Source organism: Brevundimonas sp. (genome assembly GCF_036676055.1).
In the GTDB taxonomy this organism is placed as follows: Bacteria; Pseudomonadota; Alphaproteobacteria; order Caulobacterales; family Caulobacteraceae; genus Brevundimonas.
The window spans coordinates 1-55,991 of sequence record NZ_JAKFDS010000066.1; the positions used below are offsets into that span (position 1 = coordinate 1).

Below are 55,991 nucleotides of genomic sequence, written 5' to 3' on the forward strand. Positions count from 1 at the left end.
CCCTTGAGCGGTTCGGCGGTGGGCTTCTTCTCGTCGGTGATGGTGTCGCCGACGGCGGCGTGGGCGACCTCCTTGATCTGGGCGGTGATGAAGCCGACCTCGCCGGGGCCGAGCTGGTCGACCGGGGTGTTCTTGGGCAGGAAGACGCCGACGCGGTCGACCAGGTGGGTGGTGCCGTGCTGCATCATCTTGATGCGTTGGCCGGCCTTGAGGACGCCGTCGAAGACGCGGACCAGCAGGACGACGCCGAGGTAGGGGTCGTACCAGGCGTCGACCAGCATGGCCTTCAGCGGGGCCTCGGGGTCGCCCTTGGGGGCCGGCAGGCGGGTGACGATGGCTTCCAACACCTCCTCGATGCCGATGCCGGACTTGGCGGAGCAAAGGACGGCCTCGGACGCGTCGATGCCGATGACGTCCTCGATCTGCTCGCGCACGCGCTCGGGTTCGGCGGCTGGCAGATCGATCTTGTTGAGGACGGGGACGATCTCGTGGTTGTTGTCGATGGCCTGGTAGACGTTGGCGAGCGTCTGGGCCTCCACGCCCTGGGAGGCGTCGACCACCAGCAGGGAGCCCTCGCAGGCGGCGAGGCTGCGGCTGACCTCATAGGCGAAGTCGACGTGGCCGGGGGTGTCCATCAGGTTGAGGACGTAGTCGAGGCCGTCCTTCGCCTTGTAGTGCAGGCGCACGGTCTGCGCCTTGATGGTGATGCCGCGCTCCTTCTCGATGTCCATGTTATCAAGGACCTGGGCCGACATTTCGCGCGCCGTCAGGCCGCCGGTGTGCTGGATCAGCCGGTCGGACAGGGTCGACTTGCCATGGTCGATGTGGGCGACCACGGAAAAATTCCGGATGCGTTCGATGGGAGGGGTCGTCATGGCCGCGCCGGTAGCACGGCGGGACCGGATCGCCAACGCGGACGGCGGCGACGGGGCGCTCAGTCACCGCATTTGTGGCGGATTACATCGGTGTAAGGGACCTATTCCCGTTTGAGAAGAAGCCGCGAACCCGCTATTCAACAGCTGATGACACAGCCGCCGGACAGGCGGCCCAATGACAGGCGCGCGGCCTCCCACCGCGGCGCAGGGGATCGAACGTGGCGAACATGATGCGCAACAGCTGGGCCGGCGCGGCCGTCCTGGCCCTGGCCCTGACGCTCTCGGCCTGCGGCGGCGAGAAGGCGGCCGATGAGGCCGAGACCAAGGCGGGCGCCACCGGCGGCAGCAGCCAGACGGTGACCGTCGTGACCGCCACGCTGGAGAACCTGCCGCGCACGGTCACCGCCTCGGGCAGCATCTCGGCCTGGGAAGAGGTGCCGGTCGGCGCCGAGGCCGGCGGCCTGACCGCGACCGGCGTGTTCGTCGACGAGGGAAGCTACGTCCGTCAGGGCCAGCCGCTGGTGCAGCTGAACGACGCCCTGCTGCAGGCCCAGCTGCGCCAGCAGCAGGCGGCGGTGCAGACCGCCGAGGCCAATGTCGCGCGCGACCAGGCGGCGCTGGACCGGGCCCAGGAGCTGAAGGAACGCGGTTTCCTCAGCCAGGCCTCGCTGGACACCGCCCTCGCCAACCAGCGGGCGTCCGCCGCCAATCTGGCCGCCGCCCGGGCCTCGCTGTCCGAGACCCGCACCCGACTGTCGCAGGCCACCGTCCGGGCGCCGGTCTCGGGTCTGGTGATCAGCCGCAGCGTCACCCGCGGCCAGATCGTCGGCGCGGGAACCGAACTGTTCCGCATCGTCCGCGACGGACGGCTGGAGCTGGACGCCCAGGTGCCGGAGACCGAACTGGCCCTCGTGCGGGCCGGCCAGAGCGCCGTCATCTCGTCCGACCAGGTCGGCGAGACCACCGGCAGGGTCCGCATCGTCACCCCCGAGGTCAACGCCGAAAGCCGCCTCGGCGTGGCCCGCATCGCCCTGTCCGGCGGCGGCTTCCGCCCCGGCATGTTCGCCCGCGCCCGCATCCAGGTCGGAGACCAGCCGGCCGTGACCGTGCCCACCGCCTCGGTGCTGTACCGCGAGAACCGCGCCGGCGTGTTCGTGATGGGGACCGACGGCCGCGCCCACTTCCGGCCGGTGACCGTCCTGTCGCGGACCACCAATCGCACGGCGGTGACCGGCATCGAGGCCGGCGTTCGGGTGGTGGTCGAGGGAGCCGGCTTCCTCGGCGAAGGGGACCGGGTCACCGTGGCTCCGGCCCGCGCCGCCGCCCCTGCCCGTCCCGCCGCCGCACCCGCGAAGAAATAGGCCGCGACGATGAAGAACATATCGTCCTGGTCGATCCGGAATCCGATCCCGATCATCCTCATGTTCGTGCTGCTGACGCTGGCGGGCGTCAACGGCTTCATGGGGATGCGGATCAACAACAACCCCGACATCGATTTCCCGCTGGTCTTCGTCTACGCCGGCCGCCCGGGCGCCGCCCCCAGCGAGATGGAGGTCCAGGTCACCCGGCTGATCGAGGACTCCCTCGCCGGCCTGTCGGGCGTCCGCCACATCAATTCGCAGATCACCGACGGCTCGTCGCAGACGACCATCGAGTTCGAACTGGGCACCGACACCGAGCGGGCGACCAACGACGTCCGCAACGCCATGAGCGGCCTGCGCGCCGACCTGCCGCAGGACATGCAGGAGCCCAGCGTCCAGCGCATCGACATCACCGGCGACTCCCTGATCACCTGGGTGGTGCGCTCGTCGACGATGACGCCCGAGGAGATCAGCTGGTTCATCGACAATGAGGTCAGCCGGTCGCTGCTGTCGATCAGCGGCGTCGGCGAGGTCAACCGTTCGGGCGGCGTGGACCGCGAGGTCCGCGTCGAGCTGGATCCCGACCGCCTCGCCTCCTACGGCCTGACCGCCGCCTCGGTCAGCCAGGCCCTGACATCGGTCAACAGCGACCTGCCCGGCGGACGGGTGACCATCTCGGGCGCGGAGCGGTCGATCCGCACCCTCGGGGCGGCGGGCTCGATCGAGGAGCTGCGCCAGACCCTGGTGCCGCTGTCCGGCGGCCGGTCGGTGCGTCTGGGCGATCTCGGCACGGTCGAGGATCACTGGAGCGAGCCCCGCCGACTGGCGCGCTTCAACGGCCAGGAGGCCGTCACCTTCAACTTCCTGCGCTCGCGCAGCGCCAGCGAGGTCAAGGTCGCCGAGGTCGTGCGCAAGCGCGTGGCCGAGATCGACGCGGCCCACCCCGAACTGACCATCGAACAGGTCACGGCCAGCGTCGAATATATCGAGGAGAGCTACATCGCCTCGATCGAGGCCCTGCTGCTGGGCGCCGTGCTGGCGGTCGTGGTGGTGTTCATCTTCCTGCGCGACTGGCGGGCGACCTTCATCACGGCGACGGCCATGCCGCTGTCCCTGATCCCCGCCTTCGCCATCCTCGGGCCGCTGGACCAGTCGCTGAACGTGGTGACGCTGCTGGCCCTGTCGCTGACCATCGGCATCCTGGTCGACGACGCCATCGTCGAGATCGAGAACATCGTCCGGCACATGCGCGACGGGAAGTCGCCCTACAGCGCCTCGATGGAGGCGGCGGACGAGATCGGCCTGGCGGTCGTGGCGACGACGGCCACCATCATCGCCGTGTTCGCGCCGGTCGGCTTCATGCCCGGCATCATCGGCCAGTTCTTCAAGGCCTTCGCCCTGGCGGCGTGCGTCTCGGTGGCCTTCTCGCTGGTCGTGGCGCGGACCCTGACGCCGCTGATGGCGGCCTATCTGCTGAAGCACACCAAACACGAGGACGCCGATCCGTTCTGGATGGCGGGCTATCTGAAGGCGCTGCGCTGGTCGCTGGGCAACCGCTGGAAGGTGTTCGCCATCGGCACGGCCCTGTTCGTGGCCTCCGGCTTCGTGGCCAGCAAGGTGCCGTTCGAGTTCTCGCCGTCGGGCGACGAGTCCCGCGCCGCCTTCTCGATCGAACTGCCGCCCGGCGCCACCCTGCGGCAGACCGACGCCATCGTGCAGCGCGTGACCCGCGACCTGCAGCAGCGGCCCGAGGTCACCTCGGTCTACGCCTCGATCGGCGGTCAGGACGTCAATCAGGCCTATGTCTACGCCGACATGGTCGGCAAGGGCGAACGGGCGCTGAGCCAGCAGGAGTTCGCGCGCGAGATGGTCGACGGCTGGAAGTCGATCCCGGGGGCCCGCATCGGGGCCGGGACCGGCAACCAGGGCGGCGGCCCCTCGGACGGGACGACCTACACCTTCGCCATTCTGGGCGATAATCCGGAGGCGCTGCAGGCCGCCGCGCGCCGGATCGAGGCCGAGATGCGGACGGTTCCGGGGCTGGCCAATGTGGTCAACACCGCCTCGATCGCGCGGCCTGAGATCCTGGTCACGCCGCGGCCGGACCAGGCCGCGCTGATGGGGGTCTCGACCCGGGACATCTCGCAGACCATCCGCGTCGCCACCATCGGCGACGTGGCGCAGAACCTGCCCAAATACAATCTGGGCGACCGCCAGGTGCCGATCCGGCTGCAGCTGACCTCCGACGCCCGCGAGGATCTGTCGGTGCTGGAGACCCTGCGCGTACCCACCAACACCGGCGGCTCCGTGCCGCTGAGCGCGGTGGCCGACATCCAGTTCGGGGCCGGCCCGTCGCAGGTGCTGCGCCAGGACCGGGCGCGGATCGCCTCGATCACGGCCGAGCTGGACGGCATCCGTTCCGGCGAGGCGGCGACGGCGGTGCAGAAGCTGGAGTCGGTCAAGAATCTGCCGACCGGCGTGCGCCAGGTGCCGGCCGGGGACGCGGAGTTCATCCAGGAGATGATCACCGGCTTCGCCGTGGCCTTCGCCACCGGCATCCTGCTGATGTACGCCGTGCTGGTGCTGCTGTTCCGCAGCTTCGCCTATCCGGTGACCATCATGGCCTCGCTGCCGCTGGCCATCGGCGGGGCCTTCGTGGCGCTGATGATCGCGGGCTCGAGCTTCTCGATCTCGTCCCTGATCGGCGTGCTGATGCTGATGGGGATCGCGGCCAAGAACTCGATCCTGCTGGTCGACTATATCGTCATGGCCGAGAAGGACGGGATGACGCGGCTGGAGGCCATCATGGACGCCGCCCACAAGCGGGCGCGGCCCATCCTGATGACCACCTTCGCCATGGGCGCGGGCATGCTGCCGGTCGCCCTCGGCTGGGGCGCCGATGTCGAGTTCCGCTCGCCGATGGCCATCGCCGTGGTCGGGGGGCTGATCTCCTCGACCTTCCTGTCGCTGCTGTTCATCCCGCCGATCTTCACCCTGATCGACGACATCGCCGGCTTCGCCCGCCGGCGGATGAGCAAGATGTTCGCCAGCCAGCGGCACGAGCCGAACCGCCCGGCGGAGGCGCCGGCGGAGTAACGCCGCCGGCGAGCCGAAACGGGCGAGGCCTAGGCCGCGGAGTCTTGCGGCAGGCCGTCCGTCACCAGCCTGCCGCCGGTGTAGCGGACGTCCGTCGTGACCTCCCGGAAGGCGAAGTCCGGCATCGGCCAGCGCTCCATCGTCTCGACGTCGGCGAACTCCGCCTCCGCCATGATGAGGCCGCTGAGCGCGCCCTCGAAGACGTCGACGGAGACGTCGGCGCCGTCGATGCGCCCGAGGTAGTGGCGCGTCTTTCGCAGCCGGTGTCCGGGCAGGGAGGACAGGAGGCGGAACTCCCCGGGCGAGAGATAGATCGAGGTGAGCAGCCGGACCGATGGATTGACGTCGGCCTTGCGGCCGAGCCGGAGCATCGCGGGGCCGCCTTCCAGCGGAACCGCCTCCCGAAGCCGAAGCTGCGTCCCCGTCACATAGAGGTCCGTGAAGGCTTCGCGGCGGACGACCCTGTCCGTGGGAACGGCCCGGCACAGCCAGCGGCGCTCACGCTCGATCCAGGCGTATTTCGTCTTCGGCCACCCCAGAGCCGCGGCCGTGGCCGGGTCGATTTCCGACATTCGGTTCTCCCTCTGCCTGACCGGGCCCGGGCGGGCGAAAGCGTATCCGCCCCCATACCAGCCCGCGCCGGCGATCGCCCAAAACAAAACCGGCCGGGGTCGCCCCCGGCCGGCTGCTCCGTTCCGCCCTGCGGCGGGACGATCAGTATTTGAAGCGCAGGGTGGCGCCGTAGGTCCGCGGCGCGCCCAGGAAGGCGTCGTAGGTCTGGGTGTCCAGCGCCGGGTTGTAGAAGGTGCCGTTCGGCTGGACCGTGGACTGGAACGCCGAGCCTTGCAGCGGGGCGTTGTAGGCGACCTGGATATACTCCTCGTCGGTCAGGTTCTGGACCCAGAACTCGGCCGTCCAGCGCTCGTCGACGCTGCCCAGGAGGAAGCGGCCGTTCAGCGTGGCGAAGGCGTCCTGCTGCTTGTAGGGCAGCAGGTCCGAGCCGGTGTTGTAGTCGGTCACGTACTTGCCCGCGAGGCTGAAGCCCACCCGCAGGTCGTCGCGAATGTTGCGGTCGAAGTTGATCGACAGGGTGGTCGACCATTCCGGAGCGAACGAGGCGTCGCCGCCCGGCAGCAGGGACAGCTGCGGGAAGTTGCCCGGATTGCCGAGGTCGGCCGCGGTGAACTCGCCGTACTGGGCGTCGGTCCAGGTGACGCCGCCCTGGAAGGTCAGACCTTCGACCGGCGAGAACCACATGAAGTCAGCATCGACCCCGCGCGAGGTCAGCTCGGGGATCGACTCCACCACGAAGGCGGTGCCGAGGAAGGTGTTGAGCTGGAAGTCCTCGAACGTCTGGTCGAAGTAGGTGGCGTTCAGCAGCAGGGTGCGATCCAGCAGCGTCATCTTCACGCCGGCTTCGTAGCTGTCCACGACTTCCGACGGGAACAGGGTCGAGGCGGTCGGGGTGATGCCGGCCTGCACGCGGTCGAGGTTGTAGCCGAAGCTCTTGTAGCCGCGGGCGTACGAGACGTAGGTCAGGACCGAGGGGTTCAGGCGGTAGGAAGCCTTGATGGTGCCGCTGAGCTCGCTGTCGTCGAAGTCTTCGTCAACGACGCGGTTGTTGAAGGCGATGTTCGACCACGGAAGGCAGAAGTTTCCGAGGACGGTCGGCGTGTTGGCGCCGAGCACCGCGCCGATGGCGCCGGCGTTGGCCAGGGCCGCGCCGCAGGTCGCGCCGTTGCCGTTGGTGTTGGTCTGCCGGCCCCGCAGGCTCTTCTCGTCGATGGTGTAGCGGAGACCGAGGGTCAGGTCGAAGGCCTCAGTGACGTGCCAGGTGTTGTTGGTGAACAGGGCGTAGGAGTTGGAGTCCTGTTCGTACTTGTCCTCGAAGCCCTGACCGACGGTGAAGCCGGGTCCGCCGCCGCTGACGGCGCCGCCGGTGGCCAGGCAGGTGCCGAAGCCGACCGGAGTCTGGGCCGTGCGGGTGTAGCAGCCGATGGTGTTCGGGCTGATCGGCAGGGCGGGGTTGGCCGCGTTCAGACGCGCGCTGAGCAGGAAGGACAGGAAGGGCGTGTAGTCGGCGCCGAAATACCAGCTGTCGGTGCGGCCGATCTGTTCGTTGGTGACGAAGGCGCCGACCAGCCAGTCGAGCGTGTCCGTGGCCCCGGCGAGGCGGAACTCCTGGGTCGTGTTGGTGACTTCGAAGCCGTAGTCGCCGTCCTGCTCGCGGTAGGCGATGTCGGCGCCGGTGTAGTCGATGTCCTGGCCGAGGCTGGACGACCACTTACGCCACGAGGAGACCGAGGTCAGGGTCGAGCCGCCGAGGAAGGACGGCATGTCGAAGTTGGCCTCGACCGACCAGCCCTTGTCCTCGACCTCCTGGCCGCTGGAACGGTTGGCGTAGCCGGTGCGCGAGAACGGCAGGGCGCCGAAGCCGGGGGCCGGCGGACGCTGGCCCGGGCCGACGGAGAGCGCGTCGATGAACGGATAGGTCGGGCCGGTGCGGATCTGGGTGCCGATGCAGCAGTATTCGTCGCGCGACGAGTAGTCGGCGATGAAGCGGACCGAGGCGTTGTCGTTCGGCAGCCACAGCAGCTGGCCGCGGACGGTGCCGAAGTCCTGGTTGTTGTCATCGGTCTCGGGCCGGGGGCCGTCGCCGACGTCGATATCCATGAAGCCGTCGCGCAGGCGGCGGCCGGCGTACAGGCGGAAGGCCAGGGTTTCGCTGATCGGGCCGGTGACCGAGCCCGAGACGGCCATGGCGCCGTAGTTGCCGACGGTGGCCTCGGCGTTGAAGCCCGGCGTGAAGGACGGGGCCTCGGTGATGATGTTGATGACGCCGGCCGAGGTGTTCTTGCCGAACAGGGTGCCCTGCGGGCCCTTCAGGACCTCGATGCGCTGCAGTTCGCCGAGGTCGCCGAAGCCGACCGAGTTACGCGAGCGGTAGACGCCGTCGATCACCACGCCGACCGAGCTTTCCAGGCCGGGGTTGTCGCCGACCGTGCCGACGCCGCGGATGCGGGCGGTGGTCGAGGCTTCCGACGAGGTCGAGGTGACGGTCATGCCCGGGGTCAGGATCTGCAGATCCTTGATGTCGCGGACGCCCGCGTCCTCGAGGGTTTCCTGCGACAGGCTGGTGACCACGATCGGCACGTCCTGCAGGTTCTGCTCGCGCTTCTGCGCCGTGACGATGATGTCGTCGACCGTGGTGGCCCGGTCCTGATCACCATCCTGGGCCGAAGCGGCCCCGGCGAAACCGAAGACGACGGCGCCGACGACGGCGGCCGACGCAGTGGTGCGAAGAAGGTTGGTAAGGCGCATGCACGGCTCCCCGACATTGGCCGGGTTCCCCGCATTGAGCGGAGCGCCGCGGCGTTTCCTGATCCCTGGTCCGCGCCCTTCTTGCGGGGCGCGGAAAGTCCAGTGTTTTGGGTAATCCAAGCCGGACTCCGCCACAAGCATTCGGGACCCGCAGGGCCTCATTTCCGCCGTGGCGCAAGCCAGACTGTGACGCAAAAGCGACAGAAACTGATTACGCTAGGTCAATATTCGCCCACTAGTCGCCAGTATCGGGCGCTTCTTGAGCGAAATCCTTGCGCCGGCGGCCAGCAAAGGCCAGCACCGTCGCCCCCGCGATCGCCGACAGGAAGGATCCGGCCAGCACCCCCAACTTGACCTCGACCTGCTGTGGCGAGTCGATGGCTCCGGGGAAGGCAAGGACGCCGATGAACAGGCTCATGGTGAAGCCCACGCCGCACAGCAGGCTCACGCCGTAGAGCTCCAGCCAGGTCGCCCCGGTGGGACGCTGGCCGATCTTCAGCGCCGAGGCCAGCCAGGCGGCCCCGAACACGCCGAGCTGCTTGCCCACGAACAGGCCCAGGGCGATGCCGATGACCAGCGGCGCGAACGCCTGCTCCAGCGACAGGCCCGCGAAGCTGACCCCGGCCTTGGCGAAGGCGAAGAGTGGCAGGACCAGATAGGCCACCCAGGGGTGCAGGTCATTCATCGCCTCCTTCAGCGGGCTCTGGCCGTCACAGCGGCGCTCATTGACCGGCACGATGGCGGCGAAGGCCACGGCGGTCAGCGAGGTCGAAAGGCCGGACAGCACCGTCAGATACCAGACCAGGGCGAAGCCCAGCACCCAGAAGGGGGCGGGCACCTTCCGGAAGCGGCTGGCGACGCCGCCCAGGATCAGCATGCCGACGATCCAGACCAGCGGCTGCCAGACGACGCCGCTCGAGAACAGGACGGCGATCAGGGCGATAGCCCCGAGGTCGTCGACGATGGCGAGGGTCAGCAGGAAGACCCGCAGCGAGGACGGCAGCTTGCGCGCGGCGACGGCGAAGACAGCCAGGGCGAAGGCGATGTCGGTGGCCAGCGGAATGGGCCACCCGCCGTGGGGCCCGCCGGTCGATCCCGAGACCGCCAGATAGACCAGAGCCGGGGCGACCATCCCGCCCATGGCCGCCAGCACCGGCGTGGCCAGCTTCCTCGGATCGCTGAGCTCGCCCTTGAGAATCTCGTATTTGATCTCCAGTCCGACGACGAGGAAGAAGACCGCCATCAGGCCTTCCTTGATCCATTCGGAGATCGTCAGTTCGAGCAGCAGCGGCCCGATCTGGAGCACGTGCTCGCTCTTGAGCCAGCCGAAATAGGCCCCTGACAGCGGCGAGTTGGCCACGACCAGGGCCGCGAGGGCGGCGAGGCCCAGCACGGCCCCCGAGGCGGCCTCGGTCTTGAGGAATTCGAGAGTGATCTTGCGCGCCACGGCGGCCTCCGGATTTGAAAGGTCTGTCGTGGCGCCCGGTTATCGACGGGCGCCGGACCGGGTTCGTCCTGCGAACAGCGGACGCCGGCCTGGCCCTTCCGACGCCGGAATCGGCGGGAGCGGGCCTGATCGCTGCCTTGACAATACGGGCGGGGGGCGCGGGTTCAACCCGGGCGAAGCGGAAATCGACGACGGTTGCCTTGCGGACGGCGAGAGGTCATCTGCGGCCCATGCCCGTTTCCCCCGTCTACCGACCCGAGCCGCGCTTCTTCGACCTGGGGGCGGACTATGGCGACGCCGTCCGGGCCGCGGACTTCCCGCAGACCCTGCTGCGCTTCCGCAACGACCGCGCCGCAGCGACAGTGGGACTGGAAACGCTGACGGACGCCGAATGGATCGCCCATTTCGGCCGGTTCGAGCCCCTGCCCGGCCAGCCCGGGCCGGTCGCCATGCGCTATCACGGGCACCAGTTCCGCACCTACAACCCCGACATCGGCGACGGGCGGGGATTTCTGGCGGCGCAGATGCGGGCCGACGACGGGCGACTGCTTGACCTCGGCACGAAAGGATCCGGCCAGACGCCGTGGTCGCGGGGCGGCGACGGGCGGCTGACGCTGAAAGGCGGGGTGCGCGAGGTGCTGGCGGCGGAAATGCTGGAGGCGCTGGGCGTTCCGACAAGTCGCGCCTTCAGCCTGATCGAGACCGGCGAGGCGCTGGAACGGGGCGACGAGCCCTCCCCCACCCGTTCGGCCGTGCTGGTGCGGCTGTCGCACAGCCATGTGCGGTTCGGGACCTTCCAGCGGGCGGCCTATATCGGGCGGCCGGATATGATCGAGGCGCTGGTCGAGCATGCGCGGGCGCTCTACCACCCGGCCGTGGCGGCCGGGGATGCGCCGGGATTCCTGCGCGCGGTGGTCGAGGCGTCGGCGCGGCTGACGGCGCGGTGGATCGCCGCCGGCTTCGTGCACGGGGTGCTGAACACCGACAATCTGAACGTCACGGGCGAGAGCTTCGACTACGGGCCGTGGCGGTTCCTGCCGCACTATGAGCCCGGCTTCACGGCGGCCTATTTCGACCAGTTCGGCCTGTACGCCTTCGCGCGGCAGCCCGAGGCGGTGTTCTGGGCCCTGACTCAGTTGGGCGGGGCGCTGAAGCTGATCGCGGATGCGGAGCCTCTGACCGAGGCCCTGAACGGATTCGGGCCGGCCTATATCCGGGAGCTGAGAGCGGCGTTCCTGGTCCGGCTGGGGGTGACGAGTCTGGGCGAAGCCGCCGACCAGAGGCTGCTGGACACGACCCTGGCGCTGCTGCGCGAGAATGGCGAGGCGCTGCGCTGGGAGCCGCTGTTCTTCGACTGGTTCGGCGGCTTCGCCTCGTCGGCGCGGGCGCTGGGCGGGCCGCGCGGCAAGCTGTACCAGGGCGAGGCCTTCGACGCCTTCCGCTTCGCCCTGTTCGAGCACGAGCCGGACCGGCCGGAGCGGCTGGAGCACCCGATGTTCGGCGGCCCGGAGCCCGAGGAGATGCGGATCGACGAGGTCGAGGCGATCTGGGCGGCGATCGACGCGGCCGACGACTGGGGGCCCTTCGAGGCCAAGATCGGACGCCTGCGGACCGCCGGGGCCGCACGGGTCTGAACCACTGCTGACAGCAGGGTGGCGGCAGCGTGGCGGTAGGGATGCGGAGCCGGTGAACGACCGGCCGTCAGGATCCGTCCCGTGCCCTGCACCCGCCAGTCCGTGAACGGTCCCGCTCTTAAGGACCCCGAAACCGACGCCACATTACAGAGATTTATGAATACGGTCACGCTTTGGCCGTGGGGCTCCCGCAGAAGGCGGTCACGGATGGTTACGGTCTCGCTTCGCGCCCTTGCGGATCCAGCCAGGCGATCCGACATCACCACTGTTGCAAATAGAACGAGCGCCTCTCCCCGGGCGTCAGACAAGATGACTTCTCAAGCCCTCACCCCCGCCCGGTCGCGCCTCGCCGCGAGCTACCGCAATCTGACGCTCTGGACGCTGCAGGGCTGGCTGGCGATGTTCTTCATCGCGGCCGGCTACGCCAAGCTGAGCGAGCCGATGGCCAACCTCATCGACCTGATGAAGTGGCCGGCGCTGGTGTCGGACAACCTTGTGCGCGGCCTGGGCGTCGCCGAAATTCTGCTGGCGGCGCTGATCCTCGCGCCGCTGGTGTCGTGGAAGCACGGCCGCCCGCTTCTGGTCACCGCCGCCGCCGGCCTCCTGGCGCTGGAGATGATCATGCTCGCGATCCACGCCGTCGGGCTGGAAGGCGGGCTGGCGCTGACCAATGTCGTGCTGATCGCCATGACGGCGCCCGTGCTGTGGTGCCGGGCGCGGGAGACGCGCTGAGGCGCGAGGCAGCAGGTGCGCTGAACACTCGCTGCCGGTGAACTTTTCCTGACGACCTCTGGAAGGCGGCCCTTACCGCGGCGTGTTGCCTGTTGCCTGTTGCCTGCCGCCACCAGAATCCTTCCCTTTACGTGCACGTCAAGATCGGCTTATCTGCCGCCATGGCGACTGCCGACGATCATCGCACCTATTCGATCCGCCAGCTGTGCCGCGAGTTCGGGGCGACGGCGCGCGCGCTGCGGTTCTACGAGGACAAGGGCCTGCTGACGCCGGCCCGGAAGGGCCAGACGCGGGTCTATGACGCCCGCGACCGGGCGCGGCTGAAGCTGATCCTGCGGGGACGCCGCATCGGCTTCTCGCTGCAGGAGATCCAGGAGATGCTGGATCTGTACGACCACGACAATCACAACGCCCATCAGATGGCCGTCGCCCTGCGCCGCCATCGGGCCCAGATCGCCGCGCTGAAACAGCAGCGCGAGGACCTCGACGCGGCCATCGAGACCGCCGAGGAAGCCTGCGCCGTGATGGAGCGGAAGCTGGGCGAGCACCGCCCGGACCTGCTGCCCGGCGCCGAGGAGTACGCCACCCTGCTCAAGGCGCGGCTCAACCCGGATCACAACCTCCAGCCCTTCAAAGCGAGAGCGTAATTCCATGGCCTACAAGGCGCCTGTCCGCGACCTGACGTTCATTCTGAACGAGGTGCTGGAGATCGACCGCTATTCCAACCAGCCCGGCTTCGCCGACGTGTCGTCGGAACTGGTCGGCCAGATCCTCGAGGAAGGCGCCAAATTCGCCGAGGAGGTCATCGCCCCGCTGAACCGGGTCGGCGATCAGGAAGGCTGCAAATGGGACAACGGCGAGGTCACCGGCCCGACCGGCTGGAAGGAAGCCTACAAGGCCATGGTCGAGGCCGGCTGGCCCGCCCTGTCGGCCCTGCCCGAGCATGGCGGCCAGGGCATGCCCTCGGTGGTGGCCATGGCCTTCGGCCAGTTCACCGCCGCGGCCAGCGCCGCCTTCTCGATGTATCCGGGCCTGACGGCCGGGGCCTACTGGGGCCTGAACGCCAACGGCTCGGACGAGCAGAAGGCGATGTACCTGCCGAAGATGGCGACCGGCGAATGGGGCGGGACCATGAACCTGACCGAGCCGCAGTGCGGCACGGATCTGGGCCTGATCCGCACCAAGGCGGTCCCCAACGGCGACGGCAGCTACAACATCACCGGCCAGAAGATCTGGATCTCGTCCGGCGAGCACGACTTCACCGACAACATCATCCATCTGGTGCTGGCCCGGATCGAGGGCGCGCCGGCCGGGATCAAGGGCATCAGCCTGTTTGTGGTGCCGAAATTCTTCGTCAATGAGGACGGCACCCTGGGCGCGCGCAACGAAGGCGCGGCCTGCGCCGGGCTCGAGCACAAGATGGGCATTCACGGCAACGCCACCTGCGTCATGGCCTATGACAACGCCAAGGGCTGGCTGGTCGGGACCGAGAACAAGGGCATGGCGGCGATGTTCGTCATGATGAACGAGGCCCGCCTCGGCACCGGCCTGCAGGGCCTGTCGATCGGCTCGGCCGCCTATCAGGCCGCCGTCGAGTTCGCCCATGACCGGCTGCAGGGCCGGTCGCTGACAGGGCCGAAGAACCCCGACGGTCCGGCCGACTCCATCATGGTCCATCCGGACGTGCGGCGCATGCTGCTGGAGGCCCGGGCCTTCATCGAGGGCGGCCAGGCCTTCACCCTGTGGACCGCGCTGCAGGCCGATCTGCAGCATTCGAACGACGAGGCCGAGGCGCAGAAGGCCCGCGACTACATGGGTCTGATCACCCCGGTGCTGAAGGCCTATCTGACCGACAAGGGCTTCCACGCCGCCTCGCTGGCCATGCAGGTGCACGGCGGCAGCGGCTACACCGAGCATTTCCCGGCGTCGCAGTATCTGCGCGATGCGCGGATCACCATGATCTATGAGGGCGCCAACGGCATCCAGGCGCTGGATCTGGTTGGACGCAAGCTGCCCGCCAACGGCGGCCGGGCGATCATGACCTGGTTCGCCGACATCGACGCCTTCGTCTCCGAGCACGGCGGCGAGGGGCCGGTGAAGCCCTTCATCGACGGCCTGGCCGACGCCAAGAAGAAGCTGCAGGAAGCCACCATGTGGCTGATGCAGAACGGCATGCAGAACCCGGACAACGCCGGGGCGGCGAGCACCGACTATCTGCACATCTTCGGCCTGACGGCGCTGGCCTATTGCTGGGCCCAGATGGCCATCGCGGCGCAGAAGCAGATCGACGCCGGCTCGACCGACCCGTTCTACGCCAACAAGCTGATGACCGGCCGGTATTTCGTGGAGCGGATTCTGCCGGACGCCGGGGCGCACCTGGCCAAGGTCAAGTCGGGCGCCGAGGTGCTGATGGCGATGCCGGCGGAGGCGTTCTGAGCATGAACGTCCTCAACGTCCCCGAGCCCGATTTCATGCAGGACGAGGAGATCACCCTCTTCTCGGACAGCGTCGGCAAATGGATCGACGAGCACGCGCCGCCGGAGAAATTCCAGCAGTGGATCGCCGCCTCATCGGTGCCGCGGCAGCTGTGGAACGACGCCGGCGAGGCGGGGCTGCTGGGCCTGTCGATGCCCGAGGCGGACGGCGGCATGGGCGGCGACTACCGGCACGAGGTGGTGCTGATGCGCCAGCTGGGCTGGAAGGGCGCGGATCACTTCGGCATCTCGCTGCACAATGCGATCGTCATGCCCTACATCTGGCACTACGGGACCGCCGAGCAGAAGGCGCGCTGGCTGCCGCGGCTGCAGTCGGGCGAACTGGTCGGCGCCATCGCCATGACCGAGCCGGGCGCCGGGTCGGACCTGCAGGGGGTCAAGACCACCGCCATCAAACACGGCGACCAGTATGTGGTGAACGGGTCCAAGACGTTCATCACCAACGGCCAGCTGGCGAACTTCATCATCGTCGTGGCCAAGACCGATCCGGCCGAGGGGGCCAAGGGCACCTCGCTGATCGTGGTCGAGACGGACGGGGCCGAGGGCTTCGAACGCGGGCGGAACCTGCACAAGATCGGCATGGAGGCCAACGACACCTCCGAGCTGTTCTTCAACGATGTGAAGGTCCCGGGCGAGAACGTCATCGGCGGCGGCGAGGGCCAGGGCTTCATCCAGCTGATGCAGCAGCTGCCGCAGGAGCGGCTGAACATCGCCGTCCAGGGCGTCGCCGCGGCCGAGCGGGGGCTGCAGGAGACGCTGGCCTACGTCAAGGAGCGCAAGGCCTTCGGCAAGCGCATCATCGACTTCCAGAACACCCAGTTCAAACTGGCCGAGGTGAAGACCAAGCTGACGGTGGCCAAGGTCTTCGTCGACCACTGCCTGGGCCTGCACCTGCAAGGGAAGCTGGACGCCGCGACGGCCTCGATGGCCAAATACTGGGTCACCGACATCCAGGGCGAGGTCATCGACGAGATGCTGCAGCTGCACGGCGGCTACGGCTATATGAACGAGTATCCGATCGCCCAGCTGTACAAGGATGCGCGGGTGCAGCGGATCTACGGCGGGACCAACGAGATCATGAAGCTCTTGATCGCGCGGACGCTCTGACCCCAGACAGGAGAATGATCCGTCTCCACGTCCCCCAGCCCCTCGCCCCCGACGCCGCGGTCCTGCCGACGCTGGACCAGTCGCGCTATCTGACCCAGGTGATGCGGCTGAAGATCGGGGACTCGCTGCTGGTCTTCAACGGCGTCGACGGCGAGTGGCGTTGCGTCATCGCCGAGGTGCTGAAGAAGGGCGCGGTGCTGCGGGCCGGGGAACAGGTCCGGCCGCAGTCGACCGGGCCCGATCTGGAGCTGCTGATCAGCGTGGTGAAGAAGAGCGCGCTGGAGTTCGCGGTCGAGAAGGCGACCGAACTGGGGGTGCGGCGCATCCGGCTGGTCGTCACCCACCGGACCCAGGTCCAGCATGTGCGGATGGACCGGCTGGACGCCATCGCCATCGAGGCCGCCGAACAGACGGGGCGGGTGGATGTGCCCATGATCGACGAGCCGGCGAAGCTGGGCGAGGTGCTGGACGGCTGGGAGGCCGGGCGGCGGTTGATGTTCTGCGACGAGACCGGCGGAGCGCCGGCGGGTCCGGCGCTGGCGGGGGCGGGGGAAGGCCCGTGGGCCGTGCTGATCGGGCCCGAGGGCGGGTTCTCGCCGGAAGAGCGGGAGCGGCTGCGGGCCCTGTCCTTCACCACCGCCGTGTCGCTGGGGCCGCGCATCCTGCGGGCCGACACCGCCGCCATCGCCGCCCTCACCCTGTGGCAGGCGGCCGTCGGCGACTGGGACCGCTAGCGGGACCGACAGCGACAGGGCAGGATGGGGCATGTTCAATGAACTGGCCCTGTCGACGGTGATGGCCCTGCTGGCCGTCAGCATCCACGGTTTCGGCCTGCTCAGCCTCGGCAGGGGGCTGGAGATCTATGAAACCCGGGCGGGCCGATCCTATGTCGAGGGGCCGCTGTGGCGGCACGCCCTGCTGACCATCGCCGTGGTGCTGGGCCTGTTCGTCGTCCACGGCACCGAGATCTGGATGTACGCCGCGCTCTACAAGCTGATCGGGGCGGTGCCCGACCTGCGCGAGGCGGTGTATTTCTCGAGCATCAGCTATGGCTCGATCGGCTATGACGACTCGCTGATGGCGCCGGAGTGGCGGCTGTTGGGCGCGATCGAGGGCGTGGCGGGGGCGATCCTGCTGGGCTGGTCGGTCGCCTTCTTCGTCAGCGTCATGATGCCGTTCACCGCGCGACGGAAACACGATCTGGTTCATCGCGACCCGCCTTGAGGGACGCGCCGGGCCATGGAATGGCGGCGTCAGGTCTTGCGTGGTCCGTAGCGGGTCGCCGTAAGGGCATCGGACACAGCGCAGGACTTGCTGTCGATGTAGCCCATTTCGCGCATCGTCGCGCGTATCGCCGCGTCGCCAAACTCACGGCGGCCCTTGGGATAGACCAGCCAGAGGGCGGCATCGGCATCGCCGCGTTCGGCGAGAGCGCTGTCGAGGTCGTCCTTCGAGTTGACGATGGCGAGGTGGAGCGCGGCGGCGCCAGGATGCGCCGGGCCACTTTCCGCAAGGGCTCCGTTGAGGGCGATGTCGTCGGTTTGGCCCCATACCCAGACCGGACCATCCGCCTGAATCCCCAGTTTTCTGGCGAGGGTCGGCGCAGCGCGCGACAAGGCCTCGATCCAGCGTCCGGCTTCCACGGCCCCGACGTCGATCGCCAATCTGCCGTCCGGCGCATCGAGGACCAGGGCGTCTCCCTCAATCCTGGGATTTGTCAGTGATGACCGGGCCAGGCGCGCTTTCACCTCGCCGCGCAGAATGAGCTCACCGGCTTCAAGCAGTGCGCGCCCGTCGCCGCGACGGCCGCCGTAATCGATGAAACCCGTAGCTTCCCGCCCCATGGATCTGCCCCTGAATGAATCTGAAGTCGGACACTCCCCTTGAGCGGGACCATCTCATCGCCCATCTAGCCGCGACAAGAGGGGCTGGAACACATCGCATGGCTGACGCCGCACCGCTTACCCGCAACGACCTGGTCGGCGCCCTGTCGAAGGGGTCCAAGCCGAAGGATCAGTGGCGCATCGGCGCCGAGCACGAGAAATTCGGCTTCGACAAGTCGACGCTGCGCCGCCCCACGTATGAGGGGCCGAACGGCATCAAGGCGATGCTGGAGGGCCTGACCCGGTTCGGCTGGCGCCAGGTGATGGAGGGCGACCACGTCATCGCCCTGGAGCGCGAGAACAGCGAGGGCCTCACCGCCTCGATCAGCCTTGAGCCCGGCGGCCAGTTCGAATTGTCCGGCGCGCCGCTGAAGGACATCCACGACATCTGCAACGAGACCGGCCAGCACCTGATGGAGGTCAAGCAGGTCGCGGACCAGCTGAACCTCGGCTTCCTCGGCGCGGGCTTCGACCCGATGTGGCGGCGCGAGGACATCCCCGTCATGCCCAAGGGCCGCTACGACATCATGCGCGCCTATATGCCGAAGCGGGGCTCGCTGGGCCTCGACATGATGCTGCGCACCTGCACCATCCAGGCCAACCTCGACTTCGACAGCGAGGCCGACATGGTGGCGAAATTCCGCACCTCGCTGGCCCTGCAACCGATCGCCACCGCGCTGTTCGCCTGTTCGCCGTTCACGGAAGGCAAGCCGAACGGCTTCCTGTCGGCCCGGGCCAATGTCTGGACCGACACCGATCCGGACCGGACCGGCATGCTGGACTTCGTGTTCGAGGACGGTTTCGGCTTTGAGCGCTACGCCGACTATGCGCTGGACACGCCGATGTATTTCGCCAAGCGCGAGGGCCGGTACGTCGATCTGTCGGGCCAGTCGTTCCGCGCCTTCATGGACGGCAAGCTGGACGCCCTGCCCGGCGACCGGGCCAACGCCAAGGACTGGGCTGACCACCTGACCACCCTGTTCCCCGAAGTGCGGCTGAAGTCGTATCTGGAGATGCGCGGCGCGGACGGCGGGCCGTGGAGCCGCATCTGCGGCCTGCCCGCGCTGTGGGCCGGGATCCTGTATGACGCGCCGTCGCTGGCCGCGGCCTGGGACCTGGCGAAGGACTGGGATATCGCCGACCATGAACGCCTGCGCCGCGACGTGACCCGGCTGGGGCTCAAGGCCGAGGTCGCGGGCCGGTCGGTGCGCGACGTGGCTGTCGACCTGGTCGATATCGCCAAGCACGGGCTGAAGAACCGGGCCCGGTTCTCGGGCGGCATGGTCGACGAGCGCGGCTATCTGTCGGAGCTGGAAGACATCGCCGACAGCGGGCTGACCCCCGCCGACCGCCTGCTGGAACTCTACCACGGCGAGTGGGAGGGCGACGTCAGCCGACTCTATCGCGACTTCGCCTACTGAGCAGCAATGCGGCCTTAACCGGAAGGGCCTAGCAGAGAAGCCAGTTGGGTTCCGGGGGGTCGGTTTCGAAGATGGGTTGCAGTGTGGCCTCGGCCATTCCTGGGCGGGACGGGACGGCGGCGGGCACGGACGCCTCCGACGCCGAGCTTGCGACCTTTTTCGACGTCTCCCTCGACCTTCTGGTGATCCGTGAGCTGGACGGCCGGGTGGTCAAGGTCAGCCGCTCCTGGGAGACAACCCTGGGATATTCGCCGGAAGAGATGCGCGGCGCCTGGCTGATGCCGCTGGTTCACCCCGAGGATCTGGGCGCGACCCTGACCAGCGTCGTCGAGGTGGAGAACCGCAAGCCGGGCGACCCGGTGCTGGGTCAGATCAACCGCTACCGGCACAAGCTGGGGCACTACCGGACCCTGGAATGGCGGGCGCAGCGGTTCGATGACCGCATCTACGCCGTGGCCCGCGATGTCACCGACCGGGTCGGAGCCGAACAGGCCTTGCGGGAAGCCAAGGCGGCGGCGGAGGCGGCCAACCAGGCGAAGTCGGACTTCCTCGCCAATATGAGCCATGAGATCCGCACGCCCCTGAACGGGGTTATCGGCATCGTCGACGCCCTGTCACGAACCGCGCTGACGAGCGATCAGGCCGAGATGGTGGATCTGATCCGCAGTTCAGGCCACACGCTGGAGCGGCTGGTCTCGGACATCCTCGACGTCTCGAAGATCGAAGCGGGGCAGCTGGATCTGGAATGCCGGGCGTTCGATATCGAGGAGGCGCTGGAGCCTCTGGCGGTCATGCGCACCCGGGCCGAGGACAAGGGGCTGGCTTTCCATGTCACACGGTCGCCCGAGGCGCGGGGTCATTTCCTCGGCGACAGCACGCGCATCCGCCAGGTGCTGGGCAACCTGCTGTCCAATGCGATCAAGTTCACCGCCGAGGGTTCTGTCTCGGTCAGGGTCGAGGTGTGGTCGGACGATCCCGAAGGCCGGGGCGAAGCGCACCGGCTGGCGCTCACGGTCGAGGACACGGGGGTCGGTTTCAACGCAGACCACGCCGCGCGGCTGTTCGAGCGGTTCAACCAGGCCGACAGCACCATCACCCGACGGTTCGGGGGCACGGGCCTGGGCCTGTCCATCTGTCGCTCGCTGGTCGAGATGATGGGCGGGGAAATCGAGGCGCGTTCGACGCCGGGCGCCGGCAGCCGGTTCCGCTTCGTGCTGCCCCTTCGTCGGGCCGGAAGCCTGGCCGATTACGATGCCCGCACGCCGGCCGCGACCGCCCTGGTGACACCGGATGCCGGACGGGCCCTGCGGGTCCTGCTGGCCGAGGACCACCCGACCAATCAGCGCGTGGTCCAGCTGATCCTGACCAGCCAGGGCGCTGAGGTCGTCATCGCCGGCGACGGGGCCCAGGCGGTCGCGGCCTTCGAGGCCGGCGCCTTCGACGTGGTGCTGATGGACATGCAGATGCCGGTCATGGACGGACTGACCGCCACGCGGGCCATCCGCGCCCTCGAGGCCGCGCGGCCGGACCGGCCTCGCACCCCGGTGGTGATGTTGAGCGCCAACGCCATGGCCGAGCACCGCCAGGAATCGATGGAGGCCGGGGCCGACAGCCATGTGGCCAAGCCGATCACGGCCGCCAGCCTGCTGGCCGGCATCGAGGCCGTGATCGGGCTCTGAAGCGTCAGGCGGCGGCCGCGTTGCATTGGGCCAGTTCGGCCTCGCCGAGGGCGGCGCCGCCGCGCTCATAGCGGGTCACAGCGCCGAAGCGGGCGACGAACCGGCGGCACTCGCGCAACAGCGGCTGGGAGGCGCCGGAGCCGCGGGCGACGCAGACGCCGTCCGGGCCGCAAACCCACGAACGACCGTCCAGCACAAGACGTCGAGCCTCGCCGGGGGCCGCCAGGGTGGCGGCGGCGTCGAGAACGGGGGCGGGCTGGGCGACCGCGAGCGTCGCCGAGATCAGGGTGATGAGAAGCATCGGAGCCTCCTTGGGGCTGTTCATGACGGCCGGTTCGTGCGAAAGTGACCGACCGTGCACATATGAGTGACCGCTCGGTCACTTCGTGTCAATATGAAAGTAGCCGGTCGGACACTTTTTATCTGGAGACGTTCGCAATGCCGCCCAAAGGCGCCGCCACCCACGCCCGGCTGATCGACGAGGCGATGACCCAGGTGACCGTGCGCGGACTGGCGGCCGTCAGTCTGCAGGACGTCGCCAGCGCGGCCGGGGTGTCGAAGAGCGCGGTGCTGAAGCATTTCCAGTCGAAAGAGGCGCTGCAGACCGAGGTGGTCGACGCCATGATCGAGCGTTTCACCGAGGCGGTGTGGCGGCCGGCCGAGCCGCTGCCGGCCGGCCGCGAACGGCTGGACCGCATCTTCCAGGGCGAGCTGGACTGGATCGACGGCGAGGACCGGCCGGGGGGCTGCCCCCTGAAGGCCGCCGCCATGGAGCTGGACGACCAGCCGGGGCCGCTGCGCGACACGCTGAAGGCCAGCCAGGTGCGCTGGGCCAAGGTGTTGAAGCGCGAGTTCCGGACCCTGAATCCGAACGCCGACGACGCCGCGCTGGAAGTGCTGGTGTTCCAGTTCAAGGGCATCGTCCTGGCCTACGGCCACTCGCGCCGCCTGCTGGACGACGAGACCGCCCGGGCCCAGGCGACCTCGGCCTACCGGATGCTTGTGGCGTCGGCCGCACATGCCTAGGTCTGGCCTGACAGGGAGAAGACCATGACGGGCAGCATCAGAGTCGGCGTCGGCGGCTGGACCTATGAGCCGTGGCGCGGGCTCTTCTATCCGGACAAGCTGAGCCAGAAGAAGGAGCTGGAGTTCGCCTCCCGCGCCCTGACCTCGATCGAGATCAACGGCACCTATTATTCGACCTTCAAGCCGGACAGCTGGATGAAGTGGCGCGACGAGACGCCCGAGGGGTTCGTCTTTTCGGTCAAGGCCAGCCGCTACTGCACCAACCGCAAGGTGCTGTCGGAGATGGGCGAGTCGATGGGGCGGTTCCTCGATCAGGGACTGACCGCGCTGGGCGACAAGCTGGGACCGATCAATTGGCAGTTCATGGGGACCAAGAAGTTTGATCCGGTCGACTTCGAAGGCTTCCTGAAGCTGCTGCCGAAGGAGAAGGACGGACTGCGGCTGCGCCACGCGCTGGAGGTGCGCAACGCCAGTTTCGATACGCCGCAGTTCTACGATCTGGCGGCGAAATACGGGGTCGCCATCGTCTACGCCGAGGACGAGGAGGCGCCGGAGTGGCCGCGCATCGACCAGCCGACCGCCGACTTCACCTACGCCCGGCTGATGTCGAGCCGCGAGGACGAGCCGACCGGCATGACCTCGGAGGAACTGGACCGCATCGCCGCCCGGACGCGGGACTGGGCGAAGCGCGGCGACGTGTTCGCCTATTTCATCGCCGGAGCGAAGGTTCGCAATCCGGCGGCGGCGCAGGCGCTGATCGCGAAGCTGAACCCGTGACCACCCGGATCCGCGGCAGCTGCCTTTGCGGGGCCCAGCAGTTCGCGGCGCCGGCCCCCGAAACCGTGACGCACTGCAACTGCTCGAGTTGCACCAAACGGGGGACGCTGGCCGCCTACTATGCCCCCGGCGAGGTCGCGCTGGACCTGACCCCGGAGACCCTCGCCGCCTACCAGTGGGGCGACCGGATGATGACCTTCCATCACTGCACGACGTGCGGCTGCGCCGTGTTCGCCGAATCCGGGGCCTGGACGACGGACGAGGGCGAGGACCGGCCGGCGCGCATCACCGTGAACGCCCGCCTGTTCGACGACTTCGATCTGGACGCCGTTCCCGTCCGTACCATCGACGGCCGCAACGGCTGGTGACCTTGCGGGTTCGCGTCTCCGTAAGCACCTGACCCTGAACGCTCCGCCCCCGAGGACCTGTCATGCCCATCGCCACCCGCGCCTTCGCCGCCACCGCCGCCGACGCCCCGCTGTCGCCCTGGAGCTTCGACCGCCGCGATCCGGGCCCGGACGACGTGGCCATCGAGATCAAATACTGCGGCGTCTGCCACTCCGATCTGCACGTCGTGAAGAACGACCTGGGCGGCACCCGCTATCCGATCGTGCCGGGCCACGAGATCGCCGGCGTGGTCACTGCCGTGGGCGCCAATGTCACCCGCTTCCGCGAGGGCGACCGGGTCGGGGTCGGCTGCATGGTCGATAGCTGCCGCGCCTGCCCCGCATGCCTTGAAGGCGAGGAGCAGTACTGCGTCCCCGGCATGACCCAGACCTACGGCTCGGCCGATCCCAAGGGAGCCGCGGTGGGCCAGACGATCACCCAGGGCGGCTATTCCGATCGCATCACCGTCGACCAGAACTATGTGCTGCGCATTCCCGACAGCCTGCCGCTGGACGCTGCCGCGCCGCTGCTGTGCGCCGGGATCACGACTTACAGCCCGCTGCGGGAATGGGGCGTCGGCCCGGGCTCGAAGGTGGCGGTGATCGGCCTCGGCGGTCTCGGCCACATGGCGGTCAAGCTGGCCGCCGCCATGGGCGCCGAGGTGACGGTGCTGTCGACCTCGGACCGCAAGAAGGCCGACGCCGAGCGGATGGGCGCGAAGCATTTCCTCATCAACTCCGACAAGGCGGCGATGAAGGCGGCGGGCGAGAAATTCGACCTGATCATCAACACCGTCTCGGCCACGCACGAGATCGCCGGCCATGTGAACCTGCTGGCCCGCGACGGCACCATGGTCATGCTGGGCCTGACCACCGAAGGCCTGCCGATCTACGCCATGCCGCTGCTGTGGCGCCGGCGCCGGATCGCCGGCTCGCTGATCGGCGGCATCCGCGAGACCCAGGAGATGCTGGATTTCTGCGCCGAGCACGGCATCGCCTGCGACATCGAAACGATCGCCCCCTACCAGATCAACGAGGCCTACGCCCGGATGGAGAAATCCGACGTGCGCTACCGGTTCGTCATCGACATGGCCCGCATGTAGGCGCGAAGGGGCGAGGGCGGATGACCGGGCCGCAAGCATGCGGTCTCGCGCTTCGACCCTCGCCCCTCGACCCTCGACCCCGCCGCCGCTACACCTGTCGACGAAGGCCCTCCGTCAGAGCGGGCCATGCAGGACAGGGAAACGAACATGGCACGAGTGGCTCTGGTCACGGGCGGCACCCGCGGCATCGGCAAGGCGATCGCACAGCGCCTCAAGGAAGACGGCCTGCAGGTGGCGGCCGGCTATTCCGGCAATGTCGAGGCCGCCGAGGCCACGGCCCGCGAACTGGGCGTCATGGTGGTCAAGGGCAACGTCGGCTCGTTCGAGGACTGCCAGCGGGCGGTGGCCGAGGTCGAGGCGCAGCTGGGTCCGATCGACATCCTCATCAACAACGCCGGCATCACCCGGGACGGCTTCTTCCACAAGATGAGCGCCGACCAGTGGTCCGACGTGATCCGCGTCAACATGGACAGCGTCTTCAACATGACGCGCCAGGTGATCAACGGCATGCGCGACCGCGGCTTCGGCCGCATCGTCAACATCAGCTCGATCAACGGCCAGAAGGGCCAGATCGGCCAGACCAACTATTCCGCGGCCAAGGCCGGCATGATCGGCTTCACCAAGGCCCTGGCGCTGGAGAACGCCCGCAAGGGGGTCACGGTGAATTGTATCGCCCCCGGCTACATCGACACCGAGATGGTGGGGGCCATGGACGAGAAGGTCCTGGCCGGAATCATCGCCCAGATACCCGTCGGAAGACTCGGAAAAGGCGAGGAAATCGCCGACATGGTGTCATGGCTGGCCGGCGAGCGTGCCGGATATGTCACAGGGTGCACCCTGTCGCTGAACGGCGGTCAGTATCTGGTCGGCTAGGGGCCGTCCGCCCAAAATCCGCCGCGCAGCGATTCCACGACAGAGCCCATGGAGTTGACGGCAAGGGTCAGAACGGCGCGGACGCCGCTTCCGGCCGCGATGGCGATCGCCTTCGCGGCGGTGGGCCTGTCGCTGCTGCCCATCGCCTCCGAAGCCGCCGCCCAGAACCGCAGCAACGCCCAGGCCGAACAGAGCCGGACGCTGCGCAACCGTGGTCCGTCGACCCCGACCCTACCGCCGGTCGGGCGCTATGTGACCGAGTCCGGGGAAGGCTTCATTCTCGACCGCTCGGGCCGCCATCCGCTGCTGCGCTTCGAGCGTCGCGACGAGACCTGGGTGCTGCGGCCCAGCGCCGCGCCGCGCGGGGACGTCATCTATCGCAACGACGCCGGCGAGCAGGTCCTGAGGGTGACCCCGAACGGCGGCATGACCGTTTATACGCCGCGCGCGCCCGGCGGCTCGCCCGCCTCCTTCACCGGCTCCGGCCAGAGCCTGACGCCGCCGACGCTTGGACCGATCCTGCTGTTCCGCCTGATGGCCCAGCGCAGCGCCATGGTCAGCGAGGTCGTCGGTCGGCTGGTCGAGGTCAACCTGGAAGGCGACCAGTCGGAATCCCTGTGCGTCGAGGCGTTGATCGTCACCACGGAGGCGGTCATCCGCATCGCCCGCTCGCCGACCGCGCGCCAGTACGTCGCCGACCTGCGCAGCATCACCGTCATTGAGGGCTCGCGCACCAGCGTGACCTATGCGCGCGGCCGGCTGACCGTCGTCGTCAATCCGCGCGAAGGCATGGCCGGTCGGCCGTCCTCGGCCCGGGTGATCCGCGCCATCCTGCCCTGACGCCGGGCTAGCCCGCGAAACCGTCCTTGGCCGCGCGCCGGGCGGCGAAATCCGCCGCGTCGGCGGCGCGCAGGAAAGGGTTGAAGGCCTTCTCGGACCCGATCGTGGTCGGGACCGTGGGCTGGCCCCGCTCGCGCGCGGCGAACACCGCCGCGGCCCGGGCGGCCATCTGCGGCCGGTCATCGAGGCTGAGGGTGAAGCGGGCGTTGGCGGCCGTGTACTCGTGGGCGCACCAGACCGTGGTCTCGTCAGGCCAGGCCGCGAGGCTCTGCAGGCTGTCCCACATCTGCTCCGGCGTTCCCTCGAACAGCCGGCCGCAGCCGAGAACGAACAGCGTATCGCCGACGAAGGCGTGTCCGCCCGCCGCGTCGCGGTAGACGACATGGCCGAGCGTATGGCCGGGCGTATCGGTCACTTCCAGCGCGATCTCGCCGAGCCGGACCACGTCGCCGCCGCGAACGGCCCGGTCCAGCGGGGCCGCCCGGCGCACCTCCTCCGGACCGACGATTTCGCAGCCGGTGGCGGCCTTCAGCGCCGCATTGCCCTGGGTGTGATCCGGGTGCCAGTGGGTGTTCAGGATCAGGTCCAGCCGGCCCCAGCCCGAGCGCTCCAGCTCCGCCAGGATGGCGTCGGCGTCCGGGGTGTCGACCGTGGCCACGGCGCCGGTGGCGGGGTCGCGCAGCAGGAAGCCGTAGTTGTCGGACAGGCAGGGGAACAGGCGAACGTCGAGGGGCATGCCGCATCCTAGCAGTCGACACCTGCGGGGCCTATGGTGACCGGATGCGGCGCAGCATCGAGGAACTTCGAACCTTCTACGGCGAGCCGGCGGGCGCTCTGGCCCGGCGCCTGCTGGCGCGGCGGCTGGAGGACGCCTGGGGCGAGGCGGCCAACAGCGACGTGCTGGGGATCGGCTATGCGACGCCGTGGCTGGACGCCTTCGTCGGAGCCCGCCGGGTCGTCGCGGCCATGCCCGGCGGACAGGGCGTGGAGCTGTGGCCGGCCGCCGGCCGCAACCGCACTGTCCTCGTCGATGACCGCCGCCTGCCCTTCGCGGCGGGCAGTTTCGACCGCATCCTTCTGGTTCACGCGCTGGAAGAGGCGGAGGACGCGGCCGGCCTGCTGACCGAGGCGGTGCGGGCGTTGTCTCCCGCCGGTCGCATCATCCTGATCGCCGCGGCCCGGGGTGGATTGTGGTCGCGGGTGGAGGCGACCCCGTTCGGCCATGGCCGCCCGTTCACACGGCGGCAGCTGGAGCGGCTGGTCCGCGACGCCGGGCTGGAGCCCACCGCCTGGTCGCAGACGCTCTATGTGCCGCCCTGGGGGCCGTTGCTGCCGTTCGCGGACGGGTTCGAACAGATCGGCCGGCGCATCCTGCCCGGGGCCGCCGGGGTCATCCTGCTGGAGGCGACGCGGCAGGCCTATGCGCGGGTGCATCCCGGGAGCGCCGTGGCCACTGCCAAGGTGCGGGCGCCCGCCCTCCGGCCGCAGCCGGCCTCGCGCAGCGGACGGGTTCCTTCCTGACGACCCGCGGGCGCTTTGCAGCCGGGCCCGCAGGCCCTAAAGGGCGGGCATGCAGAGACTGATCCTGATGCGGCACGCCGAGGCCGAACGGGCCGCCGGCTCCGGTCGCGACCGTGATCGCGCCCTGTCGTCGCGCGGCCGCAGCGACGCCGCCGCCATGGGGCGGGCCCTCGCCGCGCGCGGCCTGAAGCCGGACCTGGCGCTGGTGTCGCCCGCGACGCGGACGCGCCAGACCTGGGACCTGCTGCACGACGCCTTCGGCGACGTGCAGATCCGCGACGACGAGGCCCTGTTCAACGGCGGGGCCGACATCCTGCGCCGCCTGGTCGAGAACGCCGAGGACGAGGCCGGCTGCCTGATGCTGGTGGCGCACAATCCGGGCGTCCACCTGCTGGCGGTGGAATATCTGATCGAGAGCGCCGCCTCGCCTTCGGCGCTGGACCGCATGAGCGGCGGCTTCCCGCCCGGGGCCGCGGCCGTGTTCGGCGTCGACGCAGCGGGCCGTCGCACGCTTGAAGGCTACCTGCAGCCCCGCGATCTCGTCGCCGAATGACCGCCACAGCCTACAAGCTGGTGGACCGGAGCGAGTGGGAGGCGGCCCGCGCCGCGGGGGCCTATGCGGGCTCGGCCGTCGACCACGCCGACGGCTACATCCACATGTCCACCGCCGCCCAGTTGGCGGAAACCGCGCGGCGGCACTATGCGGGCCGCGACGGACTGGTGCTGGTCGCGGTGGATACGGCCGCGTTGGGCGATGCGCTGCGGTGGGAGCCGTCGCGGGGGGGCGACCTGTTCCCGCATCTGTACGGAGCCCTGCCCGTTTCGGCGGCGCTGTCCGAACGCGCCCTGTCGGTGCAGACCGACGGGACGCCGGCCTTCGACGACGGAGGGCGCACATGGGCCTGAGCGACATCGGCGCCGCCGTCCTGCGCCGCCTCGATCCGGAAACGGCCCATCGTCTGGCGATCCTGGCGCTGAAGGTCGCTCCCCTGCCGGCGCCCCCCGCGGACGATCCCGTGCTGACGACGACGGTCGCGGGCCTGCCCCTGTCCAATCCGGTCGGGCTGGCCGCCGGTCTGGACAAGAACGGCGAGGCCCTGCGCGGGCTGGCGCGGCTGGGCTTCGGCTTCGTCGAATGCGGCTCGGTCACGCCGCGGCCGCAGCCGGGCAATCCCCGCCCCCGCCTGTTCCGCCTGTCGGAGGACGCGGCGATCATCAACCGCATGGGCTTCAACAACGAGGGGCTTGAGGCCTTTGCGGACCGCCTCGCCCGGCGCCCGCGCGGAACCGTCATCGGCGCCAATCTGGGAGCCAACAAGGAGACGGAAGACAAGGCCGCCGACTATGTCGCCGGGCTGACGCGGCTGAGGGGCCTGGCCGACTACGTCACGGTCAATGTGTCGTCGCCGAATACGCCCGGCTTGCGTGACCTGCAGGGGCGCGCCGCCCTGGACGACCTGCTGGGACGGCTGGCGGAGGCCCGCGCGGGCGACCGGACGCCGGTCTTCCTCAAGATCGCACCCGACCTGACGGCGTCGGAAATCGGCCTGATCGTCGAGGCGGGGCTGGATCATGGTCTCGACGCCCTGATCGTCTCCAACACCACTCTGGACCGGCCAGAGACCTTGCTGTCGCCGCATCGGGGCGAGGCCGGCGGGCTGTCCGGGGCGCCGCTCAAGCCGCGGGCGCGGGCCGCCCTGAACGCGGCGGCCGAAGCGGCCGCGGGCCGCCTGCCGCTGATCGCGGTGGGAGGGATCGATTCCGGGGCCGAGGCCTATGACCGCATCCGCGCCGGGGCCTCGGCGGTGCAGCTTTACAGCGCCCTGGTCTACGAGGGTCCCGGCCTTGTCGGGCGGATCAAGCGCGACCTCGCCGCCCGCCTCAGGGCCGACGGTTTTTCCACCGCCGCGGAGGCCGTCGGAAGCGCCCGTTGACGGAGCGTTAGGGCAAGCAGGGGATGATGCGCCAAGGGCGAGTACGCCCGTTTCGGGGGAGCCGCATGGCGATCGCCACAGTCGACATGCCTGCCGCCGCTCTCGACAGCTGGGCCGTCGCCATCCGCCAGCGCCGCAAGGCGCTGCTGCAGCGACTGGGCATGGCCGCGGCCAGCGCCCTGGTGTTCAGCCCCCTGCTCGGCTGGACGCTCAGCGCCGGCTGGGTTCTGGGCTATTTCCTCGTCCAGCTGATCGACCTGTGGATCTTCGGCCCGATCAACGACGGCAAGACGGAGCGGCTGCGCGGCCTGCGGCGGCTGGCCGGCGACGCCCTACTGCTGATCAACGCCAGCTATTTCGGCAGCCTTGCGATTCCGCTCTGGATCGTCGGCGGCGCCATGGGCGGGATCTGCGCCTCCATGCTGCTGTCGGCGGGGGCGATCTATTCGATGATCAACGCCCCGCGCTCGACTTCCGTGCTCGTGCTGACGGTGACGCCGCAGTTCCTCTATCTGGGCTCGATGCCCTTCTTCATGGCCGCCTACGGCGCATCTCCGGCCTTCGTGACCGCGGCGGCGATCGCGGTCGGGGTGTTCATCACCTACTGCCTGTCGACCTGGAAACGGATGAACCAGGCCCGGATCTCGGAGACCGCCGCGCGGATCGAGGCCGAGGACAAGCGCGCCGACGCCGAGCGCATCATGGAGGGCCGCAGCGCCTTCCTCGCCGCGGTCGGCCATGACCTGCGCACCCCGATCAGCGCCATCCTGACGGGCTCCGCGGAACTGGAGCGGGGCGCAAACGACAGCTCCGCCCGGGCCCAGGCCCGGCTGATCAGCGACGCCGGCTTCATGATGAAGGCGCTGCTGGACGACCTCCTGGACCACGCCAAGCTCGAGGCCGGGCACATGACCGTGGACGCGGTCGACTTCAACCTGCGCGACCTGCTGAACCAGACCACCCGGCTGTGGCGCGGCCCCGCCCGGGCCAAGGGCCTGAAGCTGCGGATCGAGGGCGCGGCCACGGTGCCCACGGCGGTGCGCGGCGACCCGATGCGGCTGCGACAGGTGCTGAACAACCTGATCTCCAACGCCATGAAGTTCACGACCGAGGGCTCCATCACCCTTCGGTTCAAGGTCTGGGCCGAAGACACCGGCGGCCACGCCGTGCTGATCGAGGTCGCCGACACCGGGCCGGGCATGACGCGCGAACAGCTGGTCCGGCTGTTCACCCCCTTCGACCAGACCGCCGACGGAGTCAGCGCCCGCCACGGCGGCACCGGCCTGGGGCTCTCGATCAGCCGCCAGCTGGCGGAATTGATGGGCGGCCGTCTGACCGCGCGTAGCAGCGTCGGCCATGGCGCCAGCTTCACCCTCGCCCTGCGGCTCGAACCCGCCCAGGCCGGTGCGGTCATCGCCCCCGCGCTCGATCAGGAAAGCCGGGACGCCGTCGCCCGCTCCCTGTCCAACCGCCCGTCCAGCCCCGCGTCGCCCGCGCCGCTGGCGCAGCCGCTGACGGACTCGCCCGCACCGGTCGAGGCCGAGGCGGCGTCCGCCGAAGAGGAGGAGGATGAGGGCCGCCCGATGCGGGTGTTGATCGTCGACGATCACGACATCAACCGCCGGGCCATCCAGCTGATCCTGCAGCCGTTGGGCTGTGACGTCGCCACGGCGGCCGACGGGATGGCGGCGCTGAAGATCTGCGAGACCTCCAGCTTCGACCTGATCTTCATGGACGTCCGCATGCCCGAGCTCGACGGACGCGAGACGACCCGCCGCATCCGCGATGGCGACGGTCCCAACGCCCTCGTCCCGATCATCGCCGTGACGGCCGATACGGCGCCGGAGGACATCGCCGCCTGCACCGACGCCGGCATGACCTATTTCGTGCCCAAGCCGATCACCCCGCCGATGCTGCTGGGGGCGATCACCCATGTGATGACGATGGATCAGACGGAGGCCGAAGCGCCCGTCGAGACCGCCGCGGCCTGACCCCGCACGACGGCCACCAGCCGGTCGGCGAAGTCCGGCGCCTTCATCTGGCACTCCCACACCGTCACGACGCGCCAGCCGGCGGCCTCCAGCGCGGCGCGCGCCGCCGCGTCCCGGGCGCGGTTGCGCTCGATCTTGCCGGTCCAGTAGGCGGCGTTGGCCTTGGGCTGGCGGGCCCCGCGGGGACAGCCGTGCCCGTGCCAGAAGCAGCCGTGCACGAACACCGCCGCGCGCCGGCCCTTCATCACCAGGTCGGGGCGTCCGGGCAGGCCCTGCCCGCCCAGCCGGTAGCCGAGGCCGGCCGCACGCAGGATGCGCCGCACGGCCAGCTCCGGCCCGGTGTCGCGACCCTTCACCCGCCGCATGACGGCGCTGCGCTGTTCGGGCGTGAAGACGTCGGTGGTCATCGGCAATCCGCGCTCACCATGCGCTCAGGCAGCGAGCCGCCGCGCGGCGAGCGATAGCGCCCTCTAGAGCTGCGTCAGCAGATGTTCGGCCGACGAGACCTTGAACTCGCCGGGCTGTTCGACATTGAGCTGCTCGACCACGCCGTCCTTGACGATCATCGAATAGCGCTGCGAGCGCTCGCCCATGCCGAAGCCCTTGGCGTCCATCGACAGGCCGAGGGCGCGGGTGAAGTCGCCGTTGCCGTCGCCCAGCATGACGATCTCGTCCTTGCCGATGCCCTGGCTGTCGGCCCAGGCTCCCATGACGAAGGCGTCGTTGACCGACAGGCAGGCGACGGTGTCGACGCCCTTGCCGGCGAGGTCGTCGCGGTGGTCCTTGAAGCCCGGCAGGTGTTTGGCCGAGCAGGTCGGGGTGAAGGCGCCCGGCACGGCGAACAGGGCCACGGTCTTGCCGGCGAAGATCTCGTCGGTCGAGACGGGCTTCGGACCGTCGTCGGTGGCGCGGGTCAGGGTGGCCGAGGGGATGCGGTCGCCGATCTGGACGGTCATGGCAGGCTCCGGAAGAGGGTCTGAGGTTTGTCTCACGGTCCAGATAGGCCTTGCCGGGGGCCGCGCCAACCTCTGCCCGGGACGCAGCGGCCTTGCGCCGGCGGCGCGCCATCCCGATGATAGAAGCATGGCCGATTTCCATTCCCTCGCCGGACGGCTGCTGGTGGCCATGCCCGGCATCAGCGACCCCCGGTTCGAGCACGCCGTCATTCTCGTCTGCGCTCACCGTCCGGACCACGCCATGGGCCTTCGCCTCGACCGCCCGGCGCCGGGCGTCGATCTGAAGAAGGTGCTCAGCAAGCTGGAGACCTCCGCCCCGGACTCCGCCTCGGACCGGCCGGTGCTGGTCGGCGGGCCGGTGGAACGTGAGCGCGGCTTTGTGCTGCATACGGACGACTGGCTGGTCGAGGACGCGTCGCTCGCGTTCGGCGACGGCCTCGCAATGACCGGCACGCGCGAGGCGCTGGCGGCCATGGTCGATCCGGCCGGGCCGCGCCGCGCCGTGCTGCTGCTCGGCTACGCCGGCTGGGGCGAGGGCCAGCTGGAGGAGGAGCTCGGCGAGAACGTCTGGCTCACCGCTGACGGCGACGCCGAGCTGATCTTCGATCCGGACTATGAGACCAAATGGGCCCGCGCCGTGGCGGGGCTGGGCATCGACCCCGCGCAGCTGTCGGGACAGAGCGGCCGCGCCTGATGCGTCAGGCCGAGCGCGCCTTGATCGGCGCGGTTCCGTCGGCGAGCGACTCGTTCAGATAGACCTCGGCCTCCTGCGCCGGCAGGGCCGGGGCGTAGCCGAAGCCCTGGCCGTAGTGGCACTGGGCGTCCAGCAGAAGCTTGGCCAGGCCGGCGTTCTCGACCCCCTCGGCGACCACTTCCAGCGACAGGTCGCGACCGAGGTTGACCACCGACTTGACGATCTTGGCCGAGCCCTCGTCGGTGTCCATCGTCAGCACGAAATAGCGGTCGATCTTCAGCGTATCGAACGGCAGCTTGGCCAGCCAGGTCAGGGACGAGAAGCCGGTGCCGAAGTCGTCAAGCGCCAGCGAGGCCCCCGCCTGGCGAAGCCGGGTCAGGGTGTCCGCCGCGCGCGAGGTGTCGCGCATGATGTCGCCCTCGGTGACCTCGAGCTTCAGCGCGCCCTTGGGCAGGCCAGCGTCGGCGATGATCCGCGCCACGTCCTCGACCAGATTGGCCCGCTCGATCTCGCCGACCGACAGATTGACGCTGCAGAAGAGCTTGCCGGCCGACGGATGCCGGGCCAGCCATTCGGCCAGCTGCCGGGCCGACTGGGTCATCATCATCAGGCCCAGATCATTCATCAGGCCCATCTCGTCGGCGAGACCGAGGAATTCATCGGGCGGCACGAGACCACGCTGCGGATGACGCCAGCGGGCCAGGGCCTCGAACCCGGCCACGGCCCCGGTCACCAGATTGACGATCGGCTGGTAGAAGGGCTCGATCTCGCCGCGCACGAAGGCGTTGCGGAGGTCGGCCTCAAGCGCCAGCCGGGACAGGCTGTCGGACTCCAGCGCCCGGCCATAGGCGGCGGCCCCGCCGCGCCCGGCGGTCTTGGCCTGTTCGACGGCCAGTTCGGCGCGGCGCAGCAGCTCGGCGGGATCGGAGGCGTCCGGCCCGCCCTCGGCCGCCACGGCGCCGATCGAGACGGTCGGATAGATGTCGAAGCCGGCCACCCTCAGCGGCTGTTCCAGCGCCTCGCGCAGGCGCTCGGAGGCGGCGCCGGAGCCGCGCGGCACGATGACCGCGAACTCGTCCTCGCCGACGCGGGCGGGGTTGGCCTCCTGGGCGAAGGCGCCGTTGAGGCGCGAACCGAGCGCGGCCAGCACCAGGTCGGCGCGCTCGTGGCCGAGGGCCTCGTTGAGGCGGCGCAGACGGTCGACGTCCGCCACCACCAGCTCATAGTCGCCGGGCTGGGTCAGGGTCTCTCCGGCGCGCGTCAGGAAGGTGCGGCGGTCCAGCAGGCCGGTCAGATGATCGCGGTGCGAGGCGGCGAACTTGGTCTCGAGCGCCACCACACCCGCGGCGCGCAGGCCGTCCTCGAGCCAGACGCCGCGCCACAGGCAGGTCTCGGAATCGCGCATGCGCAGGCGGACGGCGACCTCGGTCCCCTCGGCCTGGGGCTTGAGGATGCGCTCGGCCAGCGAACGGTCGGACGGCACGGCCACGGCGGTGAAGGCGGCGCCCGAACACTCCGGCGCCAGCGGACCGAGGCCCAGCGAACGGGTCGCGCCGGTGAAGCGCATCTGGTCGTCGGACGGGGTCCAGATCCACAGCGCTGAATCGGCGGCGGCCAGCGCCTCAATGGCGGTCGTCGCGTCCCAGGCCAGACTTCTGGAGCGAGTATTCAAAACGCGTGACCGGTCCCGAGAAGACGGCCCCAGGGATCACCCCTGGTCAGCCGCCGCGTCCGACGGCGTCGTTGACGATACCGAACAGCAGATGATCTGCCCAAGCGCCGTTAATTTTGAGATAAGCCCGCGCCTGTCCCTCGAGCACGAAGCCGGACTTTTCGAGCACCCGGCGCGAGGCCAGATTGGCCGGCACGCAGGCGGCTTCGACCCGGTGCAGCTTCAGCTCGTCGAAGGCGTGGGCCACCATGGCCCGGACCGCCGCGGTCGCGTGCCCCTGCCCGGCGAACGGCTGGCCGATCCAGTAGCCCAGCGTCCCCGACTCGGCGACGCCGCGCCGCACGTTCGACAGGGTGATCGCCCCGACCAGCGCCTGATCGGCGTCGGCGAAAATGAAGAAGGGCCAGGCGTTCCCGGCCTCCATCTCGCGGGTGTAGATCGACAGGCGTCGCCTGAAGGCGGGCCGGGTCAGGTCATCCTCGGGCCAGGTCGGTTCCCACGGCTGCAGATAGGCATGGGACCGCTGGCGCAGCGCCGCCCAGGCCTCGTGGTCCGCGGCGCGGGGCGGGCGCAGGGTCACGCCGTCGCCTTTCACCACCGGACCGGCCGTGTCGTTGATCCAGTCCAGCAGGGCCATGGCGGAAGACTAACCCCGGGATCGTCAGCCGAAAAGGGCGTCTCGGAAGGCGGCGCCCGCCGGGGCCGCGGCTTTCGGGCCCAGAACGGCGGTCGCCGCACGGCCGGCCGACAACGCCGCCGCGGCCGCCGCCCGGACATGGTCGACGGTCTGGGCGAGGGTCCGGTCCGCCATCGTCTGGGAGGCGATCGGAGCGCCGAAGATCAGCACCTGGGCCGCGGCCCTGCCGGCGCGGGCCGCCGGGCTCTCGTCCGACATCCACAAGCCCGCGTTCATGACCGCCTTGGCGCGCGCCAGCTCGGCCGCGGTCGGTCCGCTCTCGGCAAGCGCCCGGATTTCGGCGGCGCAGACCCGCGCCAGCTCCTCCGCGCGATCGGCCGCGGCGCCAGCGTAGATGCCGAGGATGCCCGCGTCCTCATAGGGCTCGTGATAGGCGTCGATGGCGTAGGCCAGGCCGCGCTCCTCGCGCGCGCTCTGGAACAGGCGCGAGGCCATGCCGCCGCCGAGGATTTCGGTCATCAGCCGGGCCGCCGCATAGGACGGATCGGCCGCCGAGGGGGCCGGCAACTGGAAGACGATGTTGGCCTGTTCGATCCGGCGCGACAGGGCCGCGTCGCCGCCGGTGAAGCGCGGCGCGTCGGGGACCGGCGCGGGCGTCGCCGCCTCGCCGCCGAACCAGCGTTCCGCCAACGCCAGCAGCTCGGCCTCGTCCACCGCGCCCGCCGCGGCCACGACCATGCGGTCGGGCGAATACAACCGGGCCCGCCACTCGCCGATGGAGGCCCGTGTGATTGGCTTCAGACTCTTGACCGAGCCGAGGATGGGACGGCCCAGCGGCTGGCCCTCGAAGGCGCGGGTCTGGGCCATTTCGAAGACGTGGTCGTCGGGGGTGTCGAAGGCCTCGGCGATCTCCTGCGCCACCACGTCCTTCTCGCGCTCGATCTCGTCCGGGTCGAGGGTCGGGCGAAACACCAGGTCCGACAGGATCTGCATGGCCAGCGGCAGGGAGCCGTGCAGGGCGCGGACCTCGAAACTGGTGCGCTCATAGCCGGTCGAGGCGTTCAGCGAGCCGCCCTCGGCCTCGATCCGCTCGACGATCTCGCGGGCGCCCATTTCGCCCGCGCCCTTGAAGACCAGATGTTCGAGGCAGTGGGACCAACCCGAGGTCGCCTCGGTCTCCCATTTGGCGCCGCCGCGCACGGCGACGGTCAGGGCCAGGGTGCGCAGGCCGGGCATCGGATCGCAAACGACGCGGACGCCGTTGGACAGGGTGTGCAGGGTGGCGGTCAGGAGGGTCTCTCTTCCCGGTCCCCGCCCTTGCGGGGCGCGGCGACGGACGGCGGGTTCAGCTTTCGGCGGAGCAGGGCGATATAGAAAGCCGCCAGGGCCAGCGCCAGTCCGAACCAGGTGATGGCGTAGCCGAGATGGTTGTTGTTGAACGCCGCCGGCGGCGCCGACGGCTGAAGGGCCACCCACTCGGGATTCGAGGAGCCGAGGGCGAACAGGGTCCAGGGCGAGACCGGTCCCTCGACGCCGAGCACCCGGGCCATGGCGGCGTTGTCGCGGGCGTAGAAGCGCCGGTTCTCGGCGGACAGGGCCATGGGGCCCGGAGCGGGCGTTTCGCGCACTTCGACGGTCAGCCGGACCGGCTCCTCCGACACCGAGATCGGGGGGCGGGCGGAGATGGCGTCGGCGACGAAGCCGCGGTCGACCAGCAGGGTCCGGTCATAGCCGGGATGGCGGCACGCCGAGATCAGACGGACGCCCGGCTGGCCCTCGTGAATGGTCTGGAGCTCGACCCAGGGCGCGGTGGCCAGCCCCGGGCAGACCAGAGCCGCCTTGCGGAACTCGGGATTGTTCGCCGCGAGGACGATGGACGGATCAGCCGGCGCGGCCTTGGCGGCCGCTTCGGCCTGGGCGATCAGCCCCTCTTTCCACTGCAGCCGCTGCACCTGCCATGCGCCGAGGAAGAGCAGCAGGGCGAGCAGCAGGGCCGAGGCGCTGGTCAGCCCCCAGGGAAAGCGGGCCCGCGCTGCGTCAGCCTTCATGGCGCGACTGTCCCGCCTTGTTGCGCATCTGCAGCGCGACCATCACGCCCTTGCCCGGCCGCATCAGGCCCAGCGACAGGCCGAGCACCAGAGGCAGGGCCACGGCGAGCATCAGCCAGATCGGCGGGTTGAAGGCGATCTGGACGTACAGGGCCCCGAACACCACGGGCGCGCCGGCGATCTGCATCACGAAGACCGCCGCTCCGTCGCCAGTGTTCAGCCGGGTGAAGTCGAAGCCGCATACGGCGCACCGTTCGACGACCTTGAGGAAGCCGGCGTAGAGCGGGCCCTTGCCGCAGTTCGGGCAGCGACAAAGCAGACCGGCGCGGATCGGGTTGATCCGCGCCGGAGCCGCATTCTGGTTGTCAGTGATCATTCGTCACCCCGGCCAGGGCCAGGGTCACCCGAAGGTGACGTAGACGAAGGCGAACAGGAACAGCCACACCACGTCCACGAAATGCCAGTACCAGGCCGCCGCCTCGAAGCCGAAATGCTTCTCGGGGCTCATCTGGCCGGCCAGAAGGCGCAGCAGGCAGACGGTCAGGAAGATGGTGCCGATCAGGACGTGGAAGCCGTGGAAGCCGGTCGCCATGAAGAAGATCGAACCGTACAGGCCCGAGTTCAGCGCCTCTTCGTTGAAGAACAGGTTTTCGTGCAGGATGTGCTGGTACTCATAGGCCTGCACCGCGGTGAACAGGACGCCGAGGGCGATGGTGATGGCGAGACCGATCTTGGCGGCCTTGCGGTCGCCGACCTGCAGGGCGTGGTGGGCCCAGGTCACCGTCGTGCCCGACAGCAGCAGGATGACGGTGTTCAGCAGCGGCAGTTGCCAGGCGTCCAGAACCTCGATGCCCTTGGGCGGCCAGGTCGACCAGGCCGCGGCCGTCTCGGCCCAGTTGCCGATCTCCGGAACGTGGGCGCGCGCCTCGTTGAAGATCGCCATCTCGAAGAACATCCAGAAGAAGGCGGCGAAGAACATCACCTCGGAGGCGATGAACAGGATCATGCCGTAGCGCAGGCCGATGGAGACGACCGGGGTGTGATCGCCGGCGCGGCTTTCCTTGATCACGTCGGCCCACCAGCCGAACATCGACACCAGCACGCCCGCCAGGCCGGCGAAGAACAGCGCCGGCTTGCCGTCGGACAGCAGGGCCGAGGCCAGCGGTCCGGAATCGGCGGGGACCAGGCCCTTCATCCACACCACGGCGCCGATCATCATCACCACGACGGCGATGGATGACACCAGCGGCCACGGGCTGGGATTCACCAGGTGATAGTCGTGATGCGGAACAGCGTGGGCGTCGGCCATCTGGGTCTCTTGCAACGGTCGAGAGTCGTGTGGAGGAGGCTATAGCGCCCGCTATCCGGCCGCGCCAGTGGCAGGCGTTGCGATTGCGGCCGGATCGGCCCCCTTGGTGGGGTAGAAGGTGTAGCTGAGGGTGATCTCGCGCACGCCGCGGCTCTCGCGGTCGGTGGCGATCTCGGGCGCGACGAAATACTGGACGGGGAATTTCATCGTCTGGCCGGGGGCGATGACCTGCCCTTCGAAGCAGAAGCACTGCAGCTTCTGGAAATAGGGCCCGGCCCGTTCCGGCACGACATTATAGGCCGCCGTGGCGTGGATCGGCTGGTCCGAGGTGTTGGTCACGTCGAAGAAGGCCATGCCGGTCTCGCCGATGCGAACCCGCTGGCTGATCTGCTCGGCCCGGAACTCCATCGGCAGGCCGCGGACATTGGTGTCGAAGCGGATCAGCACGGTCTCGTCCAGCACCGTGTCGGGCGCGACCTCGGCCCGCTTCACCGTGCCGTCGAAGCCGGTCACGGCGCAGAACATCCGGTACAGGGGAACGGCGGCGAAGGCGGCGCCGGTCATGCCCATGACGGCGAAGACGCAGGCGATGGCGATCAGGTTCTTGCGGTTCATCGCGCCGCCCTCACCCGCCCTGCGCGACCGGCTGGCCCGCCGCGGCCACGGCCGCCTGCCGCTGGTCCATGTTGTTCTTCATGCGCAGCACCGTGGTCGCGAACACCAGCACGATGAAGGCGACCAGCGCCCCGGCGAGGGCGAGATTGCGCCTCTTGCGGGCGGCGAGCTCTTCGGGGGTCAGACGCATGGCGGCTAAAGCCTCATCAACGGGGTCATGCTCTCGACCAGCAGGGCCGCGAACAGGGCCATCAGATACAGGATCGAGAAGGCGAACAGGTTCCGGGCCGGTTTGGCCTCGGCGCGGACATCATACAATGCGGCCTCTCGCCCCACGGCCTCGGCCTTGTCGGGCTGATCGCCCGCCCGCGAGCGCCACAGGCGGACGGCCAGGAACAGGAAGCCGACGCCGCCGGCGATCGACACCGTCAGATAGATGAGCCCGCCCATGCCGGTCAGGCCGGGCGCGATGGCCACGGGCACGAAGACGAGGCTGTAGAGCAGGATCTGCAGGCGGGTCGATTTCGCCCCGCGCGCCACCGGCATCATGGGAATGCCGGCCCGGGCGTAGTCGCCCGCCGAATACAGGGCCAGGGCCCAGCTGTGCGGCGGGGTCCACAGGAAGATGATCAGGAACAGCAGCCAGGCCTGCCACGGCGCCGCGCCTGTGGCCGCGGCCCAGCCGATGACCGGCGGGAAGGCTCCCGCGGCCCCGCCGATGACGATGTTCTGGGGCGTCCGGCGCTTCAGCAGCAGGGTGTAGAAGCCGGCGTAGTAGACGATGGTCAGCGCCAGCAGGCAGCCGGCCAGCCAGTTGGTCGCCATGCCCAGCAGCATCACCGAGAAGATCGACAGGATGACCCCGAAGGTCATCGCATCGTTCTTGTTGACCCGGCCCGCCGCCACCGGCCGGCCGCGGGTGCGGCGCATCAGGGCGTCGGTCTCGCCCTCCAGCGCCATGTTCAACGCCCCCGCCGCGCCCGCGCCGACGGCGATGCACAGGATGGCGATGGCGGCCGTGAGCCCGTCGATGTCGCCGCGCGCCACCACCAGGCCGGTGACCGCGGTGAAGATCACCAGCGACATCACGCGCGGCTTCAGCAGCTGGAAGAAGTCTTCCGGCTGGGCCGTGGAGATCGTCTGGACGGCGGGCTTGGTCATGAATCCCTTCCGCGCTCGGGAGCGCGAAGCGCACCGGGCGCCTCAAGAAGTCCGAAGGCCGCCCTTTCGTCTGAAAGAGCGGCCCCCGTATGTCGTTCCGGCCGGGGCCGGTCGTCCTAGTGTTCGTCGCTCTTGACCACCGGCAGTTCGTTGAACTGGTGGTGCGGGGGCGGCGAGGACAGGGTCCACTCCAGCGTCGTGGCGCCTTCGCCCCACGGGTTGGCTTCCGCCGGGCGACGCCGGATCGCGGCCTCGATCAGCATGATCAGGAAGACCCCGACGCCGACGATGGTGACCACATAGCCCCACGACGACACCTGGTTCCACAGCGCATAGCCGTCAGCATAGTCGACGTAGCGGCGCGGCATGCCCTGCAGGCCGAGGAAGTGCTGCGGGAAGAACACCAGGTTCACGCCGACGAACATGATCCAGAAATGGGTCGCGCCGAGGAACTCGTTGTACTTCACGCCGAACATCTTCTCGAACCAGTAGTAGAAGCCGGCGAAGATGGCGAAGACGGCGCCCAGCGACAGCACATAGTGGAAGTGCGCCACCACATAGTAGGTGTCGTGCAGGCTGTAATCGATGCCGGCGTTGGCCAGAACCACGCCCGTGACGCCGCCGACGGTGAACAGGAAGATGAAGCCCATCGCCCACAGCATCGGCGTCTTGAAGCTGATCGAACCGCCCCACATCGTGGCGATCCAGCTGAAGATCTTCACACCCGTCGGCACCGCGATGATCATGGTGGCGGCGACGAAATAGGCCCGCAGGTTCACGCTCATGCCGACCGTGAACATGTGGTGGGCCCAGACGATGAAGCCGACGAAGCCGATGGCCACCATGGCGTAGGCCATGGCGAGGTAGCCGAAGATGGGCTTCTTCGAGAAGGTCGAGACGATGTGCGAGATCATGCCGAAGCCCGGCAGGATCAGGATGTAGACCTCGGGGTGTCCGAAGAACCAGAACAGGTGCTGGTACATCACCGGATCGCCGCCGCCGGCGGGATCGAAGAAGCTGGTGCCGAAGTTGCGGTCGGCCAGCAGCATGGTGATGGCGCCGGCGAGAACCGGCAGCGACAGCAGCAGCAGGAAGGCGGTGATCAGCACCGACCAGGCGAACAGCGGCATCCGGTGCAGGGTCATGCCCGGCGCGCGCATGTTGAAGATGGTGGTGATGAAGTTGATGGCGCCGAGGATCGACGAGGCGCCCGCGACGTGCAGCGAGAAGATCGCGAGGTCGAAGGCCGGACCGGTGTGACCCATGGTCGACAGCGGCGGATAGGCCGTCCAGCCGCCGCCGAAGCCCTTGCCCGGGCCGCCGTCGACGAACATCGACAGGCACAGCAGGATCCAGGCGGCCACCAGCAGCCAGAACGAGATGTTGTTCATCCGCGGGAAGGCCATGTCCGGCGCGCCGATCATGATCGGCACGAACCAGTTGCCGAAGCCGCCGATCATCGCCGGCATGACCATGAAGAAGATCATGATCAGGGCGTGGGCCGTGACGGTGACGTTATAGCCGTGCTTGGTCGCCTCGACGAGGCCGAGCTGTTCGACCAGACCGCCGGCGATGAACACCTGCATGCCGGGCTGGGCCAGTTCCCAGCGGATCAGCCCGGACAGGGCGCCGCCCACGATCCCGGCCATGATGGCGAAGATCAGATAGAGGGTGCCGATGTCCTTGTGATTGGTCGACAGGAACCAGCGGGTGAAGAATCCCGGCTTGTGGTCATGATGCCCGTCGTGGTCGTGGGCGAGGTTCGCAGCTGCGGTGGCCATGGTCTTTGGGGCTCTCGCGTATCGTTATTGGGCGGCCGGAGCGGCGGCGGGAACGGGAAGGTCGGCGGCGGCGCCGGCCGGAGCGGCGGCGGCGGGCGCCGCAGCATCCGAGGAGACGGTGGTCGCGGCGACCGCGCCGGTGGTCCCGGCTGCGACCTGGGCGGCGGTGCCGCCGGGGGCCTGTTCCGCCGTGCGCGGGGTCATGGAGCCGCCCTTGGAGGCGACCCAGGCCGCGAACTCGGCGCGCGGGACGACGTTGATCTGGATCGGCATGAAGGCGTGGTCGACGCCGCACAGTTCCGAGCACTGACCGTAGTAGACGCCCGGACGTTCGGCGCGGAACCAGGTCTCATTGACCCGGCCCGGGACGGCGTCGGTCTTCAGGCCGAAGGCCGGCATGGCAACGGCGTGGATGACGTCGGCGGCGGTGATCAGCAGGCGGACATTGGCGCCGACCGGAACCACCATCGGCTCGTCTGCCGCCAGGCGATACAGGCTGTGCGGCATGCCGCGCTGGGCGATCTCCTCTTCCGGCAGCATGTTGGAGATGTACTCCGCCACGCCCTGGTCAGGATATTCATAGGCCCAATTCCACTGGTTGCCGGTGACCTTCACGGTCAGGTCCGGCTCCGGCATGTCGTGATAGGCGAACAGCAGGCGGAACGAGAACAGCGAGATGAAGACGAGAATCAGGACCGGCACGACCGTCCAGATCACCTCGATCAGGGTGTTGTGGCTCCACCGGGCCGGGACCGGGTTGGACTTCTTGTTGTAGCGGACGACGATCCACACCAGCAGGCCCAGCACCAGCAGGCAGATGAAGGTGATGATCGGCATCAGGATGGCGTCGTGGAAGAAATGCGCCTCGACCTTGAGCGGCGAGGCGGCGGGCTGAAGCCCGAGGGCGCCGTCGGTCGGCTGTCCCACCAATTCCTGCGCCGCCGCCGGTGCGGCGAGAAGAGCCAGGGTCAGGGCGGCCATGCCGCTGCTGATCAGACCCCGGGCCCGAGTGCCCATCCCCATGCGAGACATCCTCATAAACCGTTCTGTCGCGAGCGCTTGCGAGTAGATCGCAAGCAGGCGCCGGGGCGACGGCCCGCGGCGATACTTGGCCGGTCCATATCGCCCTCCCCCTCACTTGCCAAGCGATTGGACGCCGCAGCCTCGCTCGACGCGTCGATTAAATCGCTGTCATGTTTCGCCAGCTACCTTGCGCCGCAAGATACCTTGCGATACCTCTTCGTCATCAAGGGAGACGCCGAGGTGCCTGAAACCATTGAAATCCAGCTGAAGAAGGGGGTGCTCACGCTGTGTGTGCTCGCCCTTCTCAATCGCCGCGAACGCTATGCCTATGAGATCGCCTCGACCCTGTCGGACGCGATCGACATGGGCGAGGGGACCATCTACCCGCTGATGCGGCGGATGCAGTCCGACGGCCAGGTCGAGACCTATCTGGTCGAATCGTCCTCCGGCCCGTCGCGCAAATACTATCGCCTGACCGACGCCGGGCGGCGCGCCCTGGAGGCCCAGACCTCCGAATGGCGCGCCTTCGTCAACGCCGTCGAGAAGGTCATGACTGCCGACGCCGAACCGGCTCCGCCGGCTGTCGCCGCCGACACCGACCAATCTGCTGAAAGGGGAGCTGAACAATGACCCGCGCCGAATTCATGGGCCGGCTGAGGCGAGGCCTCGTCGGCATGCCGACGGCCGCCGCCGCCGAGATCGCTTCGGACTACGAAATGCATTTCGAGGACGGCGCCGCCGCCGGCCGCACCGAGGCCGAGGTCGCCGCGGCGCTCGGCGACCCCGACCGCCTCGCCCGCGAACTGCGCGCCGAAGCCGGCGCCCGCCGCTGGGACCAGGAAAAGAACCCGTCCGCCGCCGCCGCCGCCGTGTTCGCGGTGCTGGGGCTGGGCGCGATCGACATCCTGATTCTCCTGCCCATCCTGATGGGGGTGATCGGCGCGCTGTTCGGCTTCTTCATGGCCGCCATCGGCCTGTTCATCGGCGGCGGCGCCGTCATGGTGGCCGGTCCGTTCGCCGGCTTTCCCGGGGGCCCGCTCGCGGCCATCCTCGGCGGCCTCGGCCTGATGGCCGGAGCCACCGCGATCGGAGCGCTGACGGCGGTCGCGACCATCCTGCTGGTCAATGCGACCGTCTGGTACGCCCGCCTGCACTACCGGCTGCTGAAGCCGGCCCTTGAACCCCAAGCCCAGGCCTGAGGAGAGATCCGCATGATCCGCACCCTTCTGATCATCACCGGCGCCAGCCTCGTACTCTGCGCCGCGGCCCTGGGCGGGGCCGCCGCTCTCGGCGGCAACGACCTGGCCCGACACGGCTGGAGCTGGACCTTCCGCGAGAGCGGGCATGACGAGACAATCCGGTTCCAGCGGGCCGACAACGGCCCCCGCGTCAACCGCACCCTCGCCTGGGACGGCAGCGACCGTCTGGACATCGACGTCAACGCCGACGTCACCTACATCCAGGGCGACGCGGCCTCGGTCGAGATCGTCGGCCCCCGCGACCAGGTCGAAGGCCTGCGCCTCCGCGGCGGCCGACTGACCTTCAATGACGATGACGACACCGAAGTCGTGGTGTTCGGCTGGCACAACCAGGACCGGCTGCAAATCACGGTCACCGCTCCTTCGGTCAGGTCCTTCGGTCTGTCCAGTTCCGGCGAGCTGAATATTCGCGACTATGACCAGCCCGACCTGTTGATCCGCATCACGGGCTCGGGGGATGTGAACGCCTCCGGTCGCACGGAAACGGTCGAACTGGACATCCACGGCTCGGGCGAGGCCGATCTCTCGGACCTCGAGACCCGGGACGCCGACATCGAGATCTCCGGGTCCGGAGAGGCGGCCGTCGGCCCGACGGGCGCCGCCCGGATCACCATCTCCGGCTCTGGTGACGTCGATCTGACGCGCCGTCCGGCCAGCGTGACCCAGAACGTGTCGGGCTCGGGCGACGTCAACCAGCGCTGACCACAGGCGTGAGGCCGGTGACTTCGCCGGCCTCACACCCTATCTGAGCGGCATGACCCTGCACGCGACGCCGCCCGCCATCCTCGATTCCGCCGACGTCGGCGCAGACGAGGCCCTTTCTATCCTTCAGGACGCCCTGGCCGGCGCTGACGACGGCGAGCTGTTCCTCGAGCGCTCCGAGTCGGAATCGCTGGTCTTCGACGACGGCCGGCTGAAATCGTCAGCCTGGGACGCCGCAGAAGGCTTCGGCCTGCGGGTCGTGGCGGGCGAGACCGCCGGCTATGCTCACGCCAACGAAATCAGCGGCCCCGCCATTCGCCGCGCCGCCGACAGCGCCGCCCTGGCCAAGGCCGGCCACGCGGGGACAGTGGCCGACGCCCCCCGCGCCACCAATCAGAAGCTCTACGACGCGGTAGACCCGCTGGCCTCGCCGGCCTTCTCCGACAAGATCGCCTTGCTCAGCGAGATCGACGCCTGGGCCCGGGCCCGCGATCCGCGCGTCGTGCAGGTCTCGGCGTCGCTGGTCGGCGAGCGCCGTCATATCGAGATTCTCCGCGGCGACGGCCGCCGCGTCTCCGACCTGCGCCCGCTGGTCCGCCTCAACGTCTCCGTCACCGTCGAGAAGGATGGCCGCCGCGAGAGCGCCTCCTCCGGCGCCGGCGGCCGCGCCGGCTTCGAGACCTGGATCGCGCCCGAGCGCTGGCAGCGACAGGTCGACGAGGCCCTGCGCCAGGCCCTGGTCAATCTGGAGGCCGTCGACTGCCCGGCCGGCGAGATGGATGTGGTCCTCGGCGCCGGCTGGCCCGGCGTCCTGCTGCACGAAGCCATCGGCCACGGCTTCGAGGGCGACTTCCATCGCAAGGGCTCCTCGGTCTTCTCCGGCAAGATGGGCCAGCGCGTCGCCGCGCCCGGCGTCACCGTGGTCGACGACGGCTCCATCGCCGGCCGTCGCGGCTCGCTGTCGATCGACGACGAGGGCACCCCGACCTCGCGCACCGTGCTGATCGAGGACGGCATCATGGTCGGGCTGATGCACGACCGGCTGTCGGCGCGTCAGCTCGGGGCGCGCGCCACCGGCAACGGACGGCGCCAGTCCTTCGCCCATATGCCGATGCCGCGAATGACCAACACCTTCATGGAAGGCGGCAAGGACCGTCAGGCCGACATGATCGCCTCGACGAAACGGGGCCTCTATGCGGCCAATTTCGGGGGCGGCCAGGTGGACATCACCAACGGCAAATTCGTTTTCCAATGCACCGAGGCCTATCTGATCGAGGACGGCAGGATCACCGCCCCCGTGCGCGGCGCGACCCTGATCGGCGACGGGGCCACAGCACTGCAGAGGGTCCAGATGATCGGCGACGACTTCGCCTTCGACCCGGGCGTCGGCGTCTGCGGCAAGGCCGGCCAGGGCGTCCCCGTCGGCATCGGCCAGCCCAGCCTGAAGATCGGCGGCCTGACCGTCGGCGGCACGGCGGTCTAGGGGCCGACGTCGGTCGGCGGCGCTGGTTCAGCCTTCCATTCCGGGCCGACCACCTCGAAACCACGCGCCTCCAGTCCGTCCAGCACGCCGCCTTCTTCCGCCAGCAGCCGGATCGGAGCCACGCCCATGGTGACCCCCGGGGAAATCAGCGCCGTCCCGATCGCCGCCGCCCATTGCTGGTGAAGCTGCGGCGCGATCTCCGGGTCACCCCATGGCCAGCACTGGCTCAGGGCGAGGTCGATCGGAGAGCCGACCACCTCGGCCACCCGCCGGGCGCGCCAGTCCTCGGCCCGTTCGCGCGCCGCGTCCGGCCCCCGCTCCGCCGCGGCTATGGCCGCCTCGACGCAGGGGACGTGCGCCGACTGCGGCGCCTCGATCAGGCTGTCGATCATTTCGTCGCCGCGCACCGTCCCGACCGGCCGCGTCTCAACCCGGGCCCGACGCGCCGCCCCGCGGATCACGTCCATGGCGTCGTCCCCGCCCCGACGACCGGTATAGCCGGCCTTGTCCTGCATCAGGTCGAAACCGAGGATCAGCAAACTCTTCGTCCGCCAGTCCTGATTCCGCTCGCCGGCCATCACCGCCTCCAGCCGCGCCTGCCACTCCGGCGTCAGCCAGTCGGCGCTGGTCTGGCCCGGAGGCATGCGGGCGATGGTGCGGATGCGCCAGATGACGCGAAACACGTCGGTGAAGGAGGCGCGGCCGACCTGGGGCGTCAGGATCAGGTTCGAGCGGACCGCCGCGGCCTCGAGGTCGTCCGGCCGCCACTGCAGGTCCCGCGGAATGCCCGTGATGGCTCCCACCAGGATCAGGGTGCTGTCGCCCCTGGTCACCGTCCACATGGGCGCGCCCGACCGCCGGGCCAGCACCACCACCTCCTCGACCGTGGTGGTTTCCGTCTCACCGGGCGTCTGGGCGCGGGCCGGAGAGGGCGTGGCCGCCAGCAGGCAAAGGCAGATAATCAGAACTACCGCTGATCTCACGATTACATGTCACCGGAAATATAGAGAGCTAAAAGGACGCCTTGATAAGACCATCAGCATGACAATTCTGTAATGCTGTCAGCTTTTTAATCCACCTTGCCATCTTGTAACTGGAGATGTCTGCGACGGAACGCCACACCACTCGCCGCAAAACGAGGGGAAGACCGACATGCACAAGACCATTCTGCTGGCCAGCACCGCCCTGTTGATCGGCGCCGGCGCGGCTTCGGCACAGACAGCTTCGTCGAACGCCGCGGCCGCGCCCGCGGCGTCCGAGACTGGCGTCCTCGTCTTCACGCCCGACTTCTTCGCCGATCAGCGCCCCAACACGGCGCTGGACATGGTCAACCGCATCCCCGGCTTTGATCTGAGCGACGGCGACGGCAGCCGCGGATTCGAGGGGTCGGCCGGCAATGTGCTGATCAACGGCACCCGCCCCGCTTCCAAGAACGACACCGGCTCCAACGTGTTGTCCAGAACCCAGGCCGGTCAGGTCGAGCGCATCGAACTGATCCGCGGCGGCGCTGCCGGCATCGCCATGCAGGGCTATGCGGTCGTCGTGAACGTGATTCTCAAGAAGGAGGCCAGCCACCAGTCGATCGCGACCTGGAACGCCAACATCTTCGAGGGCGCGCGCGACCTGTACGCGGCGTCCTACCAGTACACGGCCACCGATGGGGACCGCAGCTGGGGCGTGCTCGTGTCAGACGGCATCTCGATGAGCGATTCCGGAGGGCCGGGCCGCGTCGTCCGCACGGACGCGGCCGGTAACGTGATCCGCGACGAGTCGTTCGACGCCACCTTTGGGGGCGGCGGCCAGTCGGCGCGGGTCAACTGGTCTGGCCCCCTCGCGGCCGGCCGGGTCGAGCTGACCGGTCGTTATGGCGTCAACGACTTCACCCAGACGCAGACCCAGAGCTCAGCCACGACCCTGCGCGAGAACATCGGCGTTAGCGAGGGGTCCGGCGGCGAAGTCGGCGCCGTCTACAGCCGCCCCATCAACGACGCCTGGAAGATGGAAGGGCGGTTCATCCACACCTTCAATGGAACCGAAGGGGCCTCAACCAACCGCACGCGCCTGAATGGCGTCCAGTCGCCCGAGCAAGTCTTCGCCTATGACCGTGCCTCGTCCGAAACGATCGGACGCGTGATCTTCCGAAATGAGTATTCGGCGACGACGACGTTCGAGACCGGCGGGGAGATCGCATACAATATGCTCGATTCCGAGCAGGCCTTCTCGATCGGCGGAACGCCGGTGCCCCTGCCCTCGGCGACGGTCAAGGTGGAGGAAACACGCGGCGAGCTGTTTGGCACGACGACATGGCGCGTCAACCCGACCCTGAGCCTGGAGACCGGCCTGCGGCTGGAGAGCTCGACCATCAGCCAGTCTGGCGACGCGGATCAGGAGAAATCCTTCTTCTTCGCCAAGCCTCGCGTTCTGGCCACCTGGACGCCGTCGGAAGGCAACCAGATCCGCTTGCGCGTAGAACGCGAGGTCGGCCAGCTGGATTTCGACGACTTCGCGGCTTCCGCCGACCTTCAGGACGAGAACGTGTTCGGCGGCAACGTCGATCTGGAGCCCGAGCAGCGCTGGGTCAGCGAACTGGTCTATGAACGCCGCTTCTGGGACGAGGGCGTCTTCTCGGCGACCCTGCGACACGATGAGATCGAGGATGTCCTGGACATCATTCCTTTGGCGGGGGGGCTCTCGGCCACCGGCAACATCGGGGACGGGACGCAGGATCGAGCCTCGGTCAGCCTGACGGTGCCCGTCGGTCGCTTCGGCATAAGCGGCGGACGCCTCTCGTCAACGGCGACCTGGCAGTCCAGTGAGGTGACGGACCCGACCACGGGCGACCCGCGCGAGATCTCACGCGTTCGGCCGTTCGACATCAACATCGGTTTCACGCAGGACATCGCGTCATGGAAGACCCAATGGGGCTTCGAATGGTTGCGCGGCTTCGACGAGCCGAACTTCGACCCTGACCAGACCACGGACGTGCGGCTGCGCAACTACCGGGTCCTGTTCGCGGAGTACAAGCCGACCCCGACCCTGTCGCTTCGCGCCCAGGTCAATATCTGGGATGATTTCCTGATCACGCGCACGGCCTATGCCGACCGCAGCGAGGCCCGGCCTGTCGCCTACGTCGAGACCCGGGACGTCGACCCCCGGACGTTCTGGCAACTGCGGTTGCGCAAGACCTTCTGAGGCCCCCTCCCCACCCGGTCACGGCCGTCCCGCGAGGGGCGGCCGTTTTTGGATCTGCGAACGCCGCTGGCGCGCCTCGCCATTACCCCATTGTAATATGGAGTTTATTTAATGCTCCTGTCAGGTTTGTAACTGGATCACGGCAGACCTCGCGGCCACACCTCGCTTCAAGAACGAGGGAACCATAGAGATGCGCGAATCCGTCCTGCTGGCCACTACGGCGCTGCTGTTGAGCGCGGGAGTCGCCTCCGCCCAGACCGCGCCCCAGTCACCCCCGCCGGTCGCGCCGGCGGCCGATCCCTCCGCCCAGGGCGTGCTGGTCTTCACGCCCGACTTCTTCGCCGACCAGCGCCCCAACACCGCGCTCGACATGGTCAGCCGGGTGCCCGGTTTCTCGGTCAACGACGGCTCCGGCAACCGCGGCTTCGAGGGCGCCGTCGGCAACATCCTGATCAACAACGCCCGCCCGGCCTCCAAGAACGACACCGGGTCCAGCGTACTGTCACGCACCCTGGCCAGCCAGGTCGAGCGGATCGAGCTGATCCGCGGCGGCGCTCCCGGCATCGACATGCAGGGCTATTCGGTCGTGGTGAACGTGATCCTGAAAACCGAGAACACCCGCCAGTCGATCCTCACCGCCTCCGGCTTCTTCTTCGACGGCGGCCGGGACATGTTCGCCGGCTCCTACCAGTTCAGCGCCCGGGAGGGCGAGCGCACCTGGGGCGTGACCCTCAGCGACGGCGTGTCGATGAGCGACTCGAACGGCGTCGGTCCCGTGATCCGCACAGACGCCAATGGCGTCGTCACCCGGAACGAGGACTACTACAACGACGGCTACGGGGGCGGGCAGTCGATCCGCGGCAACTTCGCCACCCCGCTCTTCGGGGGCAAGATCGACCTGACCGCCCGCTACGGCGTCAACGACTTCCACAGCATCAACTTGCAGACCGCCACCGACGTCCGGCGCGAAAGCCTGTTCGAGAACGATGGCGACGGCGGCGAGTTCGGCGCCGTCTACACCCGCCCGCTGAGCGAGCGGCTGAACATGGAGACGCGGCTGATCCACCAGTGGAACAGCTTCGAATCGGTCTCGACCTCGCGCAGCCGCCTGGGCGGCGTCGACAGCCCCGAACAGCAGTTCGTCGGCGCCGGCGACTCGTCCGAGTCGATCCTGCGAGGATTGGTGCGCTTCGAGCGTTCGCCGGCCCTGACCTTCGAGACCGGCGCCGAGATGGCCTACAACATGCTGGAGGTCGACCAGGCCTTCACCGTGGGCGGTGTTCCCATTCCGCTGCCGTCCGCCTCGGTCAAGGTCGAGGAGACGCGCGGCGAGGCCTTCGGCAAGGCGACGTGGCGTATCAAGCCCGAACTGACGCTCGAAGGCGGTCTGCGGCTGGAGAGCTCGACCATCAGCCAGTCGGGCGACGCCGACCAGGAGAAGAGCTTCTTCTTCGCCAAGCCGCGCTTCCTCGCCACCTGGACCCCGATGGCGAACAATCAGCTGCGGCTGCGCTTCGAGCGCGAGGTCGGCCAGCTCGACTTCGGCGACTTCGCCGCCTCGGCAGACCTTGAGGATGAGAACGTCTTCGGCGGCAACGTCGATCTGGAGCCGGAACAGCGCTGGATCAGCGAATTGATCTACGAGCGCCGGTTCTGGGGCGACGGCATCGTCAGCGTCGGCCTGCGCCACGACGAGATCACCGACGCCCTGGATGTGATCCCGCTCGACCACGGCCTGTCGGCGGTGGGCAACATCGGCGACGGCACGCTGGACCAACTGGCCCTGACCGTGGCCGTGCCGACCGACAAGCTGGGCGTCCCGGGCGGCATGTTCCGCTTCCGGAATACCTGGAATCACACCGAGGTCACCGACCCCACCACCGGCGACATCCGTCCCATCTCCAACATCCGGCCTACCCAGGCGGTGATTTCCTGGGAGCAGGACATCACAAGCTGGAAGCTCCAGTACGGCGGCTCCTACATCCCGCTGATGGGTCAGAAGAGCTTCGATCCGGACCAGACGTCGGGCTGGCGCGGCCACGACTATTTCGAGATGTGGGCCGAGTACAAGCCGACCGCGACCCTTTCGATCCGGGCCCAGGTCAACATCTGGAACGATTTCGACGTTGAGCGGACGGTCTATGCGGATCGCACCCAGGCCCGCCCGATCGCCTTCGTCGAGCACCGCTACATCGACCCGCGGACCTTCTTCCAGGTCCGGGTGCGCAAGACCTTCTAGCGGGGCTGGTCGGCGCGGTGGACGACGACGCCGTCCACCACCGTCAGCACGGCCCGGCCCTTGGGGATGTCAGCCTCGGGCGCGGTCATCAGGTCGACGTCGAAGGCGGTGAAGTCGGCCCGCTTGCCGACCTCGATCGTGCCGAGCTCGTCCTCGCGGAAGCTGGCGTACGCGGGCCAGAGGGTGAACATCTTCAGGGCCGTCTGGCGATCCACCGCCTCGTGCGGCCGCCAGTCGGGGCCCTGGAAACCTTCCAGATCGCGCCGGGCCACGGCGGCGTAGAATTCGATCAGCGGGGCGCCGCGCTCGACCGGGGCGTCGGAGCCGCCGACGACGACGACGCCGAGGTCGGCGAGGCTGTGCCAGGCGTAGGCCCCGTCGAGACGGGCGTCGCCGAGGCGGGCCGGGGCGAAATGCAGGTCGCCGATGGCGTGGCTGGGCTGCATCGAGGCGATGATCGGCAGGTCCTTGAACCAGTGATAATCGGTCGGCCGCAGGATCTGGGCGTGCTCGATGCGCCAGCGCACGTCGGCGCCGTTCGGACGATCCGCCGGCCCGACGCCGGCCAGCGCCTGCTGATACCACTCGGCCACCGAGGCGTTGCCCCGATCGCCGATGGCGTGGGTGGCGATCTGGATGCCGCCCTTCAGCGCCGCCTGGTACAGCGGCACGATCTCCTGCTCGGTGATCTGCATCAGGCCGGTGGTGTCGGGACGATCGGCATAGGGCTCGAACAGGGCCGCGCCGCGCGAGCCGAGAGCGCCGTCGGCGTAGTATTTGATCGCCCGGGTGATGACGCGGCCATCGGCGACGCTGCGTGGCCCTCCGGCGATCAGCGCGGCGGCGCCGTCGGGCGTGATGCTGTTGTAGACCCGGATCGGAGCCTCGCCCGCCTCGGCCATGGCTTCCATCAGCGGCACGTCCTTCCACGGCGCGCTCATGAAATGGATGCCGGTCCAGCCGTAGGCGGCCTCGACGCGGAAGCCGGCGCGATAGGCGTCGCGGGTCGACTGCGGATTGGCCTGCGGCATCAGGCCGGACACCAGTTGCTCGGCGGCGTCGACCAGGAGGCCGGTGGGCTCGCCATTGGCGTCCTTGAGGATTTCGCCGCCCGAAGGAGCGACGGTCCCGGCGGTGACGCCGGCGGCGGCGAGGGCCGCGCTGGAGGCGACCACGGCGTGGCCGTCGGCGCGGCCCAGCAGCACGATGCGACCAGGAGCGGCGGCGTCGAGGTCGGCGCGGGTCAGGAAGCGCCCTTCCGGCCAGTGCGTCTCGATCCAGCCCCGCCCGACGACCGGCCCTTCGGGATGTGTTTCGGCCCAGGCGGCCAGCCGGGCCATGGCGTCGGCGACCGAGGTCGAGCCCTCAAGGTTGAGGGTCAGTTCGCGCCAGCCGATGCCGTCGAGGTGGGCGTGGCCGTCGGTGAAGCCGGGAAACAGGACCGCGCCCTTCAGGTCGAGCGCCTCCGCGTAGCTGACGTCCGGCGCGCCGGCCGCGGAGCCGACATAGGCGATGCGGCCGTCCTGAACGAGGACCACCTCCGCCGTCGGCTGGCTGTCGACGCCTGTGTAGATCGTGCCGCCGTGGATCAGGAGTTCCTGGGCCTGGGCGCTCCAGGCGGCGGAACCGAGGAGCAGGGCGAGAAGGAGGGTGCGGCGCATCTGACGGTTCCTGAGAATGGCGGACAACGGACTCGCCTTACCGGGAGAGGTCCGTCAAGCTCTGGTCAGGAGGAAGGTCATGATTATCGCCCTGATGTTCGCCGCCGTGGTCACCGATCCCGGCCCGCCGCCGCCGCCCCGGGCGGAGCTGTGCCTGGCGCATATGAACGCCATGATCGCGGAGGCGCAGCGGGAGACCGGCATGGTGGCGGGACCGAGCTGGTTCATCCGCAGCTGGTGGCTGGCGCGACTGCCGGAGGACGGAACGCCGGAGGCGTGGTCCGAGGAACAACGGCAGGCCCTTGAGGCTTCAATGGCCGCACGCAAGGCCGCCGATCCGGACGGATACCGGGCCGAGTTGGAGTCCTGCGTCGATGAGGCGATCGAAGGCGGCGCCCTGCCCTGAGGAACGAGGATGAAGCTGTTCACCATCGGCTATGAGGGCGAACCGCAGGCGGCGGTGATCGACCGGCTGAAGTCGGCCGGGGTCAAGGTGCTGGCCGATGTTCGGGCGGTGGCGGCGTCGCGCAGGGCCGGGTTCTCGAAAACCGTCCTGGGCTCGAGCCTCGCGGAAGCCGGGATCGAATACGTCCACCTGCGCGACCTCGGCACGCCCAAGGCGGGGCGGGACGCGGCGCGCAAGGGCCACATCGGCGAGATGCGCGCGATCTTCGCCGATCACATGCAGGAGCCGCCGTCGCAGCTGGCGTTCGAGCGGCTGCGCGAGATCGCGAAGGACCGGCCGACGGCGCTGCTGTGCTTCGAGGCCGACCACGCGGGTTGTCACCGCGCGGCGCTGGCCGAGCGGCTGCAGGCCGAGGACGGGTTCGAGGTGGTGAACCTCTGACCCGCCCCGGTCAGCCTCAGGCCGCCGCCTTCTGCTTGCCGGCGAAGTCGCCGTAGAAGGTGCGACCCTGCTCGGCCATGTCGCGCAGCAGCTGCGGAACCTTGAAGCGGTCGCCGTAGCGGGCGGCGTAGTCATCGGCCCTGGCCACGAATTCCTTCAGCCCGGTCTGGTCGATCATCGTGATCGGGCCGCCGGTCCATGGCGCGAAGCCCCAGGCCAGGATGGCGCCGACATCGGCCTCGCGCGGGTCGTCGATGACGCCCTCTTCCCAGCAGCGCGCGACCTCGACCGCCTGCCGGTACAGCAGGCGGCGCTTCTGGTCTTCGACCAGTTCGGGGGTCGAGTCGTCGATCTTGACCGGGGCCAGGTCCGACAGGCCGGCCCAGAGCTTTTTCGGCTTCGTTTCGTAGTCGTAGAAGCCCTTGCCGTTCTTGCGGCCATAGCGGCCGAGGTCCTCGACCATGGTCTTGACGATCTTCCAGCCCGGCAGCGGCTCATAGGCCTCGCCAAGGTCTTCCTGGGTCTGTTTGGCGATCTTGACCGACAGGTCCAGGGCGACGTCGTCGTGCATCTCAAGCGGGCCGCGCGGCATGCCCGTCATGCGGCCGATGTTGTCGATCAGGGCGGGGGCGTAGCCCTCTTCCAGCATGGCCAGACCCTCGGCGACATAGGTGCCGAAGCAGCGCGAGGTGTAGAAGCCGCGGCCGTCGTTGACGACGATCGGGGTCTTCTTGATCTTCATGACGTAGTCGAGCGACTTCGCGATGGCGGCCTCGCCCGTCTTCTCGCCGAGAATGATCTCGACCAGCATCATCTTGTCGACCGGCGAGAAGAAGTGGATGCCGATGAAGTCCTCGGGGCGGACCGAAGCCTCGGCCAGGCCGGTGATCGGCAGGGTCGAGGTGTTGGAGCCGAACACGGCGCCGGGGGCCCGCTGGGCCTCGGCGCGCCTGGTGACGTCGGCCTTGATCTCGCGGTTCTCGAACACCGCCTCGATGACGAGGTCCGAGCCCTTGATCAGGTCATAGTCGGTGGTGGCCGTGACCGAGCCGAGCAGGGCGTCATACTTCTCCTGCGTGATCTGGCCGCGCGACAGGCGCTTCTTCAGCAGGTCGGCGACGTGGGCCTTGCCCTTGTCGGCGCTCTCCTGATCGCGGTCGATCAGGATGGTCTCGATGCCGGCGAGGGCCTGCACATAGGCGATGCCCGC

The 55,991-nt window shown here is 69.0% G+C and carries 54 protein-coding genes (1 of these 54 running past the window's edge); 31 read left to right on the forward strand and 23 right to left on the reverse strand.

Annotated elements, in window-relative coordinates; all coding sequences use genetic code 11:
- The coding region (locus tag V6M45_RS11525) for a GTP-binding protein (RefSeq protein ID WP_332656560.1) at positions 1–875 on the reverse strand (875 nt) is incomplete at its 3' end.
- Between the two features lie 227 nt (positions 876–1,102).
- On the opposite strand from V6M45_RS11525, the gene V6M45_RS11530 reads away from it, so the two are divergent.
- The gene (locus V6M45_RS11530) at positions 1,103–2,236 is read left to right on the forward strand and encodes an efflux RND transporter periplasmic adaptor subunit (RefSeq protein ID WP_332656675.1); all 1,134 of its coding nucleotides are present in this window, start codon (positions 1,103–1,105) and stop codon (positions 2,234–2,236) included.
- 9 nt (positions 2,237–2,245) lie between these two features.
- Positions 2,246–5,332, forward strand: a complete 3,087-nt coding sequence (locus V6M45_RS11535; RefSeq protein WP_332656562.1) for an efflux RND transporter permease subunit — start codon at positions 2,246–2,248, stop codon at positions 5,330–5,332.
- Between the two features lie 29 nt (positions 5,333–5,361).
- On the opposite strand, the gene V6M45_RS11540 is transcribed toward V6M45_RS11535, so the two are convergent.
- From V6M45_RS11540 to nhaA, 3 genes are all read right to left on the reverse strand, one after another.
- Positions 5,362–5,904 carry a hypothetical protein gene (locus tag V6M45_RS11540; protein ID WP_332656564.1) on the reverse strand — a complete coding sequence of 181 codons (543 nt, stop codon included), beginning with the start codon at positions 5,902–5,904 and terminating at the stop codon, positions 5,362–5,364.
- 142 nt (positions 5,905–6,046) lie between these two features.
- Complete coding sequence (locus tag V6M45_RS11545) at positions 6,047–8,653, reverse strand: TonB-dependent receptor (RefSeq protein ID WP_332656566.1); 2,607 nt, start codon at positions 8,651–8,653, stop codon at positions 6,047–6,049.
- A 235-nt stretch (positions 8,654–8,888) separates the two neighbouring features.
- Entirely contained in the window at positions 8,889–10,100 is a 1,212-nt protein-coding gene (gene nhaA, locus V6M45_RS11550; RefSeq protein ID WP_332656568.1) for a Na+/H+ antiporter NhaA, read from the reverse strand.
- Positions 10,101–10,330: 230 nt separating this feature from the next.
- Between nhaA and V6M45_RS11555 the strand changes: the two genes are divergently transcribed.
- The 7 genes from V6M45_RS11555 to V6M45_RS11585 all read left to right on the forward strand — a co-directional run bounded on the left by V6M45_RS11555 (position 10,331) and on the right by V6M45_RS11585 (position 17,292).
- Complete coding sequence (locus V6M45_RS11555; RefSeq protein ID WP_332656570.1) at positions 10,331–11,734, forward strand: protein adenylyltransferase SelO family protein; 1,404 nt, start codon at positions 10,331–10,333, stop codon at positions 11,732–11,734.
- Between the two features lie 309 nt (positions 11,735–12,043).
- Complete coding sequence (locus tag V6M45_RS11560) at positions 12,044–12,466, forward strand: DoxX family protein (protein ID WP_332656572.1); 423 nt, start codon at positions 12,044–12,046, stop codon at positions 12,464–12,466.
- A gap of 161 nt (positions 12,467–12,627) precedes the next feature.
- Entirely contained in the window at positions 12,628–13,113 is a 486-nt protein-coding gene (locus V6M45_RS11565; RefSeq protein ID WP_332656574.1) for a MerR family transcriptional regulator, read from the forward strand.
- A gap of 4 nt (positions 13,114–13,117) precedes the next feature.
- Positions 13,118–14,902 (forward strand): acyl-CoA dehydrogenase C-terminal domain-containing protein, encoded by a 1,785-nt coding sequence (locus tag V6M45_RS11570; protein WP_332656576.1) that lies wholly within the window; start codon positions 13,118–13,120, stop codon positions 14,900–14,902.
- 2 nt (positions 14,903–14,904) lie between these two features.
- Positions 14,905–16,068: an acyl-CoA dehydrogenase family protein gene (locus tag V6M45_RS11575; RefSeq protein WP_332656578.1), complete on the forward strand. Its 1,164-nt coding sequence runs from the start codon at positions 14,905–14,907 to the stop codon at positions 16,066–16,068.
- A gap of 14 nt (positions 16,069–16,082) precedes the next feature.
- Complete coding sequence (locus V6M45_RS11580; protein ID WP_332656580.1) at positions 16,083–16,802, forward strand: 16S rRNA (uracil(1498)-N(3))-methyltransferase; 720 nt, start codon at positions 16,083–16,085, stop codon at positions 16,800–16,802.
- 31 nt (positions 16,803–16,833) lie between these two features.
- Complete coding sequence (locus V6M45_RS11585; protein ID WP_332656582.1) at positions 16,834–17,292, forward strand: ion channel; 459 nt, start codon at positions 16,834–16,836, stop codon at positions 17,290–17,292.
- 29 nt (positions 17,293–17,321) lie between these two features.
- Here the strand turns inward: V6M45_RS11585 and V6M45_RS11590 are convergent, their stop codons facing one another.
- Positions 17,322–17,912, reverse strand: a complete 591-nt coding sequence (locus tag V6M45_RS11590; protein ID WP_332656584.1) for a hypothetical protein — start codon at positions 17,910–17,912, stop codon at positions 17,322–17,324.
- 98 nt (positions 17,913–18,010) lie between these two features.
- Here V6M45_RS11590 and V6M45_RS11595 point away from each other — a divergent pair, with 98 nt between their 5' ends.
- Entirely contained in the window at positions 18,011–19,372 is a 1,362-nt protein-coding gene (locus V6M45_RS11595) for a glutamate--cysteine ligase (protein WP_332656586.1), read from the forward strand.
- Positions 19,373–19,443: 71 nt separating this feature from the next.
- Entirely contained in the window at positions 19,444–21,051 is a 1,608-nt protein-coding gene (locus V6M45_RS11600) for an ATP-binding protein (RefSeq protein ID WP_442880584.1), read from the forward strand.
- 4 nt (positions 21,052–21,055) lie between these two features.
- On the opposite strand, the gene V6M45_RS11605 is transcribed toward V6M45_RS11600, so the two are convergent.
- Complete coding sequence (locus tag V6M45_RS11605) at positions 21,056–21,352, reverse strand: CC_3452 family protein (protein ID WP_332656590.1); 297 nt, start codon at positions 21,350–21,352, stop codon at positions 21,056–21,058.
- Positions 21,353–21,489: 137 nt separating this feature from the next.
- Between V6M45_RS11605 and V6M45_RS11610 the strand changes: the two genes are divergently transcribed.
- The 6 genes from V6M45_RS11610 to V6M45_RS11635 all read left to right on the forward strand — a co-directional run bounded on the left by V6M45_RS11610 (position 21,490) and on the right by V6M45_RS11635 (position 26,056).
- Entirely contained in the window at positions 21,490–22,077 is a 588-nt protein-coding gene (locus V6M45_RS11610; protein ID WP_332656591.1) for a TetR/AcrR family transcriptional regulator, read from the forward strand.
- Positions 22,078–22,101: 24 nt separating this feature from the next.
- Positions 22,102–22,854 (forward strand): DUF72 domain-containing protein, encoded by a 753-nt coding sequence (locus V6M45_RS11615; protein WP_332656593.1) that lies wholly within the window; start codon positions 22,102–22,104, stop codon positions 22,852–22,854.
- Positions 22,851–23,222 carry a GFA family protein gene (locus V6M45_RS11620; RefSeq protein WP_332656595.1) on the forward strand — a complete coding sequence of 124 codons (372 nt, stop codon included), beginning with the start codon at positions 22,851–22,853 and terminating at the stop codon, positions 23,220–23,222. The genes V6M45_RS11615 and V6M45_RS11620 overlap by 4 nt, the downstream gene beginning before the upstream one ends.
- 62 nt (positions 23,223–23,284) lie before the next feature.
- A complete protein-coding gene (locus V6M45_RS11625) occupies positions 23,285–24,343 on the forward strand; it encodes an NAD(P)-dependent alcohol dehydrogenase (RefSeq protein ID WP_332656596.1) in 1,059 nt (352 codons plus the stop codon).
- A 147-nt stretch (positions 24,344–24,490) separates the two neighbouring features.
- A complete protein-coding gene (gene phbB, locus V6M45_RS11630; RefSeq protein WP_332656597.1) occupies positions 24,491–25,216 on the forward strand; it encodes an acetoacetyl-CoA reductase in 726 nt (241 codons plus the stop codon).
- Between the two features lie 99 nt (positions 25,217–25,315).
- Positions 25,316–26,056, forward strand: coding sequence for a DUF4908 domain-containing protein (locus tag V6M45_RS11635; protein ID WP_332656598.1), 741 nt, complete (start codon positions 25,316–25,318; stop codon positions 26,054–26,056).
- Between the two features lie 7 nt (positions 26,057–26,063).
- On the opposite strand, the gene gloB is transcribed toward V6M45_RS11635, so the two are convergent.
- Positions 26,064–26,792: a hydroxyacylglutathione hydrolase gene (gene gloB / locus V6M45_RS11640; protein ID WP_332656600.1), complete on the reverse strand. Its 729-nt coding sequence runs from the start codon at positions 26,790–26,792 to the stop codon at positions 26,064–26,066.
- Between the two features lie 44 nt (positions 26,793–26,836).
- On the opposite strand from gloB, the gene V6M45_RS11645 reads away from it, so the two are divergent.
- The 5 genes from V6M45_RS11645 to V6M45_RS11665 all read left to right on the forward strand — a co-directional run bounded on the left by V6M45_RS11645 (position 26,837) and on the right by V6M45_RS11665 (position 31,502).
- On the forward strand, positions 26,837–27,577 hold the full coding sequence (locus V6M45_RS11645) for a class I SAM-dependent methyltransferase (RefSeq protein ID WP_332656602.1): 741 nt from the start codon (positions 26,837–26,839) through the stop codon (positions 27,575–27,577).
- Between the two features lie 49 nt (positions 27,578–27,626).
- On the forward strand, positions 27,627–28,130 hold the full coding sequence (locus V6M45_RS11650; RefSeq protein WP_332656604.1) for a SixA phosphatase family protein: 504 nt from the start codon (positions 27,627–27,629) through the stop codon (positions 28,128–28,130).
- The gene (locus V6M45_RS11655; RefSeq protein ID WP_332656606.1) at positions 28,127–28,483 is read left to right on the forward strand and encodes a DUF952 domain-containing protein; all 357 of its coding nucleotides are present in this window, start codon (positions 28,127–28,129) and stop codon (positions 28,481–28,483) included. Before V6M45_RS11650 ends, V6M45_RS11655 begins: the two co-directional genes overlap by 4 nt.
- A complete protein-coding gene (locus V6M45_RS11660) occupies positions 28,474–29,511 on the forward strand; it encodes a quinone-dependent dihydroorotate dehydrogenase (RefSeq protein ID WP_332656608.1) in 1,038 nt (345 codons plus the stop codon). The genes V6M45_RS11655 and V6M45_RS11660 overlap by 10 nt, the downstream gene beginning before the upstream one ends.
- Positions 29,512–29,576: 65 nt before the next feature.
- Entirely contained in the window at positions 29,577–31,502 is a 1,926-nt protein-coding gene (locus V6M45_RS11665) for an ATP-binding protein (protein WP_332656610.1), read from the forward strand.
- Here V6M45_RS11665 and V6M45_RS11670 read toward each other — a convergent pair.
- Complete coding sequence (locus tag V6M45_RS11670; protein WP_332656612.1) at positions 31,460–31,909, reverse strand: very short patch repair endonuclease; 450 nt, start codon at positions 31,907–31,909, stop codon at positions 31,460–31,462. The two genes, V6M45_RS11665 and V6M45_RS11670, sit on opposite strands and share 43 nt — an antisense overlap.
- Positions 31,910–31,972: 63 nt before the next feature.
- Positions 31,973–32,458, reverse strand: a complete 486-nt coding sequence (locus tag V6M45_RS11675; RefSeq protein ID WP_332656614.1) for a peroxiredoxin — start codon at positions 32,456–32,458, stop codon at positions 31,973–31,975.
- Positions 32,459–32,585: 127 nt separating this feature from the next.
- Here V6M45_RS11675 and V6M45_RS11680 point away from each other — a divergent pair, with 127 nt between their 5' ends.
- Positions 32,586–33,152 carry a YqgE/AlgH family protein gene (locus V6M45_RS11680; protein WP_332656616.1) on the forward strand — a complete coding sequence of 189 codons (567 nt, stop codon included), beginning with the start codon at positions 32,586–32,588 and terminating at the stop codon, positions 33,150–33,152.
- A gap of 4 nt (positions 33,153–33,156) precedes the next feature.
- Here the strand turns inward: V6M45_RS11680 and V6M45_RS11685 are convergent, their stop codons facing one another.
- The 11 genes from V6M45_RS11685 to coxB form a co-directional block, all read right to left on the reverse strand.
- Positions 33,157–34,824, reverse strand: a complete 1,668-nt coding sequence (locus V6M45_RS11685; protein ID WP_332656618.1) for a putative bifunctional diguanylate cyclase/phosphodiesterase — start codon at positions 34,822–34,824, stop codon at positions 33,157–33,159.
- Between the two features lie 46 nt (positions 34,825–34,870).
- Positions 34,871–35,461 (reverse strand): GNAT family N-acetyltransferase, encoded by a 591-nt coding sequence (locus V6M45_RS11690; RefSeq protein WP_332656620.1) that lies wholly within the window; start codon positions 35,459–35,461, stop codon positions 34,871–34,873.
- A 24-nt stretch (positions 35,462–35,485) separates the two neighbouring features.
- Positions 35,486–36,697 (reverse strand): M16 family metallopeptidase, encoded by a 1,212-nt coding sequence (locus tag V6M45_RS11695; protein WP_332656622.1) that lies wholly within the window; start codon positions 36,695–36,697, stop codon positions 35,486–35,488.
- Between the two features lie 50 nt (positions 36,698–36,747).
- Positions 36,748–37,509, reverse strand: a complete 762-nt coding sequence (locus V6M45_RS11700; protein ID WP_332656624.1) for an SURF1 family protein — start codon at positions 37,507–37,509, stop codon at positions 36,748–36,750.
- Entirely contained in the window at positions 37,499–37,885 is a 387-nt protein-coding gene (locus V6M45_RS11705) for a DUF983 domain-containing protein (protein WP_332656626.1), read from the reverse strand. Before V6M45_RS11705 ends, V6M45_RS11700 begins: the two co-directional genes overlap by 11 nt.
- Before the next feature lie 24 nt (positions 37,886–37,909).
- The gene (locus V6M45_RS11710; RefSeq protein ID WP_332656628.1) at positions 37,910–38,818 is read right to left on the reverse strand and encodes a cytochrome c oxidase subunit 3; all 909 of its coding nucleotides are present in this window, start codon (positions 38,816–38,818) and stop codon (positions 37,910–37,912) included.
- Positions 38,819–38,869: 51 nt separating this feature from the next.
- Positions 38,870–39,433 (reverse strand): cytochrome c oxidase assembly protein, encoded by a 564-nt coding sequence (locus tag V6M45_RS11715; RefSeq protein ID WP_332656630.1) that lies wholly within the window; start codon positions 39,431–39,433, stop codon positions 38,870–38,872.
- Positions 39,434–39,443: 10 nt separating this feature from the next.
- On the reverse strand, positions 39,444–39,623 hold the full coding sequence (locus V6M45_RS11720) for a hypothetical protein (RefSeq protein ID WP_332656632.1): 180 nt from the start codon (positions 39,621–39,623) through the stop codon (positions 39,444–39,446).
- Positions 39,624–39,628: 5 nt separating this feature from the next.
- Positions 39,629–40,594: a heme o synthase gene (locus tag V6M45_RS11725; protein ID WP_332656634.1), complete on the reverse strand. Its 966-nt coding sequence runs from the start codon at positions 40,592–40,594 to the stop codon at positions 39,629–39,631.
- A gap of 116 nt (positions 40,595–40,710) precedes the next feature.
- Positions 40,711–42,375 (reverse strand): cytochrome c oxidase subunit I, encoded by a 1,665-nt coding sequence (gene ctaD, locus V6M45_RS11730; RefSeq protein WP_332656635.1) that lies wholly within the window; start codon positions 42,373–42,375, stop codon positions 40,711–40,713.
- Positions 42,376–42,399: 24 nt separating this feature from the next.
- Positions 42,400–43,398 (reverse strand): cytochrome c oxidase subunit II, encoded by a 999-nt coding sequence (gene coxB / locus V6M45_RS11735; protein WP_442880585.1) that lies wholly within the window; start codon positions 43,396–43,398, stop codon positions 42,400–42,402.
- 240 nt (positions 43,399–43,638) lie between these two features.
- Between coxB and V6M45_RS11740 the strand changes: the two genes are divergently transcribed.
- The 4 genes from V6M45_RS11740 to tldD are packed head-to-tail and all read left to right on the forward strand — an operon-like array spanning position 43,639 to position 46,842.
- Positions 43,639–44,028, forward strand: a complete 390-nt coding sequence (locus V6M45_RS11740; RefSeq protein ID WP_332656679.1) for a PadR family transcriptional regulator — start codon at positions 43,639–43,641, stop codon at positions 44,026–44,028.
- Entirely contained in the window at positions 44,025–44,597 is a 573-nt protein-coding gene (locus V6M45_RS11745) for a DUF1700 domain-containing protein (protein WP_332656636.1), read from the forward strand. The genes V6M45_RS11740 and V6M45_RS11745 overlap by 4 nt, the downstream gene beginning before the upstream one ends.
- 12 nt (positions 44,598–44,609) lie before the next feature.
- The gene (locus V6M45_RS11750; RefSeq protein ID WP_332656637.1) at positions 44,610–45,359 is read left to right on the forward strand and encodes a GIN domain-containing protein; all 750 of its coding nucleotides are present in this window, start codon (positions 44,610–44,612) and stop codon (positions 45,357–45,359) included.
- Between the two features lie 52 nt (positions 45,360–45,411).
- Complete coding sequence (tldD, locus tag V6M45_RS11755; protein ID WP_332656638.1) at positions 45,412–46,842, forward strand: metalloprotease TldD; 1,431 nt, start codon at positions 45,412–45,414, stop codon at positions 46,840–46,842.
- On the opposite strand, the gene V6M45_RS11760 is transcribed toward tldD, so the two are convergent.
- Complete coding sequence (locus V6M45_RS11760) at positions 46,839–47,825, reverse strand: TraB/GumN family protein (protein ID WP_332656639.1); 987 nt, start codon at positions 47,823–47,825, stop codon at positions 46,839–46,841. The two genes, tldD and V6M45_RS11760, sit on opposite strands and share 4 nt — an antisense overlap.
- 169 nt (positions 47,826–47,994) lie before the next feature.
- On the opposite strand from V6M45_RS11760, the gene V6M45_RS11765 reads away from it, so the two are divergent.
- Both V6M45_RS11765 and V6M45_RS11770 read left to right on the forward strand, forming a co-directional pair.
- On the forward strand, positions 47,995–50,034 hold the full coding sequence (locus tag V6M45_RS11765) for a TonB-dependent receptor plug domain-containing protein (RefSeq protein ID WP_332656641.1): 2,040 nt from the start codon (positions 47,995–47,997) through the stop codon (positions 50,032–50,034).
- Between the two features lie 190 nt (positions 50,035–50,224).
- The gene (locus tag V6M45_RS11770) at positions 50,225–52,273 is read left to right on the forward strand and encodes a TonB-dependent receptor plug domain-containing protein (RefSeq protein WP_332656643.1); all 2,049 of its coding nucleotides are present in this window, start codon (positions 50,225–50,227) and stop codon (positions 52,271–52,273) included.
- On the opposite strand, the gene V6M45_RS11775 is transcribed toward V6M45_RS11770, so the two are convergent.
- Positions 52,270–53,934, reverse strand: coding sequence for an amidohydrolase (locus V6M45_RS11775; RefSeq protein WP_332656644.1), 1,665 nt, complete (start codon positions 53,932–53,934; stop codon positions 52,270–52,272). The genes V6M45_RS11770 and V6M45_RS11775 overlap by 4 nt on opposite strands.
- 79 nt (positions 53,935–54,013) lie before the next feature.
- On the opposite strand from V6M45_RS11775, the gene V6M45_RS11780 reads away from it, so the two are divergent.
- Complete coding sequence (locus tag V6M45_RS11780; RefSeq protein ID WP_332656646.1) at positions 54,014–54,340, forward strand: hypothetical protein; 327 nt, start codon at positions 54,014–54,016, stop codon at positions 54,338–54,340.
- 9 nt (positions 54,341–54,349) lie between these two features.
- Complete coding sequence (locus V6M45_RS11785) at positions 54,350–54,781, forward strand: DUF488 domain-containing protein (protein ID WP_332656647.1); 432 nt, start codon at positions 54,350–54,352, stop codon at positions 54,779–54,781.
- A gap of 16 nt (positions 54,782–54,797) precedes the next feature.
- Here the strand turns inward: V6M45_RS11785 and V6M45_RS11790 are convergent, their stop codons facing one another.
- On the reverse strand, positions 54,798–55,991 hold the 3' portion of the coding sequence (locus V6M45_RS11790) for a 3-hydroxyacyl-CoA dehydrogenase NAD-binding domain-containing protein (RefSeq protein WP_332656649.1). The gene runs 984 nt beyond the window's last position; the window shows 1,194 of its 2,178 coding nt (coding positions 985–2,178); the start codon falls outside the window, past its right edge; its stop codon occupies positions 54,798–54,800.

Coding starts and splice junctions, on each gene's coding strand:
- V6M45_RS11530 (WP_332656675.1), top strand. CDS start 1,103: ATGATGCGCAACAGCTGGGCCGGCGCGGCCGTCCTGGCCCTGGCCCTG.
- V6M45_RS11535 (WP_332656562.1), top strand. CDS start 2,246: ATGAAGAACATATCGTCCTGGTCGATCCGGAATCCGATCCCGATCATC.
- V6M45_RS11540 (WP_332656564.1), bottom strand. CDS start 5,904: ATGTCGGAAATCGACCCGGCCACGGCCGCGGCTCTGGGGTGGCCGAAG.
- V6M45_RS11545 (WP_332656566.1), bottom strand. CDS start 8,653: ATGCGCCTTACCAACCTTCTTCGCACCACTGCGTCGGCCGCCGTCGTC.
- V6M45_RS11555 (WP_332656570.1), top strand. CDS start 10,331: ATGCCCGTTTCCCCCGTCTACCGACCCGAGCCGCGCTTCTTCGACCTG.
- V6M45_RS11560 (WP_332656572.1), top strand. CDS start 12,044: ATGACTTCTCAAGCCCTCACCCCCGCCCGGTCGCGCCTCGCCGCGAGC.
- V6M45_RS11565 (WP_332656574.1), top strand. CDS start 12,628: ATGGCGACTGCCGACGATCATCGCACCTATTCGATCCGCCAGCTGTGC.
- V6M45_RS11570 (WP_332656576.1), top strand. CDS start 13,118: ATGGCCTACAAGGCGCCTGTCCGCGACCTGACGTTCATTCTGAACGAG.
- V6M45_RS11575 (WP_332656578.1), top strand. CDS start 14,905: ATGAACGTCCTCAACGTCCCCGAGCCCGATTTCATGCAGGACGAGGAG.
- V6M45_RS11580 (WP_332656580.1), top strand. CDS start 16,083: ATGATCCGTCTCCACGTCCCCCAGCCCCTCGCCCCCGACGCCGCGGTC.
- V6M45_RS11585 (WP_332656582.1), top strand. CDS start 16,834: ATGTTCAATGAACTGGCCCTGTCGACGGTGATGGCCCTGCTGGCCGTC.
- V6M45_RS11590 (WP_332656584.1), bottom strand. CDS start 17,912: ATGGGGCGGGAAGCTACGGGTTTCATCGATTACGGCGGCCGTCGCGGC.
- V6M45_RS11595 (WP_332656586.1), top strand. CDS start 18,011: ATGGCTGACGCCGCACCGCTTACCCGCAACGACCTGGTCGGCGCCCTG.
- V6M45_RS11600 (WP_442880584.1), top strand. CDS start 19,444: ATGGGTTGCAGTGTGGCCTCGGCCATTCCTGGGCGGGACGGGACGGCG.
- V6M45_RS11605 (WP_332656590.1), bottom strand. CDS start 21,352: ATGCTTCTCATCACCCTGATCTCGGCGACGCTCGCGGTCGCCCAGCCC.
- V6M45_RS11610 (WP_332656591.1), top strand. CDS start 21,490: ATGCCGCCCAAAGGCGCCGCCACCCACGCCCGGCTGATCGACGAGGCG.
- V6M45_RS11615 (WP_332656593.1), top strand. CDS start 22,102: ATGACGGGCAGCATCAGAGTCGGCGTCGGCGGCTGGACCTATGAGCCG.
- V6M45_RS11625 (WP_332656596.1), top strand. CDS start 23,285: ATGCCCATCGCCACCCGCGCCTTCGCCGCCACCGCCGCCGACGCCCCG.
- phbB (WP_332656597.1), top strand. CDS start 24,491: ATGGCACGAGTGGCTCTGGTCACGGGCGGCACCCGCGGCATCGGCAAG.
- V6M45_RS11635 (WP_332656598.1), top strand. CDS start 25,316: ATGGCGATCGCCTTCGCGGCGGTGGGCCTGTCGCTGCTGCCCATCGCC.
- gloB (WP_332656600.1), bottom strand. CDS start 26,792: ATGCCCCTCGACGTTCGCCTGTTCCCCTGCCTGTCCGACAACTACGGC.
- V6M45_RS11645 (WP_332656602.1), top strand. CDS start 26,837: ATGCGGCGCAGCATCGAGGAACTTCGAACCTTCTACGGCGAGCCGGCG.
- V6M45_RS11650 (WP_332656604.1), top strand. CDS start 27,627: ATGCAGAGACTGATCCTGATGCGGCACGCCGAGGCCGAACGGGCCGCC.
- V6M45_RS11655 (WP_332656606.1), top strand. CDS start 28,127: ATGACCGCCACAGCCTACAAGCTGGTGGACCGGAGCGAGTGGGAGGCG.
- V6M45_RS11660 (WP_332656608.1), top strand. CDS start 28,474: ATGGGCCTGAGCGACATCGGCGCCGCCGTCCTGCGCCGCCTCGATCCG.
- V6M45_RS11665 (WP_332656610.1), top strand. CDS start 29,577: ATGGCGATCGCCACAGTCGACATGCCTGCCGCCGCTCTCGACAGCTGG.
- V6M45_RS11670 (WP_332656612.1), bottom strand. CDS start 31,909: ATGACCACCGACGTCTTCACGCCCGAACAGCGCAGCGCCGTCATGCGG.
- V6M45_RS11675 (WP_332656614.1), bottom strand. CDS start 32,458: ATGACCGTCCAGATCGGCGACCGCATCCCCTCGGCCACCCTGACCCGC.
- V6M45_RS11680 (WP_332656616.1), top strand. CDS start 32,586: ATGGCCGATTTCCATTCCCTCGCCGGACGGCTGCTGGTGGCCATGCCC.
- V6M45_RS11690 (WP_332656620.1), bottom strand. CDS start 35,461: ATGGCCCTGCTGGACTGGATCAACGACACGGCCGGTCCGGTGGTGAAA.
- V6M45_RS11695 (WP_332656622.1), bottom strand. CDS start 36,697: ATGCCCGGCCTGCGCACCCTGGCCCTGACCGTCGCCGTGCGCGGCGGC.
- V6M45_RS11700 (WP_332656624.1), bottom strand. CDS start 37,509: ATGAAGGCTGACGCAGCGCGGGCCCGCTTTCCCTGGGGGCTGACCAGC.
- V6M45_RS11705 (WP_332656626.1), bottom strand. CDS start 37,885: ATGATCACTGACAACCAGAATGCGGCTCCGGCGCGGATCAACCCGATC.
- V6M45_RS11710 (WP_332656628.1), bottom strand. CDS start 38,818: ATGGCCGACGCCCACGCTGTTCCGCATCACGACTATCACCTGGTGAAT.
- V6M45_RS11715 (WP_332656630.1), bottom strand. CDS start 39,433: ATGAACCGCAAGAACCTGATCGCCATCGCCTGCGTCTTCGCCGTCATG.
- V6M45_RS11720 (WP_332656632.1), bottom strand. CDS start 39,623: ATGCGTCTGACCCCCGAAGAGCTCGCCGCCCGCAAGAGGCGCAATCTC.
- V6M45_RS11725 (WP_332656634.1), bottom strand. CDS start 40,594: ATGACCAAGCCCGCCGTCCAGACGATCTCCACGGCCCAGCCGGAAGAC.
- ctaD (WP_332656635.1), bottom strand. CDS start 42,375: ATGGCCACCGCAGCTGCGAACCTCGCCCACGACCACGACGGGCATCAT.
- coxB (WP_442880585.1), bottom strand. CDS start 43,398: ATGGGGATGGGCACTCGGGCCCGGGGTCTGATCAGCAGCGGCATGGCC.
- V6M45_RS11745 (WP_332656636.1), top strand. CDS start 44,025: ATGACCCGCGCCGAATTCATGGGCCGGCTGAGGCGAGGCCTCGTCGGC.
- V6M45_RS11750 (WP_332656637.1), top strand. CDS start 44,610: ATGATCCGCACCCTTCTGATCATCACCGGCGCCAGCCTCGTACTCTGC.
- tldD (WP_332656638.1), top strand. CDS start 45,412: ATGACCCTGCACGCGACGCCGCCCGCCATCCTCGATTCCGCCGACGTC.
- V6M45_RS11765 (WP_332656641.1), top strand. CDS start 47,995: ATGCACAAGACCATTCTGCTGGCCAGCACCGCCCTGTTGATCGGCGCC.
- V6M45_RS11770 (WP_332656643.1), top strand. CDS start 50,225: ATGCGCGAATCCGTCCTGCTGGCCACTACGGCGCTGCTGTTGAGCGCG.
- V6M45_RS11775 (WP_332656644.1), bottom strand. CDS start 53,934: ATGCGCCGCACCCTCCTTCTCGCCCTGCTCCTCGGTTCCGCCGCCTGG.
- V6M45_RS11780 (WP_332656646.1), top strand. CDS start 54,014: ATGATTATCGCCCTGATGTTCGCCGCCGTGGTCACCGATCCCGGCCCG.
- V6M45_RS11785 (WP_332656647.1), top strand. CDS start 54,350: ATGAAGCTGTTCACCATCGGCTATGAGGGCGAACCGCAGGCGGCGGTG.